Origin of the sequence: Methanobacterium sp. BAmetb5, from assembly GCF_003491305.1 — an archaeon.
GTDB lineage: Archaea > Methanobacteriota > Methanobacteria > Methanobacteriales > Methanobacteriaceae > Methanobacterium.
Genome location: NZ_CP022706.1, coordinates 1,770,001 through 1,817,500, shown reverse-complemented (window position 1 = coordinate 1,817,500; position 47,500 = coordinate 1,770,001). Strand labels below are relative to the sequence as shown.

Here is a 47,500-nt window from a genome sequence, read left to right as displayed (position 1 = left end):
AAATAGAATGTAGATCTGGAGTTTTAAGTTCAGATATTTTTTGGTAAAGGGAATCTACGTCTATTTCCTCACCATAACCAGGGTCACGGCTTAAGGAGGTGTCACAGTAGTTGCAGTTGAGGTTACATCCGGTGAACCTTACAAAGACCTGTCTGCGGCCTATCAGTTTCCCTTCGCCCTGTATACTTGAAAAAACTTCGGAAATTCTGCTTTTTATTTTTAATCCCCCATTACTCTGCAGTTTTGGTAAAAAAAGCTCCCTGGCCTATTCCCTCATTTACACACACCGAAACACTTTCAATATCTCCCTCTTCTTTAAGTGCCTGGAACAATCTAGTGGCCAGGTACTCGGAGAGTTCTTCAGCAGAGGTGGAAGGCAGGGGAAGGAGACAGCAGTCTTCCCGGGGGATTTTATATTCTTTAGGACCTATGGAAAATTCTACCGGATTTTTACTCTTAAAATCCAGTTCTTTACTGTTTTCTGGTATGAGTAGTTTGTGATCCAGTTCTTTGCACATTTTCCGAACTATTCCCTTGACTGTTTTAAAGTCGGCCACGAATCCGAACTCCCCGCAGCGTTCCCCTTCCACGGTGACGTCCACATGGTAGGAATGGCCATGTATTCCCCCGCAGGACTCGTGGCAGGGGATCATGTGGGCCGAGGCGAATCTTAAGTTAGCGTGTATTCCATTGATAACTATTTTCATTTAAAAACCTTCTAAATCTGTTATTTTCCTTATATTAGTTGTTACTTCATTATATTAGTGTGAATTATTCCTTAAGTGAATTTTATAACCAGAACCTGCCTTTTTAACCAAATATAGCGGATTAAAAAACTCGAGTTTTGGATATGTCCTCTTCTATATCGGCTATTTCCCTTGCATACTTATTTGATATATTTTCTGATAGCTCCCGGACATCTTCAAAGGTTAATGCCGTTGAGCATTCCTTTAAACCCACTGTTTCCACATCATCCGGTGTTCCCTGGCTGGTCAGGTTCAGGGCAAAGTGTATCTTCATACTGCTCACCGAACAGGTGGCAATGGATACACTGAGCTTCCCCTGGCCAACATAGAGGTCATCACCCTCACGACGGGCTTTGATACCTATTTCTTCCAGTAAATCTTTAACCATCATGACCAGGAGTCTTTGGCGGTGGTAACACATCCGGATATCTGCGGGTTGCACATCAAAGTGCTCGATTATAAAGTGAACCATTTCCGAGGAGGTGATCTCCAGCCCCACATCCTCGTAGTCAATTAACTCCTGGGAGTGGATGTCCATGGGGCCGATCCAGGTCACGATACTGGAACCCTTTATTCCCAACTCCTGAAATGCCCACATAGGCTGTATTTGACTTCCATCATAGAGCAGTCCGGCTTTGAGTGTTTTTTGTTTCATGAAAATCAGGTCTATCTTTAGGTGAATTCTATTATTCTCCAGAGTGGATATAATTTGTGGACCCATAATCTATGTTGGGGGAACCCCTTACTGTTGGGGGATCACCTTACCGGTTAGGGGATCACTACCATATTGGCCCTCACCTACCTCGGGTGACATCCTTCCTAAGATTTACTCTGTTTCCAGTTCACGGTAACCAGTTACCGGGTCGAACACCCGCCGGAAAACCAGGTCACAGGGGGCAATGCAGATCTCTGCGGTGGTGTGTATCAGACAGCCAGTTTTAAGGTGTCCTCCCGTAACCACCCCCTCTTTATCCGCCACTGCCAGGTGGATGTGAACCCCGTTGGTGGCCAGGGTTCCCGTGGCCGAAACTATCTCCAGGGGCCCCTTGACAACCTTTTCCCTTCCATCAGCCATTCTCAAAACTGCATCTTGAAGGCTGCCCACCATACACAGAATTATACCTGATTTTAAGTCTTCAACATCCCTTATATCTTCCAGAGCTTTCTTTAAGTCCTGTTCTGGTTCCAATCTTCGGACTATCATATTTAATAATAGGTCACCGCATTAAATTAATTCATGCGAGCCAGAGTCCGAGACTTTATCTACACCAAGGATGATCTTTTCTTGGCCACCACTACCTATCTACACCCCCATGACCGAATACAATCATTTCTGCGTTATATTCCAGATCCTAAGGGGGAAAGATCCCTCAATGGCTCCCGGTATACCAAGGTAGACTCCCAGCAGGCTTACACTTTTTTAGAGAGGAATTATCCTGATTACCTTTTTGACTGCCAGGTTACCCGGGTTAAAATGATGGGTGCACCCCGTGATAGGGTGGAAAAAATCTTAAGCCCAGTGGATCGTCTCCAGGAAATAGTTGAACTTTCTTCACCCGATGAACTGCTCCTTAAAGTCGTTAAGGTAGCCGAAACCTTCATGGATGAGGCGGGAATCAAGCTGAAACACCTGGGTATTTCTGGATCCATACTACCCCAGCTCTACGATCCCCGGGTTTCTGATATTGACTTCGTTGTTTACGGCCTCAAAAATCACCGGAAGGCCATGGAAACATTCGAATCAATGAAGAATGACCCTAAAAGTCCATTAAAAGCTATTGAGGACGGTTATTGGGCTAAGCTTTATGCGAAGAGGATTAAGGATGGTACACTTAGTTATGATGAGTTTTGCTGGTACGAGAACCGTAAAAATAACCGAGGAGTAGTGGATGGGACACTGTTCGACATATTAGCCACCAGAGAATGGAATGAGATCAAAGGGACCTATGGTAATGAGACCTACCAACCCTGCGGAACCATAGCCATTGAGGGCACTGTTTCTGATGCCCTGGCTGCCTTTGATAACCCGGCAGTTTACCAGCTGGAAGACGTCCAGATACTGGAAGGCCCTGATGTCCCTCTACGAGAAGTGGCCTCCTACACCCACACCTACTCTGGCCAAGCCAGAGAAGGGGAGAGGATCCTTGCCCGGGGAAAACTGGAGAAGGTCATGGGTAAAAAAACCCATTATCGCCTAATTGTAGGGACCACCAGAGAATCATTGGGAGAATATGTCAAATTAAAGGACTTGAAAATAGTTTAAACCGGAATTAAATCATTTGAAAGTGTGATTCAGATGGAATTTAAAATTACGGGAATAAAAGTTAAATTAGAGGATCTAAAATAAATTAATTAAGTAAAAGCATTAATTGGGATTTAAGGAAAATAAATGCAGCAGGAAGTATTTTTAATGAAAGAAACAGTTAATATTGGACTTATAGGTTTTGGGACCATTGGGAGTGGCGTGGTAGCTACTTTAAACCAGAACCTCCCATTATTAGAAAATAAGGTTAACAAAAAGGTCAATCTCAAAAGGATAGTGGACCTGGACATAACCACTGACCGTGGTGTGGAGGTCCAGCCCGGAGTGCTCTCCACCAGTGTGGATGATATCCTGGAAGATGAGGAGATCGACATTGTTATTGAGCTGGTGGGAGGATACCAACCGGCACTGAGTTTTATTCTGAAGGCCATGAAAAATGGTAAACACGTGGTAACCGCCAACAAGGCCCTTTTAGCCAAGCACTGGGACGAAATAATCACCAGCGCCCAGGAAAACGAGGTAAGAGTATCATTTGAGGCTAGTGTTGGTGGAGGCATACCATTACTGGCACCAGTCAACGATGGGCTGGCGGCCAACAACATTGAAACCATTTACGGGATCATCAATGGAACTGCCAATTACATACTCACTAAAATGGCCGCTGAAGGTCTTGACTTTGATACTGTGCTTAAGGAAGCTCAGGAGATGGGTTACGCAGAAGCAGACCCCACCTTTGATATTGAAGGACATGATACTGCTCAAAAACTCATTATACTAAGCATACTTGGCTTCGGAGTTTACGTTGAACAGGAAAAGTTCCATGTAGAAGGCATTACCCGGATAACTCCAGATGATATTCAGTTCGCCCAGGATGAGCTGGGAAGCGTGGTTAAACTACTGGCCATCGCCAAAATAGAGGACGGTGAACTGGAAATAAGGGTGCACCCCACCCTGGTCCCGGAAACCCACCTACTGGCATCGGTTAACGATGTGTTCAACGCCGTGTACCTGGAAGGTGATGTGGTGGGCCCAGTACTCATGTACGGAGCCGGAGCCGGTATGATGCCCACCGCCAGTGCCGTGGTGGCCGATTGCCTGGACATAATCCAGGATATGGAAAAACCAGTGGCCTATGGACCCCGGGAGACCCGGGTGGAACAGGTTAAGGATATCTCTGATGTGCAGTCCAAGTACTACCTGCGAATAACTGCCCTAGACCAGCCCGGAGTTTTACATTCCATATCCGGAGTTTTAAGTGACCTGGACATTAGTATTGAATCTGTGAGTCAGAAAAAGGCTGCGGAGGGCGAGGCCGTGCCTATATTCATGGTGACCCATCAGGCCCTGGAGAAAAATGTGCAGGAAGCCATAAAACTCATTGACCAGATGGATTTGGTGAAGGCCAATACCAACCTCATCCGCTTACTGGAATAAACAAAAAAACCATTACAAACTTAAAAACCATAATTTTTTTTCATGGTTTTTAACTTTTTTATTCTATTTTTTTAAAATCTTAAATTAAAATAATAATAAAAAAAAGGGTAGGAGATAGATTATTAGGAAAATGATTCTTGGACCTTGATCAGGACTTGATCATGGTCAATATCATCTTGTACCTTTCCACGGCGTGGAGGGCATGGGGTTCATTGGCGGGCATGATGATCATGTCCCCTCTTTCCAGCTGGTGTTTCGTGCCGGAGATGGTTATTTCTGCCTTTCCATCAATGACCTGGACCATGGCATCGAAGGGAGCAGAGTGTTCACTTAAACCTTCCCCTTTATCAAAGGCGAATATGGTCACAGTTCCTGTTTCCTTACGGATTATCTCCCTGCTTACAACGGCTCCTTCCTGGTAATCCAGCAGATCTTCCACATTTATAACCACAGACTTCAGTTCTTCTGTCATTTTTGCACCTACCATTGTTATTATTTTAAATCACTATAAATTTCACAATTTAACTAAGGTCACAATTTCAATAATTCTACCATAATTTCAACAAAAAAGTACTCCTTAGCCCAGTTCCATGAATTCAATTAAATGCTGCAGGTAACCCACGAAGTTAAAGAGTGAATCCACGTAATCCCGGGCATCCTCTACATCGTTAACATCGTAATCCTTCTTGGTGATCACATCCTCGAATCTGGACCATATATCTTCTTTGATGGAGTCTAACATGAAGTTCATGAGAGTATCCAGGTTTTCCGTGTTGATGGCCTGTTTAGTCATGATGATAACTGGTTCTTCATTGATCTGGGAAGGTCGGAGTCCAGTGTAGGCTTTTCCCCTGCCTTTTAGATTCAGGCGGACCGCAGTTTCAAAGAACCAGTAGTCAGCCAGTTCTGCCGCATCTCCCGATAACTCCCTCACCAGGCAGGTTCGGTCGAAAGCATCCTTCAGTTCATCTTCATATTTCTCCCGTACGTAGGGGAGTACGTAATTAACATTCTCCATTTCCAGGGCTTCCTCGGCCGCTTTGACCACCAGACTATCCATATTCTCACAGCGAAGTGTCATCATCTCACCCTCAGATATTTAATAATTCTGGAATTTATGGCAGGATAATATTTGTTGGTAAATAGTAATTAAATGATCCACCGCCGTGATTTACCGGAATTAATATAATTTATAAATCACGTGGGAACATAGTATAACCGGTGATACCATGGATAAAAAAACTGAGGAACTCCTTAAAAAATGTGAAGATGTGGAAGATACCAGTATTATGGGCACCTGCAAAGGCTTATTGAAAATGATGGCCGAAAAAGATGTGGTTGTTGAGGATAAAGAGGGACAAACCTATCTGGACATGGCTGAAAACCTCAAACCAAGTGATGTTTCACAGGTCCTGCAGTTAGCACTGAAAGTCAGGGAAAGTGGCGATATCACTGACGTTGAACTTAAAAACGAAGCAAGTAGGCTTATTCGGGCCATAGAAATGAGTTAAACGAAAGTATAACTGCAAAATAAACTCGAAAGTTCAAATTCATTCATTTTTCAAAAAATAGTGGAGATCTCTATTAGAGATCTTTAAAATATTTTTTTCTTAATCCCCTTATTCAAAAACCTATCTTAAAACTTATTCTGACCCAGTTTTTTAATGTCAAACAGGGCAGTATCCGCCACGGCCATTACTGCCATAACCCCCGCCTGTATGGGGTCGGTGACCACTAGGTCTGCCTTTTCCGTCACACTGCCCGGCATGTTTAGGCTGATAACAATGACCTCGTGATCCTTTTTTATCTCTTCAATGGCCTGGGTTATTTTACCCCCCATTAAAGATCCGGCCAGGACCAGTGCACCAACTCGGGGCAGCCTTCCCACGGCAGAAACTGCCTCAGAAAGGTCTTCTTCTCCCACCAGGGGGATGGTGTCCACACTGATGTGTTCTCCCCGGATGTTGTGGCGGTCAGCTTCGGTTATGGCTCCCTGGGCAACCATAGCCACCTGTGCTCCTCCACCGGTGATGATTATCCGTTTACCAAAGACATCCTGGAGTGTGGGGCATTCTTCAACACTATTCACCGCTTCCAGCTTCCCAATATTCTCTATTAGCTTTTCCACATTTTCCACGGCCTCTAGTTCCATGTACAGGGAGGCATGGCATTTGTCTTCAATGAACATGTGGGTGTAGGTGATGTTGATCTGGCACTGGGCAGTTAGTTCGGTTATGTCCCGCAGTACTCCGGGCTGGTTAACAGCTTTGATATTTATGGCAATTTCGCCCATTTTACTTGGATCTCCTTATGAATTCTCTAGTTCTAGTTTGGCTTACTTTCTAAATTAAACTATCGATCATGGTGTTAAGTGGTAATTTACAATTTCTGACAGAGAGGGCAGATATAGGAAGATGTGCTCCCGGTTTTGATCTTTTCAATGGTGCCCCCGCATTCGGGACAGGGTTCACCTTCTTTATAGGCCACCAGGAAATGTTCGGTACCGAATCCATTGTTTTCGCCATAGAAATCCTTTTCATAGGCCAGCCCACCTAATTCAACGGCTTCTTTAAGGTTTTCCTGGATTATGTGGTGTAAATCGTCAATTTTAACTGATTCAATGGTATTGGCCACCTTCTGCGGGTGTAGTTTTGCCCGGAACAGTATATCATGAATGTAAACGTTCCCTATTCCTCCAATTTTCTTCTGGTTCAAGATGAGGTTCTTGATCTGGGAACGGGCCTGGCAAAGCTTCTTTAAGTATTCAGGGGTGAATTCCGGGTCCAGGGGAGTGATGGCAATATCTTTAGTGGCCTTATGTTGAGGTAATTCCTCATCCGGCAGGAGTTCGGCCCTTCCAATCCACCAGAATTTGGAGGTGAAGTAGGAACCATCGGTGAACTGGAAGAGGCATTGGTATTCTTCAGGTATCTCCTGCCCCTCTTTGTGGTAGAGCACGTCAGCACCCATGCCCAAGTTCAGCAGTAGATGATAATCATCAGACAGCTGGATGAAAATCCATTTACCCTTATTGTAAACTTTTAATACCTTTTTACCCCTTACTGTCTCCAGGAATTCTCCGGGAGATAGGTTTAATGATTTCTCCTGGCGGAGCTCTCCACCGACAAATTCCTTTAACTGCAGTTGTTCATCCATTTGTTTGCTTAAGATCAAAAGTTCTGGTAATTCTGCCATTCACTTGTCCCCATAGAAAAACTATAACTTTACAATATTGGATTTAACTTAATTATTAAATTACAGTGGTCAAACACCTCTTTGGCCGTGTTTATACCATTGATAGCTGCCGGGAACCCGGCGTACCCCACCGCAATTTCCTTCTCCAGGAGACTGGTTCCGGTTCTACTGTAGAGTCTTCCAAGGAAAATTCAATGATATATATGGCCAGATCAGGAGTTATATCCTTTAAACTTTCCACCACTGCTTCTCCAGCTTCACCATCAATTTCTTTAAGTTTTTCCCAGCCTCTACTGTACCGGTCCACTTTATCACCACTCCCCAATCATTACATCTTACGAACACATTCAAAATCCTGATTTTTTACCAGTTATTTCTTCTATTTCTACTTTTATAATTATAACACTACTCAGGGATTTATCCGAGTATTGGAAGGTTTTTTCAGGGCGGGATGAAGTTCCCGGGGAGTATTTGTTCATGATCACATCCAGTGCTTCTTTTTTATCGGCAGTATCATGGAGGAAATAGGCTTTACCCGAACCAATCACGCTCAGGTATCTCATTCCCCAATCACAGGGGATTTTGGAGGTAACCAGCCCGGTTTCAATATCCGCCTGGAAACAGAGATTATTATTCTTCCTTAAAATATCAATTTTCCGGCCATGAGTGGCTGAGTGGAGATATAAAGTCGGGTCCTGGTAACCGAAGTTCATGGGCACTATGTAGGGCTTTCCATCATCACATAAAGCTACCCGACATACTTCAGATTGGTTTAATATTTCCTGGATTAACTCCGGGTCTTTGATCTCTTTATCACTTTTTCTCATGCTAATCTCTCTAAGAGCGTGTGCAGCCATTAAAATGTTGACTGGCCGTTAAAATCTTTTGCTATACTGTAATTCTTTGAATTTTATGATGTATTCTGTTCCCGGGCTCCGGTTGATGGTTAATTCTCCATTTAACTGTTTGACCAAATTTAAAACCAGTTGGAGGCCCAGTGTTTCTGTGTGTTCCAGGTCTATTTCCCGGGGCAGACCAATCCCATCATCCTTGATGGTGAGTTGCAGCTCATCCTGACCCTTGAATTGGATCTTTATGGTCCCTTTACTGTCTGGAAACGCGTATTTCACACTGTTGGTTACCAGTTCGTTGATTATCAGGCCACAGGGGATGGAGGTTTCCATGCCCAGTTCAATGTTATCAATATCCATTTCCAGTTCAATGCTCCCGGCCTTAACACCGTAGGTGTATAGGATATCATAGGCCAGCTTTTGAATGTAATCTTTGAACCGGATCCGGGCCAGGTCCGGTGACTGGTACAGTTTTTCGTGGATCATGGCCATGGTCTTCACCCGTCCCTGGCTTTCAATCAGGACATCACTGGCTTCTTCCTCATGTACATGTTGAAGCTGAAGGTTCAGAAGGCTGGAGATGATCTGCATGTTGTTTTTAACCCGGTGATGGATTTCCTTTAAAAGAACTTCTTTTTCTGCCAGGGAATCCCGGATTGCAGCTTCGGAATACATCTTTGCAATTACTGTCCCGGTTTCCATACCTATGGTCTCCAGGATATCCATTTCCAGGCTACTTATACTGTTTTTTTCCCGGCTGACCACGTGTATGGATCCGATCACCTTTTGAGCCGAAAAGAAGGGAACTACAGCCACTGCTTTAAAGCCAAATTCCTTCAAAACTGGCCTAACCTTAAGATAATTGTAAAAAGCCTTTCCCTCCAGGTAAATTGAAGAATAGGGTTCTTTAGCCACCTCCAATTTCTCTACTTTTTCTATGAATTCCTCGGGAAGATTTTCATAATACTCCAATTCTGCAAATTCCTTATTTTCATCCAGCAAATAGATACTGCCACTTTCAAAGCCCAATAAATATAGTGTTGAATTTAAAACACCTTTAAATAGATCATGGATGTTTTGGGCGTTGTTGGCAATGTTAACAATCTTGTTCAATATGATAAGCTTTTGTAAATGGTCCTGGGTCATTTCCTCGGCTATTTTCTGGCGGGAAATATCTCGGATAATGGTGCACATGAAAAATTTTCCCCCGGATTTAAAGGGGAAGTTAAGGGCCTCAACAAATATTTCATGGCCATCTGGCCGTTGAAAAGAGTATTCCAATTTTTTTAAGTAAGGGGGCAGTTCTTGATTCTGGTAGATCCGGTCTATATCCTCCTTTAAATGGGAAGCCCGCTGGTCGCTAAAGGTGGAAGGTAAAGATTGGAGGATTATGGTGGATACATATTTCCCGTGCACTTCATTCTCAGCCAGGCCAGTTATTTCCTCCATACTACTGTTCCATTCAATGATCCTTCCTTCTTCATTGGAAAGTACCACTCCGTTGTAGGATTGTTCAACTACATTCCGGTATTTTTCCTCACTTTCTGTCACTGCTTTTTCCGCTTGTTTTAACCGGGTTATATCCACTACCATGCCTTCATAATATTTACTATGGTCTTTTCCACCTTTAACTGCCTTGGCATTGACCAGCGCCCAGGCCTGAGTTCCATCTAGCTGGAAAAATTCCACTTCAAAATCTTTAACTTCCCCCTCAGTTTCCAGGCGCCTTTTAAATTCATCCCGATCCTCAGGATGGGCGTATAGATCGTTTTGAATATCCTGAACATTTTCTATCAGTTCTTCCGGAGAATCGAAGCCAAATACCCGAGCAAAGGCAGGATTAGCATTAATGATCTTACCATCCGGGGTGGTCTGGTAAATTCCCTCTGTAGCATTTTCAAATATATCCCGGTACTTCTGTTCACTCTTCACCAGGGCTATTTTTGATTTTTCAATTTCAGTTACATCCTGAATTATCCCAAATGCCACTACTGACTTGGTATTTGTATCAAATAATACCTGAATCGACTGTTTTAAATGCCTAATCTCACCATCCGGCCTTAATATGCGGAATTCGTACTCACATTTACCACCCCTGCGGAATAACTCCTCCCTCTTTTGAATACACTGCTCCCGGTCATCAGGGTGGATCTGGGCATCGATATTTTCAAAGGTGGGCTGGAATGTTTCATCCACACCCAATATCCTGTAAATTTCTTCAGAACAGTTTAAAACTCCAGTTGCCATATCCCAATCCCAGCTACCCATATGACCCAGTTCTTGAGCCTTTTTAAGGTGCAGAGAATTTTTTATCAATTCTCGTTCATAGGATTTGCGTTCTGTTATTTCCTGAAAGAAAACTGCCAGCTTCTGCACTTCCCCCTCTTCCACTAGGGGGAATATACGGTGGTGGAAGTATTTTTCGTCCCGTTCATCTTCAAATTCCACTACTTCCCTGGTTTTGATGGCTTCTTTCAGGTGTTCCCATCGATTCTGGAATATATTCTCCGGCAGGAATAGACTTAAAGGCTTACCTATCAGTTCATCCGGGGTAACGTTGAACCGGCGTGAAGTTGCATCGTTTGCCTTTAATATCACCCCCGAAGGATCAATTAAAAACATGTCATTGGAAGCTTCTATAAGGGCATTAGTGAACTCAGTACTGGTTTTTAATTTCTTTTCCATTCTATCTTTGTAAAGAACCAGTTCTATGACATATTTCAGTTCAGTAACATCGTAAGGTTTTATTATGTAACCGTATGGTTCAGTTAATTTGACTTTTTCAAGGTTAGACTCTTCAGACTGTGTCGTTAAAAAAATAACTGGTATGCCTAGATCTTTGATCATAGCAACCACATCAATGCCACTGATATCATCTTTTAGCCTAATATCCATTAGAATAAGATCCGGCTGGAGCTCGGAAATCTTTTCCACAGCTTCTCTCCCTCTAGAAGCTATGTAAACAACATCATAACCCATTTTTTCCAGTGTATGCTTAGTATCTGTGGCCTCTACACTCTCATCTTCCACCAGGAGAATTTTATCAGTCAATATTCCAACCTCAAAATTGGTTTTGTTGGTACCAACATATAATTTTTTTATTTTAATTTGATAAGTGGGAATGCCGCCATGATAGTATGATAATCGGTGCCACCAACTTGCCCTGCACTACACTGTTCTTAAAGGAAACGGAGGGGGTACTTTAAAGATATATAAACCAAGTTAGCCTTCACCCTCATATTTATTTCCACCGCCATGGTGATAACTACTTATTTTTTGTTCAGAAAATAAACAATAAATAAAGTATACCCAATAGGAGGGATTGTATGGGACATAAACAGGTAGAGCTTAAAGTTGATGATGATTTTTATATCCTGGTAGATGAAGGAATAGGGGATATTATTAAAAACTTCTTTCACTGGGAAATTGAAACCTGTAATTCATGTATTGATTATAAAGGGTCAGTGTGGATTGAATTTTGCGCATATGAAGATTGGGAGCAATTTCTACAGCTAGCACTCCGTAATAAAATCAATGCATCCGGTAAAAACCCTGAAAAAGAAACACTGTGGGATTTCCTTCAGGAAAAGTCCAGGGTAAATCTGGTTTTTGATGAAGAATTAATAGACGACCCCAACAGTGAAGAAGGAACAGTTGGAACCGGGGTTCTAATAATATGTGTTGGTTTAAAATTCCCTAAAGAATTAATGGGTGAGTTTAGAGAATTATTCTTTGAAGTTTTCCCCCCAGAATAATTTATTTTTTTTACTTCTTTAAAAAAAGGCAAAACAATAGATATAATTCTGGAAAAGAAGAATTTCGCTGGATAAACTTGTACTTTAAGTTTTTAAGAAGGATTACGTTTTTTATTTTCTGACATTTTTAGAATCTAGTTACGAACGAACGTTAGTTTTATATACCATGAAGACAACCTTAATAGTATGAGACTAACGAACGTTATTCTACCAACTGGTTAACTTAACCATAATTTTATATATTAAAAAAGAAATAATAAAACTATGAAACCGGATCCAGTTGAGAAATGGTTTGTAAAAGGAGATTATCCCGAATCTACAGAATCTTTATACCGTTTAGGTCTCAAACATTATTGTGAATTAATTGGTAAGACCCCAGAAGAATTAAAAGAAGAAGCTGTGTATGAAGAGAATCAAATCCCACGAATGGCAGATAGAAATATTGATTTTTACTTACCACAATTTAGAAAACATCTTAAAGATAGTGGTAAAGCCCCACAAACTATTAAAGTATATTTGAGCGCTGCTAAATCATTTTACAAATACAATGGAATTCAAGTTCCAGATGTAACTACTAAAGGTAATGACCTCTGTTTAGAGAAAAATGAAGGAAGGTTACTAAAACGAGAAGAAATCCAAAAAATGATTGAAATTTCCCCTATACGTGACAAAACAATAATATACTTAATGGCACTCACCGGGATGTCCCAAGCCGAAATGAGGAATTTAACAATAAGGAAAATTTTGGATGCAACAAGTGTGGCACTTAATGAAAAAATAGATACCGTAGAAGAGTTATTTAAAAATGAAGAAAAACTTAATGATGTTATTTTAAGTTTATTAATTACTAGAAAAAAGGTACATTATAGATATCATACTTTTATTCCCCCAGAAGTATCAAGAAATATCATTTATTATCTAAAAGAAAGGTCTTATGGGCGAAATGAAAAAATCAGAATATCGAACATAAATAAAGAACTTTTCGTTAACCATGATGGTGAACCTCTAACTAAACATAATGTTTCAAGTAATTTTAATAGAATAGGGAAAAAATTAGGGTTTAAAACCAATGAAAAAGGGGCTTATGCATTCTGGCGTAGTCATGGGCTTAGGAAATATTTCATTTCTACAATAATCAATAAAACTGGAGATCATGTTTTGGCTGATTATCTTGTTGGTCACAAAATTGATAGAAATAAACAGGCATATTGGAAAGCAGACCCGGAAGAACTCAAAAAAAGATACTTAGATGTTCTTGAATTTCTTTCGATAGACGAAATTAGTGTAAAAGATTATACCAGTGAAGAGTATACTAAAATCAAGAAAGAAATGAAGGAAATGAAGGAAAAAGACCTTAAAAGGCAGTCAGAACTGAATGAAAAGGATCTTAAAATTCAGAGTTTGGAAGCTACGGTAAATGAACTAACAGGCCGAATGGATGATGTAGAATCTAACATTGAATTAAAATCGGATGAAGATGTAGAAGTAATTAAAAATTTTATAAATAAAGTTGGAAAACGTTTAAAAGAAAATCCAGACGATTTTAATCATATAACCGATGCAGAATGGGATGAACTTAAAAAACAAATAGAAAAATGATTACATAATATCTTACTCTTTTATTATTTTTTATTACATTATGTGATTTCCCCAGTACTATTTTAGGGTACCTTATTCCGTGGCTTTGAAAATCCTCACCCACAAAAGAACCACCTACCCCACTACATCGCTTCGAAGATGTTTCCGTACCTTCTTTCCATTTTAAATCCATCTATCCATGTATGAATAGGTTGATAGTTGCTTTTATTCTTTCTATCCACTCCTTGTGAATTAATAAAAAAATAGGAGTGATTCGATGGATAGATTTGAAATACCACAAGAGAAAAGAGGAACTGAATTGAGTTCGTTTTTGAGTGAAAAACTTGATGAAATAATTGATCAAGCATTCTCTCAAGATATAGATGCAGTAAATGAGTTTATTAGTCTTTGGAGCTCTAACCTGAATCTACATGAATACAGCATCGGGAATGTCATCCTCGCATGGGCGCAGTATCCTCAAGTAAGTATGTTGAGTGGATTTAAGAATTGGCAAAAGCTCGGTAGAACTGTATGCAAAGGTGAAAAAGCTATAAGAATTTTAGCTCCATTAAAAAGGAAAGTGAAGGATAAAGATACAGATGAAGACATGTACATTGTTAAGGGGTTCAAATATGTGAATGTCTTTGATGTAAACCAGACTGAAGGTGAAAACCTTGAATTCGGGCATCCGGACAAGGTTAAAGGTGATATTTCATTTGATAAAATAAAGCAGATAAGCCCATTGCCTGTTGTTGTCAAGTATTCGGCGACGAGCAATGGCAATGTAAATAAAGAACGCATTTTAGTTGCTCCAAAGGATAATGAAGCCGCTATGGTGGCTAGTTTAATACATGAGGTTGCTCACTACAAGCTCCATATCTCAACTGGGATTAAATTAGATAAAGCAGTGAAAGAAATAGAAGCTGAAGCTGTTTCTTATATTGTATCAAAATATCTCGGCATGCAGAACGATAAGTCCAAATATTATATCCGCTCATGGTCCATGGGAACTGAAGAGCTCCGTGGAAGAGGTAAAAAAGTCGTATCCACTGCAGAAGCAATAATAAGGGAGATTGAAAGTCTCTCTTAATCCATTTTTTGAAAATAACATAAAAGGTGATGAAAAATGGATGAAGATATAAGGTTTGGTATTGGTTTAACTGGCCTCATAGTGAGCATTTCTTTTGTTATTGGTGATATTGGTGGCTTAATAGCATCATTAGCATTCTGCAGTATTCCTTGGGCTTATGAAATTAAAGAGAGATTTCATTCCTCACCAATGAGGCTTGAAACTTGCCAATTATGTGGCAATAAATTTAGAATCAGGAATAAAACTATGGAGTGGGAATACAGAACCATTGGACTTTGTCCAATCTGTTTAGATTCTATTTTCCAATATTCAAAAACTGTCCCAGAAAAGCCAGCAAACTAAGCTGGTATTTATTTTTTTAGAGGTGATATAATGTTTTTAGAAGTAATTATAGATCTATTTGGTAATGCAATTGGAATATTTATCCTTGGTTTTTTCGGTTTCATAGTTCTTTTTTATGGTTTAGCTCTTGTAATTTCTGTAGGGGTAGGGTTGATCGTCTTTATTGCGCTAAATCCATTATCATGGATTTTCATAATCGCATTGTTAGCAGGAGGATTTTTAATAATAGCAAAATAACATTATTGCACGGTGAAAAAATGACTACTAACGAAAAGGATAATGAAATACCTGGATTTAGAAATTACGACAAATTTTTAGAAGGATATTCTGTATTCAGTGATTATTATACGGATAGAATGAAAGATATTGTTGGGGGAAAACATAATGAAAATGAATTACCGGATGAAACTAAGGAAAAATTCCTTCCCATAGTTAAAGCCTTAATTAAAGGTGCGGTGGCGCTACAATTTGTAGGAGATCAGGATTTCTACTACAATAATAATGACATGGAAATCCTTATCAAATTCAAAAAAGACTACAAAGAGATGACAAAGGAAGAAATTGCATTTAACTTAATGAAAGATGTAATTTTAATCTTAGAACAAGAAAAAAATCAATTTGAACGGATTGTAGCAACATATGGGGGTTAATAACTATTTATTTTTTTATATGTTGATTTATACGAGCATATATGAGTATATGTACTTTTATAGGCATATTAAACGCATATAACGATTTTTGTGTTTGAGGGTGAGATTAACTATTAACTATAATATAATATAGTGTAATGTGTTTTTGGAAATTGATTTAGAGCCTTTATTTTTCGATTTAAGACCTTAAAAATTCCTGTTTGACTAGCTCATTTTTACCCATCTTAAGATTATTCACATTACTTACAAAAATCAACTTCAATGAGGAGCAATAAGGGCTTTTTTATGAAAATAAATTATTTTAAACAATTTTCATTTTCTTAAGTTTTTTCACATGCGGATAAATGCAGCACCCTTTGCATAAAAAATAAAGTCTTCAATCATTTCACGGTCAATGTTTATATTAGGGTGTCTTCTTTTAATTGCCGCAGGAGTTAGAGATATGTCTTCTTTTAATAGTTTATCAATTGTACGTAAATTATGGGGTGTTATCTCCTTTATAATCTTTGTTATGAAAGGTGTATTGTAACTTTTTTTATTATCTCTTTTATACAACCTGAATTCTTTTGCTATCTCTGCTGATGTTGATCCAGTGTTATAATAATATTCACTAATTGCAACGCCCAAAGCTAGTGGGTAAACACCTCTATAGTCCCTTGAGAAATGAATTCTAGTATTATCTTTATCATATGAAACAATAGTGAATTCTTGTTTAATTTTTTCTGGGATGTCTCCAAAAACATATATAATTGGATTATCTTTTAGGAATGGTCTAGCTCTGTGAATAGCTTGGTATTTTTCACTTTCATCCTGGTTTTGAGCATACTCAGAAAATTTATACCATAATTCTAAATCTATTTCTCCTGCCTCACGTTGTTTTCGGAGTTCTTCATGATACCAATCTTCGTAGTCGCCTTTAAATCTATATGAAACGGGTTTCTTTTCTCTATATCCATCGCCACTATTACAATCCCAATGTTCGTGTTTACCGTAACAATCAACGTATTCATGATAAATACAATTCATTCCATCTTGGATTTTATATATGGGTTTGTAAATTGATTCTTCAGTAAAATCTGTTAGACAAAGCTTATTGTATCCTTTTAATATGCCTGATACTTTTTTTTGGGGTGTTCCTATAATGAAAAGTGCATCAACGTTTTTTAACTTATTTGACCCTCTAAGATTAAAAAAATGCTCAGTTTTACCTAAACCCTCAAATAATGGTTCTAGATCTTGGTATGTGATTATTCCAACATGATGGTATTTGCGTTTAATTTTATTTATAAACGATTTAAGTTCTTTTTCTGTTTTTTTACCATTTTCAGTTAGTTTTTTGTTATTGAAATCCCAAATGCCTGTTTTGTAGTAATAATTGTTTTTATCCATTCTGTAGATAGTTTTGTGTTTGTCTCTGATGTTGCTGTCATATGACCTTGTTAATAAATCAGTGATGGGACCAAGTGGTTGGTTAATGAATGGATCTCTGGGTTTGTTTTTATGCTCAAAATTATACCTAGCAAGTGTCACCTCATAGGCTTTAACATCAAAACTTGCATCAAGCATGATAATTGGTAATTTTTGCCTTGCGAGGTCAAACACAGTATATAATAAGGGCTCATAGTAACAGGAACTATTGCCATAGATAGTGTGATAGTAATAGTACTTAATAAGATTATATGGTCTAAATTTTGCTATTTTCTTAACATCATCCCACTGTTTCCCCCTTATCGCACCATTTAAGGAACTGTACTTTTTACGATTAATTAGTTTGATATTCTCCTGTAAATAATCTAATAAATCAGCACCCCAATCCACCTCTTCTAAAAATTTAACATTCTCATATTTACCCATTGCTTGAATGGATTCGTTTAAAGATTCTTCTTTTAAAGTGTATTCAGTTCCATACTCCATTGCTTCATCAACAAGCAACATATCAAATTTATACTTACCTTCCTTATTCAATACTCTATCGGAGGTTAAAAAATGATAGGGAGCTATAGCTTTTTTGGTATTGAATTGTTTCCAGTAAGGACATGTTCTTCTATCACAACTTTGGATCTGACATATTGTTTTTATAGAAACTCCATACGAGTCCAATTTCTGAACTTGTCCTTTATATTCCTTACATTTTTCAGGGAAACCTTGCCAATATTTAGCTCTTAAAGCAGAATACTCGCCTTTTAAAAGTTTATGTGAACCTGTTACAAGCAAATAACTATTCATCTTCTTCAATAACTCATTTGTATGATGAGTTTTACCTACACCTGGCTGAAAAGACAAAATATCTATCCCTGATGATTCTAACTTGAAATTATGAATGTAATTGCGCACTTCTTCCAAATTATCCCCAAGAATTATTGGATCCTGAAACAATCCATACTTAAACATCTCAGCCAAATTTAACTTTGCTACCATTATTAGCCCTCATCTCAATCTTCAAAACAGCTAACGGTTCTCTCTTACCAATATTTTCAGTACAAATATTAAAATCAGTGATATTGTAACCCTGTTCACCCATCACAGCAGCAACATAGACTGCTTTAGAATTGTTAAATCCTTTAGACAGAATTTCTAAGATCTCACATGGATTATGCTTAATAAAATCTATATATGAACCTGCCTTTTTAGTTCCAATTTTAACTATCATATTCATTCCATTAAAATTAAATGGAAATGTATGTGTAATGCAAAATGAGGGGTTAAGTTAAAAAAAGTTGCACTACACAATACCATTCCACTATTTTAGTTATTCTTTTTAAGAGACTCTACTACACTTTGAATTTTTTTTGTATAATTCAAAGCTTCTTGTTGAGACCTTTTAAAATCAAAAAACATCTCTTTTTCAAATGGAGATAGATCATTGCAATAATACAGCTCTAAGTAAAAATCCTGTTCAATTAAACTCTGTTCTAGTTTATCTGCAATAACCTCGATTAATATTATTTTGTCATTCATATTTTCACCTCCTGTCAATTTCAATTAAATTTCTCAAAGATTTAGGAGTATAACGCTCAATTATCTTCTCTTTATAATTGTAGAGTAACTCAATTCCATCTCTTAGAAGCTGGTTTATACTCACTTCGCCTCCCGTTTCAGAGACTTTATTTTTGATTTCCTCAAGTTTTTCTCTTTCTTTTTTACTTAAACTCAATAATTTGGCTTCTGTATACTTTCTTGTCATTATTTCACGCCCTACACGTTTGTTGTATAGACGTCATATTCGGGTTGTATTAAAGATACCGACATTAGTTAACGTTAAATCCAAAATCAAAAACTAAAAACCCCTATCCATAAAAACTAACAATTCAAAGTATGCCAAAAAGATCGAATGCATCTATCCCACCGACACAATATACGCACACCTCGCACATCTTTCTAAACCTAAATTCATGCATAAAAAAATATGTAAATAAATGAGTAAGCGAGTTAAACCCTTTTTGTATCAATATTTCAGTAGAGTTGGTGTAAACTCCGCTTTGTAAATGATTAAATAGAAAAATTTATTGTTTGTGGTGAAAAACAAGATTTATAGTATTATTGGAAGGTTGTAATCATCATGGCAAAAAACAATGGGGCGAACTTAGGATTCGAAGAGAAACTATGGCAATCCGCAGACAAACTAAGAAACAATATGGACGCTGCAGAGTACAAACACGTGGTTTTAGGTCTTATTTTTTTGAAATATATTTCAGATGCATTCTTAGAAGTTCATGCAGGATTAGAAGCGGATGAATATGCAGATGCTGAAGACAAAGACGAATACATAGCTCTAAACGTTTTTTGGGTGCCACCTGAAGCTCGGTGGGATTACTTACAGGACCATGCCAAACAGCCAGACATTGGTAAACTTATTGATGATGCCATGGATGCAATAGAAAAAGACAACCCCAACCTCAAAGGAGTTTTACCAAAAGACTATGCAAGGGAAGCTCTAGATAAACAAAGCCTAGGTGGAATAATAGATTTAATAGGCACTATAGGACTCGGAGACAAAGAAAGCAAAAGTAAAGACATTCTAGGACGAGTGTATGAATATTTCCTGGGACAATTCGCCAATGCCGAAGGAAAAAAGGGTGGACAATTTTATACTCCACGTAGTATCGTTAAAATCCTGGTAGAAATGATAGAACCCTTTTCTGGACGAATTTACGATCCATGCTGTGGTTCTGGAGGAATGTTTGTACAGAGTGAAAAGTTTGTCGAAGCTCATGAAGGAAAATTAGGAGATATAGCCATCTACGGACAAGAATCTAACCAGACAACTTGGCGATTGTGTAAAATTAACTTGGCTATTAGGGGTATTGACTCCAACATCCAATGGGGCGACACTTTCACTGAAGACAAACACCGAGACCTAAAATCAGATTACATCCTGGCTAATCCACCATTCAACGATAAAGATTGGAAAGCAGACCTATTAGAAAACGATGCAAGATGGAAGTATGGAATCCCACCTAAAAGAAATGCAAACTTCGCATGGGTACAACACTTCATCCACCACTTATCACCCACAGGAATAGCAGGTTTTGTCTTAGCTAATGGTTCAATGTCCGCAGGAGGACAGGAAGGGAAAATACGACAAAAAATCGTTGAAGCAGATCTTGTTGATTGCATGGTGGCTCTACCATCACAATTATTTTACAACACTGGAATACCTGCATGTTTATGGTTCTTAAGCAGAGACAGATCCAATAGCAACTTCCGTAATCGAAAGGGTGAAATACTATTTATTGATGCCAGGAAGATGGGACACATGGCAGACCGTACTCATCGTGAGTTAACAGATGAAGCTGTGCAAGAGATAACTAATGTATATCATAGTTGGCGTGGTGAAGGTGGAGAATACGAAGATGTCCGTGGCTTCTGCAAGTCAGTGAACATAGATGATGTAAAAAAACACGACTACATACTTACACCAGGACGATATGTTGGGTTCGCTGAGGAAGAGGAAGACCCGGAAGAGTTTAAGGAAAAGATGAGAAGACTTACTTCTGAGTTAAAAAAACAGTTCGAGAAGTCTGAGAAGCTGGAGAAAGAGATTAAAGCTAATCTTGGTGGGTTGGGGTATGAATTATAGTTTTGATATCTTACAGAGAAAAGTTATATCTTCTATAAATAAGTTAATGGATTTTGATTCTTGTTTATTAAACGAAAATGCCAATGAACGTTCCATAACTCATAAACTCGCTGAATATTTGCAACAGGAATTTAAAGAGTGGAATGTTGATTGTGAATACAATCGGATGGTGAATGGGGACTCACAAGATCCAAAAAGGATGCGTTTTCCTGTTGAAGATACCAAGTCTGATGATACTGATGCAAAGACTGTTTTTCCTGACATTATAATTCATCAAAGGAACGAGAGAAAAAATTTACTTGTTATTGAAGTAAAAAAGAAGTTCCGAAACAGAATAAATATGGAATTTGACCAGCGAAAACTTAAAACATTCACTTCTGACCAATTTGAGTATTCTTTTGGTTTGCACATTATTTTTTATGTAAAGAGCAATTTTAAAAAACCTCCACTCTATCATTGGTATGAGAATGGAGAATTAATGGAGATTTGAATATAATGCTACCTGAAAAATTCCAAGAAACCGAAATTGGATTGATTCCTGAGGACTGGGAAACAGGAAATATTAATGATGTTTCAACTGTTAAAGGAAGAATAGGGTGGAGAGGATACACAAAAAATGATTTAAGTTTATCAGGACCATTAGTTTTAGGAGCTACCCAAATTTCTAAGAATAATGAGATAGACTTATCTAAACCTGTCTTCATTTCAAGAGAAAAATACGAAGAATCTCCAGAAATTAAATTAAATAAACATGATATTCTGATTGTAAAAGTTGGAAATACTATTGGAAAGGTTGCAATAATAAGGGAAGAAATTGGAGAAGCAACTCTGAATCCAAATTGTGTTGTTTTAAAAAACGTGAAAATTGATAATTATTTCCTATTTTATTTCTTATTAACAAAACAAGCCCAACATTACTTAATAAATGCTAGTGCTGCATCTGCTCAACCAGCAATTAATCAAAAAGACATAAAATTAATGACACTTCCTATTCCTCCGTTGGATCAACAAAAAAAGATTTCCTTTATATTATCTTCATTGGACCAAAAAATCCAACTCAACAACCATATGAACCATACCCTTGAGGAAATCAGCCAAGCGGTATTCAGGTACTGGTTTGTCCACTTTGAATTCCCCGACGAGAACGGACAGCCGTATAAGTCTAGTGGCGGAGATATGGTGGATTCTGAGTTGGGGGAAATTCCAGTAGGTTGGAGTGTCAAAAAGTTAAAAGATACTTGTAATATCACAATGGGCCAATCTCCCAAATCTGAATTCTATAATGAAGAATGTGAAGGTTTACCATTCCACCAGGGAGTTACCAATTTTAGAGAACGATTTCCAAAAGATAAAATTTACTGCACCCTTGAAAATAAAATTGCAGGATATGGGGATATTTTATTCAGCGTAAGAGCCCCTGTAGGCAGAATAAATATTGCTAAGTCAAAAATGGTGATCGGAAGGGGCCTCAGTGCTATCAGACATAAAAAAGACTTTCAATCATTCTTATTATATCAATTAAAGAATATTTTCACCGAGGAAGATTCTATAGGCAGCGGAACTGTATTTAATGCTATTACTCGTAAAGATTTAGACGATTTAAATGTTATTGTGCCTAATGAAGAGCTTGATAAACAGTTCAATGAATTTGTAAGCCCCATGGAGAAACAAATAGAAAATTTGGTCTTAGAAAACGATAATCTAACCAAAATTCGTGACTCTCTCCTTCCTAAGCTCATGTTTGGTAAGATAGTAGTAAATGTTCCTGAGGAGGCCAACGGAAAATGAAAGGGATAAACGAGGATATGGTAGAACAGGAAGCCTTGGAGATCCTCGAAGAACTTGGATACGAAATCCTACACGGCCCAAACATCTCACCTGATGGCCCAAGCCCTATGAGGGAACTCTACAGTGACGTGGTCATAACTGAAAGATTGAGAGATATTATATATCGTTTAAACCCAGATATTCCGCCCACAGCCAAAGAAGAAGCAGTGAAAAAAGTAATCAGGACAGACAGCCCAGACCTGCTCACAAACAATCTAAACTTTCATCAGCTCCTAACCGATGGAATCACCATCGAATACCGCAAAGATGGCAGAATAATACATGATAAAGTTTGGCTTTTTGACTTCCAAACCCCAGAGAATAACGATTTTTTAGCAATTAATCAGTTCACAATCATAGAGAATGATAATAACCGCCGTCCTGATATAATTCTTTTTGTTAATGGCCTACCTTTAGTTGTTATTGAGCTTAAGAATCCTGCAGATGAGAAGGCTACTCTTAGTAAGGCATACCAACAGCTCCAGACCTACCAATCCCAGATCCCCTCTCTATTCCATTTCAATGAAATATTAATGATAAGTGATGGAATGGAAGCTCGTGCAGGTACATTAACCAGTGATTATCAGCGTTTCATGCCATGGAAGACTATCGAAGGAGAAAAAGATGCATTGTTAACTATGTTGGAAATGGAAGTGCTCATTAGAGGTATGTTAAACAAGCAAGTCTTGTTAGATATTCTACGTCATTTTATTGTTTACGATGATGCTGAAGCTACTATAAAGAAAAAACTCGCTGCTTATCATCAGTATCATGCTGTTAATAAGGCTGTAGGAGCCACAATTGAGGCAGCTAGTCTTGAAGGGGATCGAAGATGTGGGGTAGTTTGGCACACTCAGGGTTCAGGTAAGAGTCTTATAATGGCTTTTTATGCTGGTAAATTAGTTTTGGAAATGGATAATCCAACTTTAGTGGTTTTAACCGATAGGAATGATTTAGACGATCAATTATTTGGTACTTTCAAAGCTTCACAGAATGTTTTAAGGCAGGAACCTGTACAAGCAGATAGCAGAGAAAATCTTCAGGAATTATTACAAGTTGCTAGTGGGGGCATTGTATTCACAACCATCCAAAAATTCCTTCCAGAAAAAGGAACTGAATATCCGACACTATCCGAACGGAGGAATATTGTAGTAATAGCTGATGAGGCACACCGTTCACAATACGACTTCATAGATGGATTAGCCAGACACATGAGAGATGCTCTACCAAATGCCTCATTTATTGGTTTTACAGGCACACCTCTTGAACGTGGAGACAAGAACACAGTTGCAGTATTTGGTAACTACATAGACATATATGATATTGAACAGGCTGTTGAAGATGGAGCTACTGTCCGCATCTATTACGAGAACAGACTGGTTAAACTAGACCTGAAAGAAGAGGAAAAACCACATATAGACCCTCAATTTGACTTTATTACTGAAGGCCAGGAAATGGAGAGTCAGGAAAAGCTTAAAAGTAAATGGGCTAGAATGGAAGCTATTGTTGGAAGTGAAACCCGTATCAAACGAGTAGCTAAAGATTTAGTGAACCATTTTGAAGCCAGATTCAAAGCACAAGAAGGCAAAGGTATGGTTGTATGTATGAGCCGCCGCATATGCATAGAATTATACAAAGAAATTATCAAGCTCAGACCTGAATGGCATAACGATGATGACATGCACGGCTTTTTAAAAGTAGTCATGACGGGCAGCGCTACTGATCCCTTGGACTGGCAACCACATATACGCAACAAGCCACGAAGAAAACAATTGGGAGATACTTTCAGGGATCCCAGCTCACCAATAAAGCTAGTAATCGTAAGAGATATGTGGCTCACTGGTTTCGATGTACCCAGCTTACACACCATGTACATAGACAAACCCATGCAGGGACATGGACTTATGCAGACAATAGCTAGGGTAAACAGAGTATATAAGGACAAAGAAGGTGGCCTTATTGTTGATTACCTTGGAATTGCTACCGAACTTAAAAAAGCTTTATCTCAGTACACTGAAGGTGGAGGTCGTGGAGAAATAGCATTCGACCAAGAACAAGCTGTTGCAATAATGATGGAGAAATATGAAATAGTAACTGGATTATTCCATGGATTCTATTACAAAGGATTCTATAAAGCAACTACTGGAGAGAAATTAAAGCTTATGCGCGATGGAGCTGACTTTGTTTTAGTCCAAGAGGATGGTAAAAAACGTTGCTTAAAATATGTGAATGAATTGTCCAAGGCGTTCTCTTTAGCAGTACCACACCCCCAAGCTATGCGAATAAGGGATGATTTAGCTTTTTTTAAAGCTGTAAAAAACTACATAGTCAAGGTCACATCCCCACCCGGAGAACAGGTGGAAGATGTTGATATGGCTATCCAGCAGATCCTATCCACAGCCTTAGTATCAGATGAAGTCTTAGACCTCTTCCAATTAGCCGGACTTAAAAAACCAGACATATCCATACTCTCAGATGAGTTTCTCTTAGAAGTTAAAGACATGGAACATAAAAATACTGCTGCTGAACTACTCAAAAGACTCCTAAACGATGAAATAAAAAGTATTTCTCGTAAAAATGTTATTGAAGCACGTTCGTTCAAGGATATGCTTGAGAAAACCATTCATGACTACCATAAACGCAACATTGATGCCATATCAGTCATCGAAGAGCTTATCGAAATGGCTAAGAAGATGAGGGAAGCACAAAATAGAGGGGACGATTTAGGACTCACAGAATACGAACTCGCCTTTTATGATGCTCTTGGTGTTAATGATAGTGCAGTGAAGGTTTTAGGTGATGATGTACTAAGAGAGATAGCTATGGACTTAGTCAAAGCTATAAAGAGCAATATAACGATTGATTGGACTTTAAGAGAAAGTGTGCAGGCACAAATGAGAGTAGCAGTAAAAAAAATACTGAGACAATACGGATACCCTCCAGACAAAGAAAAACTAGCAGTAAAAACTGTATTGGAACAGGCTAATCGAGTTTGTGAGGAATGGGCAAAAATTTAATTGATGGTAGGGGGTTTAGAATGGAAAATAATGTAATTTTGGCAAAAATTAATTTTTTCATGGATTTATCCGACGAAACAAAAATATGGTTATGTGATTTAGAAAAAAACAATCCATGTTTCAGGAATGAAATTGATTTAGATTATTTTAGTTTTAATAAAGAAAAATGGAAAATAATCTTTGTTAATTCATCTCAGCAGATAATTGATGAGTTTTTTTTAGATTTAGGTTTATCAAAAGAATACCTTCCAAAAATAGAAGTGCAAGATTATTATAGTGGTTCATTTGTTATTAATGCAGATATTATTATTAGTTCCGGCTTAACCCTATTATTTAATTCAATACACGGTTTTTCAGGGGTCCCTCAAATTTATGAAGGTTTGAAGGGATTAAAAACTAAATGGAACGAATCAATAAGAGATATCATTTCTAAAGAGGTGTATCAAGACCTTAAAAATACCTATAATCAAAGACCACCAAGAGTTACTGTTGACACCAAAATCGCAATAGATACAAGACCTTTATTAGATCTAAATGAACGTGACATGCGGTCACAGAGTGCTCAAATAAATGTTGGATTATCTCGACATAGTTTTAAATTGGAAAATTTAAGTGAGGAAACTATCTCCCATTTGAGAGTTGGATTGTTAATCGGATTTTCTAAAGAGAAGTTATGTGAGTTTGAAAATTCTTACCAAAATGGAATAAATAATTTATTTGCTCATAAATCTATTACCATAAATCTATGTGATTTTTTAGATAAAAATGGTAATTCATTTGATTTACCACGAGAACCAGTTTATATAGTCTGTTGGGTTGAAGAAGGTAACGGAATTTACTTTTTCCAGTTTTATTTAGATTATTAAATGAATGGGGAATAGAAAATGTGGAAGAAATATATAATATTTGCATTATCAATTCTTGTTATTGTAGCAATAATATTTATTTATATCACTTCATTAAATCAACCTCAGTATTCTCCTATATTATCAATTTTAGCTATAATAATAGGTGCAACAATTACAATGATCTTTAACTTGGTTTTGGACGAACAAAGAATAGCCAAAAAAGAAGGTAAATTAATATCAGCTATCAGAGCTAAAAATGCCAATAATGTAGCAAATGCCACAGCTAATTGTGAAGCTCTTGAAAAAGAAATAAGTGATATAAAATCTACAAAAGTAGATATGTGGAATTTATTAATTCCATTACATGATTTATTGCCTTTGAATGAGATAATGGAAGACATTAACTTGTTAATAGAAAAAGAAAGTATAAAATTACCTATAATTGCATCAGAAATTGAATTCCTTAACAAAGATATGAAGATTAGACAAGACTTGATATTAGAGAACAAAGTTTCGATTGATATCATTATATATCGTGATAAATTAATTGTAAACAGTCTAAAAAGCTTTATTGAAACTGTTGAAGAATATGAAAAGGATATTTTTGGAGATGTAATAAAAGTAGAAACCAATAAATTAGTTGAATAGATTGAATATCTAACTATCTTCATGTTGTTTGGATAAATTGATCACTTAAATAAACCACAGAGATACTGGAAGAATAAATAAAAGTTATAATAGCGATAATATGTTATGTAATCTGTTTAGAAAGATTTATAGTTAATAAGAAATATATAGAGGGAACAGATGCAAACTACATTAACCTGTGAGGACGCAATCGAATTCTTATCAAAGGGAGACTTGAATGATAAGAAACGTTATAGAAATATGGATGCTGCGTGTTCTATCGAATTGAAGAACACGGTTACTCTAGAAAACAATATAAAACCAACTTTTTCCAAGGTTGCAGATGGATCCATAATTACCTTATTTGATAAAACACCTTATCCTGAGAATGATGAAGATGTGGTGTGCCCTCATTTTATTGAATTAAAGTGGGCTAATGGCTGTAATTTTGATTGTGCTTGGTGTTATCTTAATGGGACTTTAAGGTTCAGGCCTATGAAGAAAAAGCCTTACATAAAAGAAAAAGACAAGATAAAAAGTCACATAAGAAATTTCCTCTATCAAAATGAAACTCCTTCGCTACTGAACTCTGGCGAACTATCAGACTCACTACTTTTTGAAGGAACAGAAGATGCATTATCTGGTTTTGTTATTGACTTATTTAAAAAACAAAATAAACATAAACTCCTGGTTCTCACTAAATCCGATAATGTTGATGGGATAATTGAATCTAAATCCCAAGATATCTTAATATCAAGTTTCAGTATCAATGCTTTTGATGTATCAAAGAAATGGGAAAAAAGAGCACCTTCACCTAAAAAGAGAATAAAAGCTGCTAAAAAATTATATGATGAAGGTTATTCTGTTCGTATGAGAATAGATCCTATAGTGCCAATAAATGGTTGGAAACATAAATACAAAGAAATCATCGACTATTTATTTAAAAACCTAACTCCTGAAATAATCACCTTAGGATCTCTAAGAGGTTTACAAAGCACCATAAATAACTCCAAGGATAAAAGCTGGGTGGATTATTTAGATGATAAATCAAATTGGGGTAAAAAAATCAGCTTTGAAAAAAGACTTGAGATGTATAACACCATAATAACCTACCTTAAAACCGAACACTGCTTTTCAGATGTTGGATTGTGTAAAGAAACTATTAAGATGTGGAATTCCATTGATATGAATTATAAAGATATAAAATGTAATTGCATTTGGTGATTATGTGCCTCATCGCGATGATTCATTAGAAAAATGGGCTTACAAAGAACATACTAAGGTAAAACATGAGATATTGAGTAAATACCTTAGTGGTTGGATCAGAATTCTGGGTAGTCATAACAAAAAGGTTTGTTATTTTGATTGTTTTGCTGGAAGAGGAAAATACGCCGATGGAGAGGATGGTTCTCCGCTTATAGCACTTGAAACTGCGTGTAGGATTAAAGACCAGTTCGAGTATATTGATGAAATTGTTTGTACTTTTATAGAAAAGGATAAAAATAATTACAATAATTTGAAGGCTGTAATCGATGCAGAAAAAGACAATGCAGAAAAATATGATAAAATTAACATATTAAATCCTATTAATGATGAATTTAGTAATCTTGTTGCGGAAATACGAGAAATTAGAGGTCGATTAGCACCTTCCTTCTTTTTTATAGATCCATTTGGTTTTGGAGGGGTTCCTTTCGAAGATATTAAATACATTCTATCTCTTCCTAAAACTGAAGTTTTTTTTAATTTCATGGTAAGAGATGTAAATAGATTTTTAACAAGTTCTAAGCATAGAATTAGTATAGAAGAGTTATTTGGATTTAATAATGTTTCTGATATTTTAGAAAAAAAATATTCTCATTTAACGGCCGAACAGTCATTATTAAGATTGTATAGGGATCAATTACACAATTATGCATCTGTAAAATATACTCTCCCGTATAAAGTAAATGCTGATGATAAATTACAGACAACTTACTATTTAATCCATGCGACTAATCATCCCTTAGGATGCGCATTAATGAAAGGAGTTATGTATAGCATAGGTACCGAAGGTAGATTTGGATATTTAGGTCCTGCTGAAGGTCAAATGACTCTTGAGTCATATGGTGATTTATCTCAATTCAAAGAATTCTTATTAGATAGATTTCAAGGTAAAACTCTTTCTTTTAAGGAAATACAAGAATTAAGCTGTATGGAGACATTTTTTATAGAAAAACATTATAGACAAGCTGTTAAAGAATTATATGGGGATGAAATTATTGATATTCAGGGTTTAGGGCCCCGAGGCGGTATTAAAAAAGAAAGTCAAATTGTGTTTCCTAAGATGATATCCTAATGGTAAACTATCAATTTCATCCTTTTGGAGGGTATGGATCGTTACCATAACTATCTCTTTTCTGGAATTTCCCTTTTTTATCATGTATAATTAATTCGGTTTTATCTTTCTTAGCAAGCTCTCTAGCTCTGTTTTCTGCTTCAGATTTAGTATCAGTATGGACAGAGGCCCTTTCTCCACCTTCTCTCTTAATATCCCAACCACCTTTCTTGTTAGGGATTACATGCACAGTTTTTTTTGTCATAAATATTCCTCTATTGTAAGTGATCTCACTTTATTAATATAATTTCAATTAGCAATATTTAATTAACATTGAATTTATGTATTTATTCATAATTACCACCCCACATCACCTAAATGTATTCTCTTTACGCTCAATTTTTATGTCATCCCGTGTTTCATATGTATTAATTGAAGGAGTACCAAGAAGAAAAACATTTCTATCCTCTGAATTGTTCTATGAGCACTAAGAAGTTATATTATTTAATAAAAACTAGTTTAACCATACTAATCTATCAATGCACGAGTATTTGACTTCAATATAAGGCTATGAAATTAACCACCATTACTTTTATATGCTATAAAATCAAATACAAGAACGAACGTTAGTTCGCATAAATCAAAAGAGGTAATTAATATGGTAAAAAAAATTGAGTTAAATAATTCGAATATGCCTGCATTAGTTGATGAAGAAGATTATGAGTGGTTAAATCAGTTTGAGTGGGAAGCTATCGAATTGGAGGATGGAGTTCATGCTGTTCGACGTGTTATTTATGGTGATGGTACATACCAGTGGATATTGATGGAAGACATGATAATGGGAATTGATTAATCATTAATCAACCCACTATCCATATATGATCTTAAATTAAGAACTTAACGAAGTGGAAGGTTATCCTTTAACTTTTCTTATTATTATTTCTAGTTTTTCGCCATGTTTTGGCTTTAATTCATTGACTAAAGATTCAATATCAACATCATCATAAAAATCACGCTCATTCTGTTTGTATTTAACAGCTCTAACGACTTGTTTTACTTCTCGTGCTTTTTCAGACATCATATTACCTCTTTGCCTTTTCTAAGCAGTTATATGTTAATTACCGTATAAATTTGTTTATACATTACTTCTCGCCTGCTCTTTAGGACAACTGCAATAACTTTTAAACTTCAAATTTTTTATTCTGAGGTGATGCTATGCGAGTTAGTGAAGGTATTCCTAGAGGAAGGAAAGTACACCTATACCATCCTGAATTGCTTTCCGACCACGAAGAAGTTATTATTTACACTAGAGATGAGTTTAAGCGTAACTATTTGGCAATGAGAGAGTACATAGATTATGCTTTTAAACAATACAGCCAAATAGACAGCGAGCGAGAATTTGAGTTAACAGGGCATTGGGCTAGAATTATGGAGAGGATCCATTTTATTAATGTTGATATGGATTTATTTTTAGACAAAAAACCTTCTCAAGCATACCTTGATACATATGTCAAGATCCCTGTTGATCCATCCGATGATCTCCTTGCAGAATCTACGAGTAACGTACCAGCAAAATCATTGGGTGTCAATTGGTTGTAAATAGATAGAAGTAATGGTAAAGATGAGACGTAGTTTTGGTATCGTAGATCAGAGAAGAATCCTTGCATACAGACCACAGTTATTCCAACGAACAGATGACTTACTTGTATTCCCTGCTAAAGATTTTCAACAGTGGCATAGCGAGATAACAGAATATTTAGATGGTCTTTTCCAAATAAAAGCACAAGCGGATCCCATAACATATGAAGAAATTCATTTAGCTATTGGTTTGCTTATTAATATAGACCGGGAGCTAGTAAACCTTTTTGACCTTGATAAGGAGATTGATTTCTCCTATCAGTATGTTTCCCAAATGGATACGAAATATAAAAGGAGAGACCCGCAGCTTTATGGGAGAGATATGTTTCATATTGATAGAAAAGTTTTGAAAATTACTCCTCAGCTAAAACACAAACATCAAATGGAGATTCTGGATTACGCTCACTGGCTTTGGGCTCAAAAAGACAAACCAACTGTCCTTAAAGTAAAGAAAAAATGACAATAAAAAAGTTTATTCTATTGGATATTGATTATGTCACTCGGAATCGTGAACCCACTATAAGGTTATTTGGTACACTCTTGGGCAATAATGATCAAAGGCATATAATAGCTCTGGATAATAGCTTTAAACCTTACATTTATGCCATTCCTTTTGATATTAATTCATGTATTGATGAGTTAATAAATTTAGGGCTTAGTTTGGTAGAAATAGTCTCTAAAAAAGATAGGAGAAAAATAAGAGACGTTTTGAAGATAACATTCAACCACCCAAGAGATATTAAACAATTCAAAGAAAAAATTGAGAATCTTAAGTCAGTAAAGGATGTTAGAGAGTATGATATTCCCTTTGAACGTAGATATCTAATAGATAAGGGATTATCGCCTATGAATGGAGTAAAAGTACAAGGAAAGGTTGTATCCTCAAGATCTTCAACATGTATGTTCAAAGTGGTAGATCATCCCAAGGCATTGGAATTAAAGCCTGAACTTAAAATTTTGAGTTTTGACATTGAAGTCGATAGTCCTACTGGCATACCAGAGCCCGATAGAGACCATATCGTAATGATCAGTCTCTCTAGTAACTATGGACTTGGAAAGACATTTTCCACTAAAAAATCATCATCCGCTTTTGTAAGGACCGTCCACAATGAGAAGGAATTATTACAGAAATTTGTTGGAACTATTAAATCTGAAAATCCAGACATAATCACTGGTTACAACTCAGACAACTTTGATTTTCCTTATATTAAAGAAAGGGCCGATCGATTAGGTGTATCATTAAAATTGGGAGTTGATGGGTCAAAACTTAGTTTGATGACAGTTCCTAAAAAAGCTGCAATGATTAAAGGACGCATTCATGTAGATCTCTATAGAATTACTCGCAGACATCTCCAATTAAACAGCCATACAATAGGAAGCGTTTATAAAGAGCTATTTGGTATTGAAAAATTAGATATTCCTGCATCGGAGATTTCTAATTATTGGAATAGTGGTGGCGAAAAAAGAGAGGCACTTTTCAGATATTCTCTTGAAGATGGAAAAGCTATTATCCACATTGGAGAGAGGATGTTGCCTATGAGTATTGAACTTGCACGAATCGTTGGACAGCCCTTATTTGATATTGTCCGAAGAGGGACAGGAACGCAAGTAAAGTGGCATTTAATAAGAAAAGCCTATGAATTTAATCATATTCTACCAAATGAACCGGGGACATTTGAACGAAACGTTGTGGGAGGACATGTAATAGAACCTACACAGGGCTTAAATGAAAATATTTTTTACTTCGATTTCAGAAGCCTATACCCCAGCATAATCATAGCAAAAAACATTTCCCCAGAAACCTTATGTCAAGATGGTGATGAAGAAACATGCCATATTGCACCTGAATTTGGATATAAGTTCCAAAAAAATCCCAAAGGTTTTATCCCTACAGTCACAGCTCAAATTTTAAACGAACGGATACACATTAAGTCTTTGATGAAAAAATCTACAGATCCCGAGGAAAAACAAATCTTAAACTTCAGACAAGAAGCACTGAAAACACTAATCTCCACGATTTATGGGCTTTATAATCATCCACAATATCGTTGGTATTGTGTTGAAGCTTCAGAGGCCATAACAGCATGGGGAAAAGATTTTCTCATAAAAACTATGGAAAAGGCTGAAAACCATGGATTCAAGCCATTATATGCAGATACAGATGGATTCTTTGTGACCTATTCCGACTCCACAAGAGAAGAGGATTAATTCTCTACTTATGTCGCTCAATATATTCACTCATAGCTTCATGCATTCCTTTAGTTCTAGAATTATATCCATTCTTTTTTAAACATTCGTCAAACTCATTTAAAAGCTTTTTAGGTATTGTAATTGCTATTCTGATCATATTTGTAACCTCCTTATCGTAATACTAATTTAAAAACTTATAATATATAATACTTTTCATTAATTATATTATTAATTAAGCGAACGAACGTTAGTTATATATATGATGAAGTTAAGTTAGATCTAAGAAACGAACAAGCGTTAGTTATAAAGTTCGATGAATGTACAAAAATGTACATAATTTTGGGTTAAGTTAACCACATGGACTAGTAACGAACGTTAGTTAAAAACTCGGTGTATTACCATGAAGAATCAAAAGTCAGGCCAAGAATCCAAACCTACCAAAGAGAGAATATTCGATGTGGCCCTTGAATTATTCTCAGAAAAGGGTTTCAACGCTGTTTCTGTACGTGAAATAGCACGCGAAGTAGGAATACGGGAAAGTTCAATTTACAACCATTATAAAAACAAAGAAGCTATCCTGGACACTATAATTGACCATTTCGTGTCCAAACTCCACTCCAGTGGCTTTTCTGAGGAAGAAGAAACAATCCTCCTGGATCAGGACCCGGAAGTGTATTTACAGCAAGGGGCCCGGATGTATCTGGAACAGATCAACACCCCGGAGATGGAGAAGATATGGCGCCTGGTTTCCATTGAAACCTATCACAACGAAAAAATAAGGGAATTTTTCAAGAAAGAGCTTTTAGAAGCCCCTCTAAATATCTGGGAGAACACTTTCCAGATGATGATAGAGAAAAAGATGATCAAACCTTTAAACCCCCGGACACTGGCCCACGAATATTTCTCATTCGCCATTTACCTGTTCTTTGAGTACTACTTCCTGAAGTACGACGAAGACTTCGATTCATTCATGGACCTGGCCCTGGAGAAAATGGCCAAACACAATGAATTCTTCCTGGAAGCCATTAAAATCTAAAAATCAAAAAAACCAGGCGATTAAAAAAAAAATCATTCTAAAGAAAGTGAGAATATGAAAATTTTAACCATTATCGGAAGCCCCCGCCGGAAAGGAAACAGTTACCAGGCCGCCCGCCAAGTGGAAGAGGAAATGAAAAAGAGGGGAAATTACGAATTTGAATACCTTTTCCTTAAAGATACCGATCTCCAGGCATGTCGGGGATGTTTTAACTGTGTCTCCCGGGGAATTGAGTTCTGCCCCCTCAAGGATGACCGGCAAATGATTCAGGATAAAATGGCAGAAGCGGATGGCCTGGTTCTGGTCTCACCAGTGTACGTTATGACTGTCTCCGCTCTCCTGAAGAACTTCATTGACCGGGTGGCCTATCTCTGCCACCGCCCAGAATACCACGGTAAGAAAGCCCTGGTACTGTGCACCACCGGAGGAGTGGGAGGTAAGGAAACCCTGGATTACATGGAAAAGATAACCGAAGCATGGGGATACCAGGTTAATGGTAAATGCAGTTTGAGCACAGCACCCTGGCCAGCAACACCGGGCCTGCAAAAGAAAAACAAAAAGACACTGGATAAATCCGTGCAGAGATTTGACCAGTCCCTGAAATCTGCAGAAAAAGAAAGATCAGGAAAAATTAAGGTAAAAATTATGGATTATGTCAGTTTCCGGATCTTCCAAACCATTTCCGGCGAGGTCCGGGATTACATGCCGGCAGACTACCAGTTCTATCAGGGCAAAGAGTACTACCAGCCCGCCAGGATAGGCCTTTTAACCAGAGCAGTGACGGGAATCCTGTTGAAGGTGATCTTCTTCATGATGAGGGATATGGGGCCCGGAGAAGAAAAAAATAAGTAAATCCCCACTAACCTTAAAAATGTTAATTTAAAGTTTCACATTATTGAAGTTCAAATTAAAATAATCAATAATTTTATATATGATTAGTTAATATTATCAAATAAACAAGCAGGGATCGTCAAGAAACCTGTTATTCCGGTGGAACAATGAAGGCTAAAAAATTAAAAATGGAAATAAAAACAGCTAAATTTTCGTTTCCCATTCCAGCGTTACGTTTTTCAACGTTGAAATGGATTTCCAGATTGATACTCAAATACGGGCCTTCCAGAATAAAGGAAGGCAGGTGGCCACCATCTGGTGAACACCACACCGGGGAGTTCTTAGAAAATATAACCCCCCAGGATGTGGAAATAATCCTGGACCAGTTGGAACAGGAAGAACCCTTTGAACTGGTGAACATCGACACCTACGATGAAAACCAGGAAAAAGTGGTAGTGAAGATCTACACGGTGTAACAAAGGATTATACGCACCTCAAGAGGAGATGAATGGATTTGAAACGTGAAGTACCAGGAAACTGCCCCATCTGTAAGAGTGAAACCAAAGTCACCGAGATCTACTGTAAAAACTGTGATACTACCATCCGGGGCGAGTTCGAACTCTGCAAGTTCTGCCGATTGAACGAAGAACAAAAATACTTCGTCGAGGTTTTTATCAAAAACCGGGGTAATATCAAGGAAATAGAAAAGGAACTGGGAATATCCTATCCCACAGTGAGGAACAAACTGGATGAAGTGATTTCCTCCCTAGGATACAAACTGGAAAAACCAGCCATCAATCAGAAGGAGATCCTGGAAAAACTCAGTAAGGGAGAAATCAGCAAGGATGAAGCCCTGAAGTTGTTGAACAAATGATGATAAAACCGGTGTTAGGAGGAGTTTTTAATGTCTAAAAGTGTATCGGAAGAGAAAATGCAAATATTAAAAATGGTAGAAGATGGAAAAATAACGGTTGATGAAGCAACTGAGCTTTTAGCTACTCTGGATAAAAATGATGAGAAAATTATCCCTCGAAAAGATGTTAAATGGTTAAAGGTCCGGGTGTACACCCTGGACGACCAGCCCAAGGTGAACGTGAACATACCCATTTCCCTGGTGGATGTGGGATTGAAACTGGCCAAAAAATACGACCCCAAACTGAAGGAATCTGGACTGGACAAGATCGACCTGGACGAGATATTGGACGCCGTTAAAAATGGGGCGGAAGGCAAACTGGTGGATGTCATTGATGAAGAAGAACAGACCAAGGTCAAGGTCTACGTGGAATAAAACCAATAAACAATGCGGATTCAAAGTAACGGATTAAATTATTAGAAGATATTCAGGGAAGAAATATGCAAAGTAACACTGCCAACTTGAAACCCAGAGAGAACCCCCCAAATCCCCGGGTTCTCCTGGTGGGTTACAACGGTGCCAACAACACCGGATCTGAAGCACGGCTCCTGGCCATAATCGAGGATGTCCGGAGATTACTGGGACCCCAGGTGGAGATCACCGTGCCCACTTTGAATGAGGAGAACTTGCGCCGTTATCTGGCCGAAGATGAACATCTGCACATTGCCCCCATACCTTCTATCTTCTTCCTGGCCATTGATAAACTGGTAAAGCAGCATGACCTGGTGCTCCTGGTGGAAGGCAGTTGTTACATGGACACCTGGACTTCCGCCCTGCTCTGGGCATTTTTATGGGCTACCCACAGTGCCCATCGGCAACATAAACCCTGTGTGGCCTATGCCGTGGACGCAGGAAAACTGTCTCCCTTGAATCGCTGGCTGGTTAAAAGGGAAGCCAGCAAAACTGACCTCATCATCACCCGAACCAGACACGCCCTGGAAAGGTTGCAAAAAATTGGGGTAACTGCACCAATTACCTCCACTGCGGACTGTGCCTACACTTTCCAGGAAGATAGTAAAGATCATGATTTTCTGAACAGCTTATGGCCGGAAGCCTCCGAAGGTACGATTGGCCTGGCAGTGGTGGACTTTTCACTCTGGCCCGTGGTTATCCGGCCATGGGGACGTGAAGAAAACCTTTACAAGTGGCCGTATTATTTTTCCCGTTCCCCGGAGCGGATGAAGATCCAGGAGAAACTCATGGAAGGATGGGCCCGGATCGCAGATGAAATAATCCAGAAACACCACAAGAAGGTGGTTCTCATTTGTATGGAAGAACTGGACCAGCCCTTGGCTGAGGATATTCTGGAAAGAATGGAAAATAAGGATAAATGTAGAATAGTATCGTCTCGCCAATACAATGCATCCCAGATGACAAGCATGCTGTCTGGTCTGGATTTACTGGTTACCTCCCGTTACCATTCGGCAGTACTCTCCCTTCGTGCCGGTGTTCCCCAGATAGCAGTGGCCCATGATCCCCGACTAACCTCACTCTACCAGGATCTCCACCTCTACCAGGACTATCTTATATGCCACGATGACCCTCATTTATGGGAAGATCTTCAGAGTAAGATAGATTTACTCCTAGGAGATAGTGATTTGCAGAAAGATAAACTGGAACCGGGACTAAGCCAGCAGCTTACTCTATCCCAAAAGAACCGGATCATTCTGGGGGAGTTCCTTAAAGAGAAAAATATCATCTCATAGTTTTACACTCAAAATTCATCCATGATTACATTCAAAAATAGGTAATAGAAATATGGTGGAACAAATGCCAACCCGTGTGTTACTTTCTGGAGCCAATGGTTTTCTGGGAACCCAGATCGCTCGTCAGCTGATCAATCTCCCGGGAATTGAAATTATAGCCATGATAAGATCTAAAAACAGAGCCCATGGCCTTACACGTTTAAAGAGGGCTTGGAGTGACTGGGATGAACTTCTTGATGCATTGAAAGACCGGGTTACGGTGATTCCCGGTGATGTCACCCGGGAGGATCTGGGTATGGCCCGTCAGGATTACCAGGACCTGGCTTCAAGCATAACCCATATTATTCATACCGTGGCTGACCTCCGCCTCCATGCACCTCTGGAAGAACTCCGCCTGACCAACGTGGAGGGTACTCGCCATTTACTCAAACTTGCCGACCTGGCCGGTGAAAATGGAATTTTCAGACGTTTTTCACATGTATCCACGGCATACGTGGCGGGGAAGCGTGAAGGACTCATAGTTGAAGATGATTACACTGAAAATATTTCAGAAGAACCTACTATTGGAAAATCTCAAAATAGGAAAGTAGCTCACCACGAGAATAATCGAGAAGAACCTCCGGCAAATAAAGGTTTCTTCAGTAACTACGAGGAGAGTAAATACGAGGCCGAAAGAGTAGTCCGTGAATCAGATGTGCCCTATTCTATCTTCCGGCCAGGAATGGTGGTGGGAGATTCCAATACCGGTGAAATAAAAACATTCAACACGGTATATGCCCTGTTCAAACTTTACCTAAAGGGCAAACTCCGTTTTATTCCCACCAGCTCATCTCTCACCTTGAACATGGTCCCGGTGGATTACGTGGCCCACGCCATCAGTAATTTAAGTTTTAATCAGGAGGCAGAAGGCAGAACCTTCCATCTCACCGCACCCCCTGATTCATTACCATCCATTAAAGAGCTCTTGGACCAGGTAGGGGTGTGGGCCCGGGAAAAATTGGATGTTAAACTCCCCCAACCCTTTTTCATCCCGGCGTCATCCCTGATTCAGCGGATGGCCCCATCTTCATCACCCGGATCAGGGGCCCTGAATATTCTATTCACCCTGGCCCCTTACCTGGATGAGAAACACACTTTCAGCCGGGAAAATACTGAGAATCTTCTGGGTCCCTTTAAACTGAAATGGGAAGAATATTTACCCCACCTCCTGGAGTACGCTATTTATAATGGTTTTTTCCATCGTTCGGAACGCACTGTTCATGAACAGGTTCTCTATCGCCTGGGAGGGCGCAGTTATCCCGTGAAATATTATGATATCACCCCGGAGGGTATCCAGGAGAAACCTGCACTCCAGGTGCGTGAGGATATCATTTCCGCTTATCATTCACTTAAAGAGTCTGGTGTTGGTCCGGGGGATCGGGTGGCCCTGGTGGGTTTAAACAGCACCCGTTACTTGACCCTGGACGTGGCTATCGGATTAGTAGGAGCAGTTAGCGTACCCCTCTACTACACCAGTCCACCCCTTGAAATAAAAAACATTTTAAAAGCCAGTGAAGCTAAATTCCTGTTTATTGGTACTCCTCATCTTATGAAACGCCTGTCCGAACTGGACCTGGACCTGGAAATCATCTCCTTCTGCCGGGAATCACAGCCCATCCCCCGGGGTATTATGTCCTGGTCACGGTTCCTGGAAAAGGGTAAAGTCTGGGAGAAGGGTAGGGACCGGGAGAAGGGTGAAAAAAGTACAGTATTTCCCCAGTCACCAGTGGATTTTGACGGTCTGGCCACCATCCGTTACACCTCGGGTACCACCGGAACACCCAAGGGTGTCACCTTCAACCAGGGAAATATGAGGTGGATGGCCGAGGCCATGGCTTCACTGCCTCCCTGGGAGGACCGGAATCGTGAAGTACGTTACCTCTCATTTTTACCCATGAACCATGTGGTGGAAGGCATACTGGGGACCTATTCCCCTTATTATGCTCCGGCTCCCCTGAAGATATACTTCCTGGAGGACTTTAACCAGCTGGCTTCCGCACTCCCCCTGGCAAAACCCACTATATTCTTCTCCGTACCCCGTTTCTACGAAAAGTTATGGTCCCAGTTGAAGGAATCCTTCCTGGGAAACCATTACGCTCATCTAAAACCTGGACTACTAAAAAATATACTTAAACCATTGGTACACAGGGTATTTATGAGTAAAGCGGGCCTGGACCGTTGCTCCCAGCTAATAGTGGGCTCGGCCACTTCCAGCCAGCACCTGATCCAGGATTACCATGAACTGGGAGTGGAGATCCACAATGCCTACGGTTTGACCGAGGCACCCCTGGTTACCCTGAACCGGAGGGGAGCCAACCGGATAGGTACTGTGGGTGAACCCTTACCCCAAACCCATTTGCGAATAGCTAGAAACGGGGAAGTTATGGTTAAGGGCCCCCAGGTCACCCCGGGCTACTTTGAATCGGATATAACTCCTCCGAAGAAGGAGGGTTGGCTTTTAACTGGGGATACTGGGTTTGTAACCCCGGAGGGTAGTCTAGTTATAACCGGACGGAAGAAAGAAATTATAATAAATTCTTACGGTAAGAGTATCGATCCCCTTCGTATTGAGGCTTTGCTTCGTGATGCCCCGGGAACCAGTGAGGTGATGCTGGTGGGTGAGGGTAAACCCTACCTCATTGGTCTTTTCTGGGTAGAGGAAGAACATCATCCCCGGGATATAGAGGAAACCATCCACCGCATCAACCAGGATCTTTCCCGACCAGAACAAGTTAAAAGATGGGCTTTACTCCCCAACGACCTTTCCATTGATGGAGGGGAACTCACCGCCAACATGAAACTTAAAAGGGAGATAATCACCCAGCGCTACCAGGATGTGATTGATTCCCTCTACCAGAAAACATCTCATCCCCTCATCCTGCACCAGGGTCAGGTGGAGGAAGGATGATGGGACTTAGGCTGCGAATTCTGTCCAGGTGGACACCGGAGTGGTTACTGAAAAAGGGCCTGGATGAACTGGCCAGTTCCACTATCCAGGGACTGGGAGAACTTTTAAATGAGCATTCTCCTCAGAAAAATTACGAAAAACAAAAGGATTATCAAAAACAAGTCATTTTGAATGGTAATCTGGATGAAAAAAGAAAATTGATGGCTCGTGCCCATAATAAACTGGTGGAATCCCTGATAGAGAATATGGGGAATGATGAAGCCCTTTCCCAAGGGAGGCAAGTTATGTTCCAGAAAGGATTAGTCCTGGGACAGAGGTTTAGAAAGATTTTAGGTGTGGGAAACCATCTAAACGACCTGGTTAATGCCGCCCGAATCTTGTACTCGGCACTGGGTATTGATTTTCAGGTTAAAGAAAATAAAAGGGGCGAAATAACTATGGTAGTTAACCACTGCAGCCTGGCTCGAGATTACAATCTCCAGACCTGCCATATTCTTTCTGCAGCTGATGAGGGTGTTGTGCAGGGTTTAAACCCCAATATCAAGATGGAGTTCACCCAGAGGATCACCGAGGGATGTTCTAATTGTTTGGCTTCTATAAAAATAGGATGAATTAAAAAATTAACCAGGAAAATATGAGGATTTGAGAAAAATGAAAGCTATTGTGGTGGGTAGTGGTGCTGGAGGGGCAACTGCAGCTCGAGAATTGCAATCAAGAGGTTTTGATGTTTTAGTACTGGAGGCCGGGCCTCCGTTCAAACCATTCACCAGGCATATATCCTGGGCAGAGCCACTGCGCCGTTTCGGCCTCATTGGAGGAGAAGGTACCTTCAAACATTTCTTCCCACCCATGGACATACAGCGCTCTTCCCGGGAACTGATACTGGTGAGGGGTCTTACCACAGGAGGGTCAACTGTCTTATCTTGTGGTAACCTGGTGAGGGCAGATCAGGGATTGGAAGAGATTGGCTTGGATTTAACCCCGGAATACGATGAACTGGAGGGTGAGTTAAATCCCACTATCATTCCCCCGGATACCTGGAGACCCGTGACCAGGGATATGTTCCAGTCTGCTGAAAATCTGGGTTTAAATCCAAAACCCACCCCTAAAGTTGTTAATAAGGATAAATGCAATTATTGTGGTCTTTGTGAGCTTGGATGTTCCCGTGGAGCGCGTTGGGATTCACGGAAGTTCCTTAATGAAGCAGTGCGGAAAGGGGCCATCCTTCAGAGCAGGTCTCCAGTGGAAAAGGTTATAATCGAAAAGGGAAGGGTAACTGGTGTTGTAACCCCTGACAGTAAACAATACCATGCAGATGTGGTGGTTCTATCGGCAGGAGGTATTGGAACTGCCCAGATACTCAAAAACTCCGGTTTAAAGGCCGAAGATCACCTGTGGGCAGACATAGTCTTAACCCTGGGAGGAGTCTTACCCGGTGCCCGACAGCTGGAAGAACCACCCATGGCCTGGTACACCCAACAGGAAGATTACATTCTATCCCCTTACCCCGATATCCTCTCCCATTACTTCCACAAACCCTGGAGGAAAGTTCCCATCCAGGATCGGGTTGGATTGATGGTTAAACTGGCCGATGTTGAAGAAGGCACGGTTTATGGGGATGGAAGGGTTGATAAAACCCTGACTGACCATGACCAGCAGAGATTGGATAGGGCCATCAGCCAGGCCCAGGAAGTTATGGAAGGAGCTGGAATTTCCGGACCCTTTGTTAGAGGTGTTCCTAACGGCGGGCATCTGGGGGGAACAGTTCCCCTTAAAAAGGAGGATGTGCCTGATATGAGACCTTCATGGCTCCCCGATGGACTATGGGTGGCTGATCTTTCCCTGGCACCACATTCCCAGGGATTGCCCACCATATTACTCACCGCAGCCCTGGCACTGAGGGTGGCCAGGAAGATCCCTGGAAACTCCAATGGAGAAGAATTTAATGATATAAAAACAAATAAATTAGTATGAAAGAAATTTACACTGAAATTGAGATCAATGCTCCAGCCAGGGCCGTGTGGAGTATACTGACTGATTTCGACCGATTCCCCCGGTGGAATCCCTTTATGAAACGAATTTCCGGAACCCTACAGGAGGGAGTAATGCTCGAAATCTTTATAAACCCTCCAAATTCCAATGGAATGACCATTAAACCAAAAATCCTGGAGTATGAACCAGGGAAGAAATTAAGATGGCTGGGGGTGCTCGGAGTAAGGAAACTCTTTGATGGAGAACACAGCTGGACCACCGAAGAAATAGATGAAGATAAGACCTTATTTATCCAGAAAGAAGTCTTTACTGGGCTGTTAGTCCCACTGGGATCCGGGCTGCTTAGAAACACGGCCACTGGTTTTGAAATGATGAACCAGGCCCTGAAAGAAGAAGCGGAAAAAGAGTAGTGGGATTGTAGACATTAAATGGTTAGTTCATAGCATATATTCTAAAAAAAACGCCTTAATGATTTTAAAATAAAAAAAATAAAAAAATGGTTTTGAAGGTTGAAAATGGATAGTTAAGAGGAGTTCTAGATTATAAGACTCCTCCGGCACCACCCATATTCTTCCCGGTTATGGCACTAATGGTTATTTCACCTATACTGGTTCCATTACTTATTACCGGTACTGTGTATACCAGTTGGCCCTCTATTTCACTGAGCTGTGGTGTTCCTACCTGGGCACCTGTTTCTTTAACGAATTTCGCGGCTATCTCTTGGGCTTCTTCCGGAGATATGGTGACATTGGTTCTGTTGTTTTCGGGTATTTTCTGGTTCTCCTGGTCTTCACTGTTGTTCTCTGGTATCCCCGCTGCAAAGAGTGCCAAGGCCACCACTGTTAACACGGTTAACATCACCGCCAATAAAACCAGGATTCTCGTTGATTTTTTAATCATTTTATCTCCCTGGTTTTAGAAGGGTAGGCTGGTGTAGTAACCTTTAAATGTGTAGGTTGCCGTGTTCCAGTTGTTGATAACTCCCAGCTGATTTCTAGAACTGGTGGCATCTGCAACTAGCCACTGCCCGTCAACATAAAGAATTGCCCAGACATGCCCGTACCAGCTACCACTACTGAATTGACAGTTACCATGGACGTATCTGGCAGGTATCCCTGCTGCTCTTTCCAGAGCTATTAACAAGTGAGCAGTATCCACACAGTTACCCCCACCGGAGTTTAAAGTGCCTACAGCACCTTTCACCGTGTTGTAGTAAAACTCATAGCCAATGTTGTCTCTAACCCAGTTAAAGATCAGCACTGCTTTTTGGTAAGGGGTGGATGCTCCGGCAGTTATCCTGTTGGCCAGGGAAATGATGGCTGCATTATCTGCTTGGCAGTTGGCAGTAGCTGCCAGGTACTGGTCAAATCCAGCAGGTAGTTTATAAACTACCAATGACCACGATTTGATTCCAGTTACCGAAGATGGGAGCTTTAAGTTGCTTTTGTAGTAATCCAATACTCGGCTGTAGGTGTAAATGAGATTGTAGAATCCCATTTGACCCAGACTAGTTGAAGCATAGGTCGGTGCAATCTGGTTGGTTTCCATGTATGTTTTAATACTCTGAGCTACTTGTACCAGTTCTGTGATTCCCATACTACCCGAAGATGTTTGATCACTGCTGGCAGAAACACTGGCTTTTTGCAGGTAGGTGACGGAGTTGTCGTTGTTGTTAATTTTCACTGTTGCAGTGGTTAATAGGTACAGGAATTGGGCCCTATTAATTACTACTCCACTTATGGTGATGTATTCCGGCATGAAACCGTTTCCATCCACGAAAGCCCGGACCTCGGCAGCAACTTTACTGATTTCCTGGTTGGTGAAGTAGTCGTCATAGATGGGTATGTTCTGGGTAGTCCATCCCTTTAGTAGTATGGTAGCCGGCAAGGTCTTGTGCAGGTTGTACTGCTGAAGCACCCGGCTGTACATGTAGATAAGGGATTTGAAACTCACTGTTCCCAGAGAAACCTTCATACTGCTTGGTCCTTCTTTATTCTGTTCAATATAACTTTTAATATATTGAGCTAACTGTAAATAACTACCTTTGCTTAAATTACCAGAAGTTATTGCATCATTAACTGTTTTAGAAGGTAGGACTGCGTTTACTGGATAAACAGAACCTGAGCTAGAACTGTTGATCAAAATGGTGGCTGCAGCCAGGAGATGCAAGAATTGGGTCTGGTTGAGGGATACTCCTCCCACGGTTATCCATTCCGGCATGTAACCGTTTCCATCCACAAAATTTTTGACATCAACTGCTGCACGGGTTATTTCAGCAACTGTGAAACTTGTTTTATCAGATATGGGTATGTTTGTCGTTTTCCAGGGTTTAACGTTAATTACCACAGGTAAATCCTGATTTACAGTGTTTATGTTGAGTATTCTGCAGTACATGTACAGTAATGACTGATAACTCATGGTTCCCAGGGATGTGGAAACCGAACTTGGTGCTTTTCGATTGGATTCAATGTAGTTTTTGATGGTATTGGCGAGAGTTAAGTATTCACTGGAAAGTAAACTACCCCCAGTTACGGTTTCACTGGAAGTTCCAGGTACGCTGGCACTTATAAGACTTATCAAGGAGTTATCACCGCTGTTGATGTGCAAAGTCGCGGTGGCAATTAAGTACAGGAACTGCGACTGGTTAACCATCACTCCATTAATGGTGATGTACTCGGGCAAGTATTTGTTTCCCTCCACAAAGCGCTTAACATCAATGGCCGCTTTAGTGATTTGTTCTACAGTGAAGAACTCATCCATAATGGGCATGTTTGTGGTGGACCAGGAGCGAATGGTAACTAAAGCCGGAAGTTTGTTGCTATCATCCTTGTAACTACCCAACACACGAGAATACAGGTAGATTAAAGATTCAAATTTCACCTTCCCTAGACTGGTGCTGATAGTTGCTGGTGCCTTCTGATTATTGCTGCTGTAAGTTTGAATGGTCTGAGCCAAAGCCAGATATTCGGTTTTATTAAAAGTTCCAGGGGTAACAGTTTCTGTGCCAGTTCCCGACTTTTTAACATTAACCAGAGTCAGGGCACTGGTATCACCATTACCAATCTTCAGCAAAGCCTCAGTTAACAACTCTAAGAAAGTAGCCTGATTAACCACAATCCCGTTAACCGTAATGAACTCCGGCAAGTACTTATTGCAATTAACAAAATTCCGAACCTCAACCGCAGTATTAACCACGTCTTGAGTAGTAATAGATTTTTTGGTAGTATCAGTTATGGGGATAGAACTCCAGGGCCGCACAGCCATAAATGTAGCTAACACACCATTACTCGCATACATGCTCAGTACACGAGAGTAAAGATATAAAAGCGACTCAAACTTCATATCGCCAAAAACAGTACTCATACTAACCGGGGCCTTCTGATTAGTGGTAAAATAGGCCTGAATATCTTGAGCCAAAGCCAAATACTCGGTCTTAGTAAAAGTTCCAGGGGTAACAGTTTCGGCACCAGATACAGGTTTTATAACGTTACTTAAAGTTAACGCAGTAGTATCACCGTTACCAATCTTCAACAAAGCCTCAGTTAACAACTCTAAGAAAGTAGCCTGATTAACCACAATCCCGTTAACCGTAATGAACTCCGGCAAGTACTTATTGCAATTAACAAAATTCCGAACCTCAACCGCAGTATTAACCACATCTTGAGTAGTAATGGAATTTTTGGTAGTGTCAGTTATGGGAAAGGTACCCCAAGGTCGGACTGCCAAGAAGGTGGGCAACACATTAGTGCTTTCATACAAACTTAATCCACGACTGTAAAGGTAGATTAAAGAATCGAATCCAATATTACCAAAACTAGTACTGATGGTAGCTGGGGCTTTCAGATTATTGCTGATGTAAGTTTGAATGGTCTGAGCCAAAGCCAGATATTCAGTTTTGGTGAATGTTCCTGGATTTACTTTTTCAGTTCCTGATCCTGGTAGTTGGACATAGATTAAATCTATCAATGTACTGTCGCTGTTATTGATTTTTATTGTAGTTGCTGCTAACAATTGTAGGAATGTAGCTTGATTTACCAGTGTTCCATTGATGTTTATGTATTCTGGAAGGTATTTGTTCCCTTCTAGAAACCTTTTAACATCATTGGCTGCATTGATTATCTCCCGGATGGTAAAACTGGCCTTACCCGAAGAAACTTCTTCACTAGGGTCACCAGCTGCACCTTCTACATTACTAGAATCACTGGGAAAACTTGTTTTATTAGAGTTTAGGTCTGAACTACTGTTTGTTGTAGAGTTTTCGCTTGAAAAATTATCAGAACTTTGAATAGATTCTTGATCTGTCGTGTTCTGTAAATTTTCAGTTGTGTTTTGTGTTTGTATAAGATTTTGTGTTGAATTTCCGCTTAAATTATCGGTTAAGTTATCTGCTGCTGCAGATGCATTAGATGTCAATGCCAAACTAACTAGCATTAACACTAATAATATAAATTTCCGATTAATTTTACCGCCTCCGTGTCCCCTAACATCCTCTTTAAAATCATCAGATGCTCTTGGACAACAAGAGATCATCTACCATACTATATAAATATTTTTATCTAATTTTTAAAAAAAAGTCAATTATAAAGCTTCTTTTTAAATTTAGAGGGCATTCTAACGGTTTTGAAAAGTC

The 47,500-nt window shown here is 39.2% G+C and carries 51 protein-coding genes (1 of these 51 cut by a window edge); 31 read left to right on the top strand and 20 right to left on the bottom strand.

What is annotated here, in order from left to right; all coding sequences use genetic code 11:
* The 4 genes from CIT02_RS08955 to CIT02_RS08940 all read right to left on the bottom strand — a co-directional run.
* On the bottom strand, window positions 1–184 hold the 5' portion of the coding sequence (locus tag CIT02_RS08955; RefSeq protein ID WP_292614948.1) for a 7-carboxy-7-deazaguanine synthase QueE. The gene continues 485 nt to the left of window position 1, outside the view; the window shows 184 of its 669 coding nt (coding positions 1–184); its start codon is at window positions 182–184; the stop codon falls past the left edge of the window.
* A 46-nt stretch (window positions 185–230) separates the two neighbouring features.
* Complete coding sequence (locus tag CIT02_RS08950; RefSeq protein WP_292611712.1) at window positions 231–707, bottom strand: 6-carboxytetrahydropterin synthase; 477 nt, start codon at window positions 705–707, stop codon at window positions 231–233.
* A 121-nt stretch (window positions 708–828) separates the two neighbouring features.
* Window positions 829–1,401, bottom strand: coding sequence for a DUF366 family protein (locus CIT02_RS08945; RefSeq protein WP_292611710.1), 573 nt, complete (start codon window positions 1,399–1,401; stop codon window positions 829–831).
* A gap of 171 nt (window positions 1,402–1,572) precedes the next feature.
* On the bottom strand, window positions 1,573–1,950 hold the full coding sequence (locus CIT02_RS08940) for a PPC domain-containing DNA-binding protein (protein WP_292611707.1): 378 nt from the start codon (window positions 1,948–1,950) through the stop codon (window positions 1,573–1,575).
* 33 nt (window positions 1,951–1,983) lie between these two features.
* Here CIT02_RS08940 and CIT02_RS08935 point away from each other — a divergent pair, with 33 nt between their 5' ends.
* Together CIT02_RS08935 and CIT02_RS08930 are read left to right on the top strand one after the other, a co-directional pair.
* Window positions 1,984–3,009: a DNA polymerase subunit beta gene (locus CIT02_RS08935; protein WP_292611706.1), complete on the top strand. Its 1,026-nt coding sequence runs from the start codon at window positions 1,984–1,986 to the stop codon at window positions 3,007–3,009.
* Window positions 3,010–3,156: 147 nt separating this feature from the next.
* Window positions 3,157–4,443 (top strand): homoserine dehydrogenase, encoded by a 1,287-nt coding sequence (locus tag CIT02_RS08930; protein ID WP_292611704.1) that lies wholly within the window; start codon window positions 3,157–3,159, stop codon window positions 4,441–4,443.
* A 148-nt stretch (window positions 4,444–4,591) separates the two neighbouring features.
* Here CIT02_RS08930 and CIT02_RS08925 read toward each other — a convergent pair whose 3' ends face one another.
* The gene (locus CIT02_RS08925; RefSeq protein ID WP_023992894.1) at window positions 4,592–4,915 is read right to left on the bottom strand and encodes a cupin domain-containing protein; all 324 of its coding nucleotides are present in this window, start codon (window positions 4,913–4,915) and stop codon (window positions 4,592–4,594) included.
* A 105-nt stretch (window positions 4,916–5,020) separates the two neighbouring features.
* Entirely contained in the window at window positions 5,021–5,527 is a 507-nt protein-coding gene (locus tag CIT02_RS08920) for a DUF6448 family protein (protein ID WP_292611700.1), read from the bottom strand.
* A gap of 145 nt (window positions 5,528–5,672) precedes the next feature.
* Here CIT02_RS08920 and CIT02_RS08915 point away from each other — a divergent pair, with 145 nt between their 5' ends.
* Entirely contained in the window at window positions 5,673–5,954 is a 282-nt protein-coding gene (locus CIT02_RS08915) for a hypothetical protein (RefSeq protein WP_292611698.1), read from the top strand.
* 125 nt (window positions 5,955–6,079) lie between these two features.
* On the opposite strand, the gene CIT02_RS08910 is transcribed toward CIT02_RS08915, so the two are convergent.
* From CIT02_RS08910 to CIT02_RS08890, 5 genes are all read right to left on the bottom strand, one after another.
* A complete protein-coding gene (locus CIT02_RS08910) occupies window positions 6,080–6,736 on the bottom strand; it encodes a DUF5612 domain-containing protein (RefSeq protein ID WP_292611697.1) in 657 nt (218 codons plus the stop codon).
* A gap of 86 nt (window positions 6,737–6,822) precedes the next feature.
* Window positions 6,823–7,638 (bottom strand): Fpg/Nei family DNA glycosylase, encoded by an 816-nt coding sequence (locus CIT02_RS08905; protein WP_292611695.1) that lies wholly within the window; start codon window positions 7,636–7,638, stop codon window positions 6,823–6,825.
* A 91-nt stretch (window positions 7,639–7,729) separates the two neighbouring features.
* Complete coding sequence (locus CIT02_RS08900; protein ID WP_292611693.1) at window positions 7,730–7,945, bottom strand: hypothetical protein; 216 nt, start codon at window positions 7,943–7,945, stop codon at window positions 7,730–7,732.
* Between the two features lie 40 nt (window positions 7,946–7,985).
* Window positions 7,986–8,465 (bottom strand): pyridoxamine 5'-phosphate oxidase family protein, encoded by a 480-nt coding sequence (locus CIT02_RS08895; protein ID WP_292611692.1) that lies wholly within the window; start codon window positions 8,463–8,465, stop codon window positions 7,986–7,988.
* 48 nt (window positions 8,466–8,513) lie between these two features.
* Window positions 8,514–11,540, bottom strand: coding sequence for a PAS domain S-box protein (locus CIT02_RS08890; protein WP_292611691.1), 3,027 nt, complete (start codon window positions 11,538–11,540; stop codon window positions 8,514–8,516).
* Window positions 11,541–11,815: 275 nt separating this feature from the next.
* On the opposite strand from CIT02_RS08890, the gene CIT02_RS08885 reads away from it, so the two are divergent.
* From CIT02_RS08885 to CIT02_RS08860, 6 genes are all read left to right on the top strand, one after another.
* Complete coding sequence (locus CIT02_RS08885) at window positions 11,816–12,244, top strand: hypothetical protein (RefSeq protein ID WP_292611689.1); 429 nt, start codon at window positions 11,816–11,818, stop codon at window positions 12,242–12,244.
* A 264-nt stretch (window positions 12,245–12,508) separates the two neighbouring features.
* Window positions 12,509–13,843, top strand: a complete 1,335-nt coding sequence (locus CIT02_RS08880; protein WP_292611687.1) for a site-specific integrase — start codon at window positions 12,509–12,511, stop codon at window positions 13,841–13,843.
* Window positions 13,844–14,099: 256 nt separating this feature from the next.
* Window positions 14,100–14,912 (top strand): ArdC family protein, encoded by an 813-nt coding sequence (locus CIT02_RS08875; protein WP_292611685.1) that lies wholly within the window; start codon window positions 14,100–14,102, stop codon window positions 14,910–14,912.
* A gap of 36 nt (window positions 14,913–14,948) precedes the next feature.
* The gene (locus CIT02_RS08870) at window positions 14,949–15,254 is read left to right on the top strand and encodes a hypothetical protein (protein ID WP_292611683.1); all 306 of its coding nucleotides are present in this window, start codon (window positions 14,949–14,951) and stop codon (window positions 15,252–15,254) included.
* A 30-nt stretch (window positions 15,255–15,284) separates the two neighbouring features.
* Window positions 15,285–15,491 carry a hypothetical protein gene (locus CIT02_RS08865; RefSeq protein WP_292611681.1) on the top strand — a complete coding sequence of 69 codons (207 nt, stop codon included), beginning with the start codon at window positions 15,285–15,287 and terminating at the stop codon, window positions 15,489–15,491.
* A gap of 20 nt (window positions 15,492–15,511) precedes the next feature.
* Entirely contained in the window at window positions 15,512–15,904 is a 393-nt protein-coding gene (locus CIT02_RS08860; RefSeq protein ID WP_292611679.1) for a hypothetical protein, read from the top strand.
* Window positions 15,905–16,234: 330 nt separating this feature from the next.
* Here CIT02_RS08860 and CIT02_RS08855 read toward each other — a convergent pair whose 3' ends face one another.
* From CIT02_RS08855 to CIT02_RS08840, 4 genes are all read right to left on the bottom strand, one after another.
* Entirely contained in the window at window positions 16,235–18,322 is a 2,088-nt protein-coding gene (locus tag CIT02_RS08855; protein ID WP_292611677.1) for a hypothetical protein, read from the bottom strand.
* Window positions 18,297–18,554, bottom strand: a complete 258-nt coding sequence (locus tag CIT02_RS08850; protein WP_292611675.1) for a hypothetical protein — start codon at window positions 18,552–18,554, stop codon at window positions 18,297–18,299. The genes CIT02_RS08855 and CIT02_RS08850 overlap by 26 nt, the downstream gene beginning before the upstream one ends.
* Window positions 18,555–18,649: 95 nt before the next feature.
* Window positions 18,650–18,862 (bottom strand): hypothetical protein, encoded by a 213-nt coding sequence (locus CIT02_RS08845; RefSeq protein ID WP_292611673.1) that lies wholly within the window; start codon window positions 18,860–18,862, stop codon window positions 18,650–18,652.
* Between the two features lie 4 nt (window positions 18,863–18,866).
* The gene (locus tag CIT02_RS08840; protein ID WP_292611671.1) at window positions 18,867–19,088 is read right to left on the bottom strand and encodes a hypothetical protein; all 222 of its coding nucleotides are present in this window, start codon (window positions 19,086–19,088) and stop codon (window positions 18,867–18,869) included.
* 375 nt (window positions 19,089–19,463) lie between these two features.
* On the opposite strand from CIT02_RS08840, the gene CIT02_RS08835 reads away from it, so the two are divergent.
* The 8 genes from CIT02_RS08835 to CIT02_RS08800 all read left to right on the top strand — a co-directional run bounded on the left by CIT02_RS08835 (window position 19,464) and on the right by CIT02_RS08800 (window position 29,638).
* A complete protein-coding gene (locus tag CIT02_RS08835; protein WP_292611669.1) occupies window positions 19,464–20,984 on the top strand; it encodes a class I SAM-dependent DNA methyltransferase in 1,521 nt (506 codons plus the stop codon).
* On the top strand, window positions 20,974–21,474 hold the full coding sequence (locus tag CIT02_RS08830) for a hypothetical protein (protein WP_292611667.1): 501 nt from the start codon (window positions 20,974–20,976) through the stop codon (window positions 21,472–21,474). The genes CIT02_RS08835 and CIT02_RS08830 overlap by 11 nt, the downstream gene beginning before the upstream one ends.
* A 5-nt stretch (window positions 21,475–21,479) precedes the next feature.
* Entirely contained in the window at window positions 21,480–22,772 is a 1,293-nt protein-coding gene (locus CIT02_RS08825; RefSeq protein ID WP_292611665.1) for a restriction endonuclease subunit S, read from the top strand.
* Window positions 22,769–25,828 carry a type I restriction endonuclease subunit R gene (locus CIT02_RS08820; RefSeq protein ID WP_292611663.1) on the top strand — a complete coding sequence of 1,020 codons (3,060 nt, stop codon included), beginning with the start codon at window positions 22,769–22,771 and terminating at the stop codon, window positions 25,826–25,828. The genes CIT02_RS08825 and CIT02_RS08820 overlap by 4 nt, the downstream gene beginning before the upstream one ends.
* Window positions 25,829–25,848: 20 nt before the next feature.
* The gene (locus tag CIT02_RS08815; protein WP_292611661.1) at window positions 25,849–26,694 is read left to right on the top strand and encodes a hypothetical protein; all 846 of its coding nucleotides are present in this window, start codon (window positions 25,849–25,851) and stop codon (window positions 26,692–26,694) included.
* Window positions 26,695–26,712: 18 nt separating this feature from the next.
* Complete coding sequence (locus CIT02_RS08810; RefSeq protein ID WP_292611659.1) at window positions 26,713–27,324, top strand: hypothetical protein; 612 nt, start codon at window positions 26,713–26,715, stop codon at window positions 27,322–27,324.
* A 159-nt stretch (window positions 27,325–27,483) separates the two neighbouring features.
* The gene (locus tag CIT02_RS08805; RefSeq protein ID WP_292611657.1) at window positions 27,484–28,527 is read left to right on the top strand and encodes a spore photoproduct lyase family protein; all 1,044 of its coding nucleotides are present in this window, start codon (window positions 27,484–27,486) and stop codon (window positions 28,525–28,527) included.
* Between the two features lie 4 nt (window positions 28,528–28,531).
* Entirely contained in the window at window positions 28,532–29,638 is a 1,107-nt protein-coding gene (locus CIT02_RS08800; protein ID WP_292611656.1) for a three-Cys-motif partner protein TcmP, read from the top strand.
* Window positions 29,639–29,654: 16 nt separating this feature from the next.
* On the opposite strand, the gene CIT02_RS08795 is transcribed toward CIT02_RS08800, so the two are convergent.
* A complete protein-coding gene (locus tag CIT02_RS08795; protein WP_292611655.1) occupies window positions 29,655–29,882 on the bottom strand; it encodes a DUF2188 domain-containing protein in 228 nt (75 codons plus the stop codon).
* 393 nt (window positions 29,883–30,275) lie between these two features.
* On the opposite strand from CIT02_RS08795, the gene CIT02_RS08790 reads away from it, so the two are divergent.
* A complete protein-coding gene (locus tag CIT02_RS08790) occupies window positions 30,276–30,470 on the top strand; it encodes a hypothetical protein (protein ID WP_292611653.1) in 195 nt (64 codons plus the stop codon).
* A gap of 60 nt (window positions 30,471–30,530) precedes the next feature.
* Here CIT02_RS08790 and CIT02_RS08785 read toward each other — a convergent pair whose 3' ends face one another.
* Window positions 30,531–30,698: a hypothetical protein gene (locus CIT02_RS08785; RefSeq protein WP_292611651.1), complete on the bottom strand. Its 168-nt coding sequence runs from the start codon at window positions 30,696–30,698 to the stop codon at window positions 30,531–30,533.
* 134 nt (window positions 30,699–30,832) lie between these two features.
* Here CIT02_RS08785 and CIT02_RS08780 point away from each other — a divergent pair, with 134 nt between their 5' ends.
* From CIT02_RS08780 to CIT02_RS08770, 3 genes are all read left to right on the top strand, one after another.
* Entirely contained in the window at window positions 30,833–31,216 is a 384-nt protein-coding gene (locus CIT02_RS08780) for a hypothetical protein (RefSeq protein WP_292611649.1), read from the top strand.
* Between the two features lie 13 nt (window positions 31,217–31,229).
* A complete protein-coding gene (locus CIT02_RS08775) occupies window positions 31,230–31,715 on the top strand; it encodes a hypothetical protein (RefSeq protein WP_292611647.1) in 486 nt (161 codons plus the stop codon).
* A gap of 80 nt (window positions 31,716–31,795) precedes the next feature.
* The gene (locus tag CIT02_RS08770) at window positions 31,796–33,463 is read left to right on the top strand and encodes a DNA-directed DNA polymerase (protein ID WP_363123657.1); all 1,668 of its coding nucleotides are present in this window, start codon (window positions 31,796–31,798) and stop codon (window positions 33,461–33,463) included.
* A 4-nt stretch (window positions 33,464–33,467) separates the two neighbouring features.
* Here CIT02_RS08770 and CIT02_RS08765 read toward each other — a convergent pair whose 3' ends face one another.
* Window positions 33,468–33,602, bottom strand: a complete 135-nt coding sequence (locus tag CIT02_RS08765) for a hypothetical protein (protein WP_292611643.1) — start codon at window positions 33,600–33,602, stop codon at window positions 33,468–33,470.
* Window positions 33,603–33,845: 243 nt separating this feature from the next.
* Between CIT02_RS08765 and CIT02_RS08760 the strand changes: the two genes are divergently transcribed.
* The 10 genes from CIT02_RS08760 (at window position 33,846) to CIT02_RS08715 (ending at window position 43,280) form a co-directional block, all read left to right on the top strand.
* Window positions 33,846–34,481 carry a TetR/AcrR family transcriptional regulator gene (locus CIT02_RS08760; RefSeq protein WP_292611641.1) on the top strand — a complete coding sequence of 212 codons (636 nt, stop codon included), beginning with the start codon at window positions 33,846–33,848 and terminating at the stop codon, window positions 34,479–34,481.
* Window positions 34,482–34,535: 54 nt separating this feature from the next.
* The gene (locus CIT02_RS08755; RefSeq protein ID WP_292611639.1) at window positions 34,536–35,333 is read left to right on the top strand and encodes a flavodoxin family protein; all 798 of its coding nucleotides are present in this window, start codon (window positions 34,536–34,538) and stop codon (window positions 35,331–35,333) included.
* A 146-nt stretch (window positions 35,334–35,479) separates the two neighbouring features.
* Complete coding sequence (locus CIT02_RS08750; RefSeq protein ID WP_292611636.1) at window positions 35,480–35,788, top strand: hypothetical protein; 309 nt, start codon at window positions 35,480–35,482, stop codon at window positions 35,786–35,788.
* A gap of 32 nt (window positions 35,789–35,820) precedes the next feature.
* Window positions 35,821–36,186, top strand: coding sequence for a DUF2089 domain-containing protein (locus tag CIT02_RS08745; protein WP_292611634.1), 366 nt, complete (start codon window positions 35,821–35,823; stop codon window positions 36,184–36,186).
* A gap of 30 nt (window positions 36,187–36,216) precedes the next feature.
* Window positions 36,217–36,600, top strand: a complete 384-nt coding sequence (locus CIT02_RS08740) for a hypothetical protein (RefSeq protein ID WP_292611632.1) — start codon at window positions 36,217–36,219, stop codon at window positions 36,598–36,600.
* Window positions 36,601–36,665: 65 nt separating this feature from the next.
* Complete coding sequence (locus CIT02_RS08735) at window positions 36,666–37,931, top strand: polysaccharide pyruvyl transferase family protein (RefSeq protein ID WP_292611630.1); 1,266 nt, start codon at window positions 36,666–36,668, stop codon at window positions 37,929–37,931.
* A 64-nt stretch (window positions 37,932–37,995) separates the two neighbouring features.
* Window positions 37,996–40,878: an SDR family oxidoreductase gene (locus CIT02_RS08730; RefSeq protein ID WP_292611628.1), complete on the top strand. Its 2,883-nt coding sequence runs from the start codon at window positions 37,996–37,998 to the stop codon at window positions 40,876–40,878.
* Window positions 40,875–41,489, top strand: coding sequence for an L-2-amino-thiazoline-4-carboxylic acid hydrolase (locus CIT02_RS08725; RefSeq protein ID WP_292611626.1), 615 nt, complete (start codon window positions 40,875–40,877; stop codon window positions 41,487–41,489). The genes CIT02_RS08730 and CIT02_RS08725 overlap by 4 nt, the downstream gene beginning before the upstream one ends.
* A 40-nt stretch (window positions 41,490–41,529) precedes the next feature.
* Complete coding sequence (locus CIT02_RS08720) at window positions 41,530–42,852, top strand: GMC family oxidoreductase N-terminal domain-containing protein (protein ID WP_292611624.1); 1,323 nt, start codon at window positions 41,530–41,532, stop codon at window positions 42,850–42,852.
* Window positions 42,849–43,280 (top strand): SRPBCC domain-containing protein, encoded by a 432-nt coding sequence (locus tag CIT02_RS08715; RefSeq protein WP_292611622.1) that lies wholly within the window; start codon window positions 42,849–42,851, stop codon window positions 43,278–43,280. The genes CIT02_RS08720 and CIT02_RS08715 overlap by 4 nt, the downstream gene beginning before the upstream one ends.
* Before the next feature lie 130 nt (window positions 43,281–43,410).
* Here CIT02_RS08715 and CIT02_RS08710 read toward each other — a convergent pair whose 3' ends face one another.
* A complete protein-coding gene (locus CIT02_RS08710) occupies window positions 43,411–43,770 on the bottom strand; it encodes a PepSY domain-containing protein (protein ID WP_292611620.1) in 360 nt (119 codons plus the stop codon).
* Between the two features lie 15 nt (window positions 43,771–43,785).
* A complete protein-coding gene (locus CIT02_RS08705) occupies window positions 43,786–47,301 on the bottom strand; it encodes a transglutaminase-like domain-containing protein (RefSeq protein ID WP_292611618.1) in 3,516 nt (1,171 codons plus the stop codon).
* Window positions 47,302–47,500: the final 199 nt, after the last annotated feature.

Coding starts and splice junctions, on each gene's coding strand:
- CIT02_RS08710 (WP_292611620.1), bottom strand. CDS start 43,770: ATGATTAAAAAATCAACGAGAATCCTGGTTTTATTGGCGGTGATGTTA.
- CIT02_RS08755 (WP_292611639.1), top strand. CDS start 34,536: ATGAAAATTTTAACCATTATCGGAAGCCCCCGCCGGAAAGGAAACAGT.
- CIT02_RS08825 (WP_292611665.1), top strand. CDS start 21,480: ATGCTACCTGAAAAATTCCAAGAAACCGAAATTGGATTGATTCCTGAG.
- CIT02_RS08925 (WP_023992894.1), bottom strand. CDS start 4,915: ATGACAGAAGAACTGAAGTCTGTGGTTATAAATGTGGAAGATCTGCTG.
- CIT02_RS08880 (WP_292611687.1), top strand. CDS start 12,509: ATGAAACCGGATCCAGTTGAGAAATGGTTTGTAAAAGGAGATTATCCC.
- CIT02_RS08775 (WP_292611647.1), top strand. CDS start 31,230: ATGGTAAAGATGAGACGTAGTTTTGGTATCGTAGATCAGAGAAGAATC.
- CIT02_RS08840 (WP_292611671.1), bottom strand. CDS start 19,088: ATGACAAGAAAGTATACAGAAGCCAAATTATTGAGTTTAAGTAAAAAA.
- CIT02_RS08850 (WP_292611675.1), bottom strand. CDS start 18,554: ATGATAGTTAAAATTGGAACTAAAAAGGCAGGTTCATATATAGATTTT.
- CIT02_RS08750 (WP_292611636.1), top strand. CDS start 35,480: ATGAAGGCTAAAAAATTAAAAATGGAAATAAAAACAGCTAAATTTTCG.
- CIT02_RS08780 (WP_292611649.1), top strand. CDS start 30,833: ATGCGAGTTAGTGAAGGTATTCCTAGAGGAAGGAAAGTACACCTATAC.
- CIT02_RS08860 (WP_292611679.1), top strand. CDS start 15,512: ATGACTACTAACGAAAAGGATAATGAAATACCTGGATTTAGAAATTAC.
- CIT02_RS08730 (WP_292611628.1), top strand. CDS start 37,996: ATGCCAACCCGTGTGTTACTTTCTGGAGCCAATGGTTTTCTGGGAACC.
- CIT02_RS08865 (WP_292611681.1), top strand. CDS start 15,285: ATGTTTTTAGAAGTAATTATAGATCTATTTGGTAATGCAATTGGAATA.
- CIT02_RS08760 (WP_292611641.1), top strand. CDS start 33,846: ATGAAGAATCAAAAGTCAGGCCAAGAATCCAAACCTACCAAAGAGAGA.
- CIT02_RS08945 (WP_292611710.1), bottom strand. CDS start 1,401: ATGAAACAAAAAACACTCAAAGCCGGACTGCTCTATGATGGAAGTCAA.
- CIT02_RS08935 (WP_292611706.1), top strand. CDS start 1,984: ATGCGAGCCAGAGTCCGAGACTTTATCTACACCAAGGATGATCTTTTC.
- CIT02_RS08845 (WP_292611673.1), bottom strand. CDS start 18,862: ATGAATGACAAAATAATATTAATCGAGGTTATTGCAGATAAACTAGAA.
- CIT02_RS08705 (WP_292611618.1), bottom strand. CDS start 47,301: ATGCTAGTTAGTTTGGCATTGACATCTAATGCATCTGCAGCAGCAGAT.
- CIT02_RS08895 (WP_292611692.1), bottom strand. CDS start 8,465: ATGAGAAAAAGTGATAAAGAGATCAAAGACCCGGAGTTAATCCAGGAA.
- CIT02_RS08940 (WP_292611707.1), bottom strand. CDS start 1,950: ATGATAGTCCGAAGATTGGAACCAGAACAGGACTTAAAGAAAGCTCTG.
- CIT02_RS08795 (WP_292611655.1), bottom strand. CDS start 29,882: ATGACAAAAAAAACTGTGCATGTAATCCCTAACAAGAAAGGTGGTTGG.
- CIT02_RS08910 (WP_292611697.1), bottom strand. CDS start 6,736: ATGGGCGAAATTGCCATAAATATCAAAGCTGTTAACCAGCCCGGAGTA.
- CIT02_RS08815 (WP_292611661.1), top strand. CDS start 25,849: ATGGAAAATAATGTAATTTTGGCAAAAATTAATTTTTTCATGGATTTA.
- CIT02_RS08875 (WP_292611685.1), top strand. CDS start 14,100: ATGGATAGATTTGAAATACCACAAGAGAAAAGAGGAACTGAATTGAGT.
- CIT02_RS08830 (WP_292611667.1), top strand. CDS start 20,974: ATGAATTATAGTTTTGATATCTTACAGAGAAAAGTTATATCTTCTATA.
- CIT02_RS08855 (WP_292611677.1), bottom strand. CDS start 18,322: ATGGTAGCAAAGTTAAATTTGGCTGAGATGTTTAAGTATGGATTGTTT.
- CIT02_RS08745 (WP_292611634.1), top strand. CDS start 35,821: ATGGATTTGAAACGTGAAGTACCAGGAAACTGCCCCATCTGTAAGAGT.
- CIT02_RS08720 (WP_292611624.1), top strand. CDS start 41,530: ATGAAAGCTATTGTGGTGGGTAGTGGTGCTGGAGGGGCAACTGCAGCT.
- CIT02_RS08715 (WP_292611622.1), top strand. CDS start 42,849: ATGAAAGAAATTTACACTGAAATTGAGATCAATGCTCCAGCCAGGGCC.
- CIT02_RS08950 (WP_292611712.1), bottom strand. CDS start 707: ATGAAAATAGTTATCAATGGAATACACGCTAACTTAAGATTCGCCTCG.
- CIT02_RS08820 (WP_292611663.1), top strand. CDS start 22,769: ATGAAAGGGATAAACGAGGATATGGTAGAACAGGAAGCCTTGGAGATC.
- CIT02_RS08920 (WP_292611700.1), bottom strand. CDS start 5,527: ATGATGACACTTCGCTGTGAGAATATGGATAGTCTGGTGGTCAAAGCG.
- CIT02_RS08735 (WP_292611630.1), top strand. CDS start 36,666: ATGCAAAGTAACACTGCCAACTTGAAACCCAGAGAGAACCCCCCAAAT.
- CIT02_RS08870 (WP_292611683.1), top strand. CDS start 14,949: ATGGATGAAGATATAAGGTTTGGTATTGGTTTAACTGGCCTCATAGTG.
- CIT02_RS08905 (WP_292611695.1), bottom strand. CDS start 7,638: ATGGCAGAATTACCAGAACTTTTGATCTTAAGCAAACAAATGGATGAA.
- CIT02_RS08810 (WP_292611659.1), top strand. CDS start 26,713: ATGTGGAAGAAATATATAATATTTGCATTATCAATTCTTGTTATTGTA.
- CIT02_RS08915 (WP_292611698.1), top strand. CDS start 5,673: ATGGATAAAAAAACTGAGGAACTCCTTAAAAAATGTGAAGATGTGGAA.
- CIT02_RS08805 (WP_292611657.1), top strand. CDS start 27,484: ATGCAAACTACATTAACCTGTGAGGACGCAATCGAATTCTTATCAAAG.
- CIT02_RS08740 (WP_292611632.1), top strand. CDS start 36,217: ATGTCTAAAAGTGTATCGGAAGAGAAAATGCAAATATTAAAAATGGTA.
- CIT02_RS08835 (WP_292611669.1), top strand. CDS start 19,464: ATGGCAAAAAACAATGGGGCGAACTTAGGATTCGAAGAGAAACTATGG.
- CIT02_RS08790 (WP_292611653.1), top strand. CDS start 30,276: ATGGTAAAAAAAATTGAGTTAAATAATTCGAATATGCCTGCATTAGTT.
- CIT02_RS08765 (WP_292611643.1), bottom strand. CDS start 33,602: ATGATCAGAATAGCAATTACAATACCTAAAAAGCTTTTAAATGAGTTT.
- CIT02_RS08885 (WP_292611689.1), top strand. CDS start 11,816: ATGGGACATAAACAGGTAGAGCTTAAAGTTGATGATGATTTTTATATC.
- CIT02_RS08785 (WP_292611651.1), bottom strand. CDS start 30,698: ATGATGTCTGAAAAAGCACGAGAAGTAAAACAAGTCGTTAGAGCTGTT.
- CIT02_RS08725 (WP_292611626.1), top strand. CDS start 40,875: ATGATGGGACTTAGGCTGCGAATTCTGTCCAGGTGGACACCGGAGTGG.
- CIT02_RS08930 (WP_292611704.1), top strand. CDS start 3,157: ATGAAAGAAACAGTTAATATTGGACTTATAGGTTTTGGGACCATTGGG.